Below are 57671 nucleotides of genomic sequence, written 5' to 3' on the forward strand. Positions count from 1 at the left end.
GCTCAATGACTTCCTTAAGCAGATGGAAGTTCGGGCCCTTCATCATTCCGTCTTTATTTACATCGGTGACGACATAACGTGCACACCCTGCAGCATCAAGACGCTCCAAGGTTTCCCACAGATCGCCGCCCTCTTGGGTCCAGCCACGAGCAGCCAACGTTGTGCCGCGAACATCAAGGCCCACAGCAATCTTTTCGCCGTACTGCTTGATGACCTTCTCAGTCCATTCAGGATTCTCAAGAGCAGCGGTGCCCAGGTTCACGCGAGCGCAACCTGTTGCGAGCGCGGCTTCCAGGGAAGCGTCGTCTCGAATACCGCCGGAGAGTTCAACATGGACATCCTTGTGGACATCAGTAACGACGCGCTTTAACAATGCGCGGTTGTCACCACGACCAAAGGCAGCGTCAAGATCAACGAGGTGAATCCACTCAGCACCCTGGCTGACCCAATCTCGGGCAGCATCAATGGGTGAGCCGTAATCCTTTTCGGTGCCGGCAGCCCCCTGAGTGAGACGGACGGCTTTGCCTTCAGCGACATCGACGGCAGGCAGGAGAATGAGGTGCTTTTTAGGCTGATTCACGCCTTAACCCTAGAGGACATCCATGAACCGTCGGACTCTCGTGGTTGTGGATAAGTTCGGCACGAAACACACGAGATGTCAGGCCCTGGCCTGAGGCTGGTCTTATGGAAATTCATATGAGTGAGTCGGTATCAAACTGGTTCCAATATTGGTACCATTATGTCGAAGCGAATTGATCAATTACTTCGTGAAATGGAAACGAACCCAGCCAGTGTTCGTTTCACGGACCTTCTACGAGTCTGCGAGTACTTTTTTGGTTCGCCTCGCCAAGCGCAAGGCAGTCACGTGATCTTCAAAATGCCTTGGCCCGGAGATCCTCGGGTCAACATTCAGAATGTGCGTGGCAGGGCCAAGCCCTACCAAGTTCGACAAGTTCTCATCGCCGTTGGCAAACTGAAAGATCAAGAACATGGCAAGCAGTAAACCCTCGAACGCAAACGCGCTCATGGAATTCGCAGACCGCTACACATATCGGGTCACTTGGTCCCCCGAAGACAAGTGCCATGTGGCGACCTGTCTTGAACTTCCGTCACTGTCATGGCTTGCGAGTACTTCAACAAAGGCCCTAGCGGGAATGCAAAAGCTCGTCGTTGACGTATTGCAAGACATGGATACGCAAGATGAAGAAATTCCGACTGCATTCGCGGAGCGCACATACAGCGGAGAATTCCGATTACGCATTCCAGCAACACTGCACCGCGAACTTGCAATGCAAGCAGCTGAACTTGGCATCAGCCTTAATCGGCTAGCGAGCAACAAACTTGCCAGCTAGTTGAGCGACTTCACCCAATTTTCCAGCAGATGCAAGCCTGCATCCCCTGACTTTTCTGGATGGAACTGGGTAGCAACAAGCGGTCCGTTTTCAACAGCCGCAACAAAATCTTCGCCGTGATGGCTCCAAGTCACCAATGGCACCTGCTGATTAGGGTCACGGGCTTCAAACTCCCAGTTACGAACAGCGTAGGAGTGCACAAAGTAAAAGCGCTCCCCCACAACACCTTCAAACAGTGTTGAACCCGGTGCAACGCGCACTGTGTTCCAACCCATATGCGGCAGCACAGGTGCTTCAAGTTGTTCCACCACGCCAGGCCATTGGCCAAGTCCTTGCGTTTCAATACCGTGCTCAACGCCTTGATCGAACATGACCTGCAAGCCAACACAGATGCCCATCACTGGGCGCCCTCCGGCAAGCCGACGATCAACCATCATGTCTCCGCGCACGGCACGGATGCCCTTCATACATGCGTCATAAGCACCGACACCTGGAACCAGCAGCCCATCAGCTGCAAGAGCAGCGTCGAAGTCAGCGGTTACCGTGACATTCGCGCCCACCTGTTCCAGCGCGCGATGAGCCGAGCGAAGATTTCCGGAACCGTAATCAAGGAGTACTACTGATGGTGCGTTCACGATGCGGTGAGAGTTCCCTTAGTTGAAGGCACGCCAACTACACGTGGATCCTTGGTGACGGCGTCTCGAAGCGCACGAGCAACAGCCTTGAACTGCGCTTCAACGATGTGATGAGCATTGCGACCTGAAATCACGCGCACATGCAAGGTGATTTGTGAGGTTGCCACAATTGATTCCCAGATGTGACGGGTCAGTGAAGTGTCATAGGTACCGATCAACTCAACAAGTTCTGGCTCTTCATGCACGAGGTATGGGCGCCCGGAAAGGTCAACGACTGCCTGTACGAGCGTTTCATCCAGAGGCACTGCTGCATCACCGAAACGACGCAACCCAGCTCGATCACCCAATGCTTCATTGATTGCCTGACCAACAGCCAAAGCCGTGTCTTCGACGGTGTGATGTGCGTCGATATGAAGATCGCCCTTGGTTTGTACGACGAGATCAATCAAGCCGTGCTTAGACAACTGAGAAAGCATGTGGTCGTAAAACGGAACGCCTGTATCGATTGTGTGCACACCCGTGCCATCAAGGTTCAGTTCAACGAGCACTGAACTTTCTTTGGTCACTCGCTCAACGCGTGCGGTACGGCTCATTACTGGGCCTCCTGTTCCGTTCCTGGCGCCTGAAGCAACGCCGCCCTGAACCTATCGTTTTCTTCAGGAGTACCCACGCTGACGCGCAGCCATCCCATTGGACCCGTCTGACGAATAAGCACGCCTTGATCGAGAAGTGACTGCCAAACGACGTCTCTATCTTCGAAGGTGCCAAACAAAATGAAGTTGGCGTCACTGTGTGCAACGCGATACCCCTGTTGCTCAAGCCACTGAGCAAGCGCATCGCGCTCTTCTCGCAAGGTGGCGACTTGTGCCTGCAAAACATGCGCATGCTGTAGTGCGGTGACTGCTACTGCTTGCGTCACTGCTGACAAGTGATACGGCAGACGAACAATGCGCAAAGCATCAATCAACTGGGTGCTGGCAATTGCGTAACCCAACCGAGCACCGGCTAAACCAAAGGCCTTGCTCATCGTTCGCGAGACCATCAAGTTTGGGTACTGCGCCAGTAACTCAAGTGCACTTGGCGTTCCCGTGCGACGAAATTCTGCGTAGGCCTCATCAACCACCACAACCGCATTGACTGCCAAACCTGCTTCAAGTATCGCGATGATGTCAGTGGTGGCAACTGCTGTTCCAGTTGGATTATTTGGCGACGTGAGCAACACGATTGACGGCTGCTCATCCGCAATCGCTTTGACTGCACTAGCTACGTCAACCGAGAAGTCATCGTTACGCGCAAAGGTGAGGTAACGAGTGAACGTGTCGCGTGCATACTCCGGATACATCGAATATGTCGGATCAAAACTGATCGCTGTGCGTCCAGGGCCACCAAATGCCAAGAACAGTTGGTGCATGACTTCATTGGAACCATTTGCAGCCCACACCTGTTCGCCGGTGACGACAACACCTGACTCACTCTTTAAGTACTTCGCAAGTTCAGCACGAAGTTCCACTGCTTCGCGATCTGGATAGCGATTGAGGTCTGGGGCAATCGCAGCCACCGCTGCACCCATGGCTTGCGCCAACTCCTGCGGAAGCGCAAAAGGGTTCTCGTTGACGTTCAGGCGAACTGGAACGTCTAACTGCGGAGCGCCGTAGGGCACTTCATTGGCAAGATCCGCCCTGATAGGCGGCACAAAGGAACTCATGATTGCTCGGTGAACCGCACAGCAATTGCTGCACCGTGGCCGGGCAGATCCTCTGCATGTGACAGGGCGATGACATGCTCAGCAACATCGCGCAGCGCAGGCTCGTCGTACTCAATGACGTGTACCCCACGCAGGAACGACTGAACCGATAAACCAGATGAATGACGAGCAGCACCCGCGGTTGGCAGCACGTGGTTTGAACCTGCGGCGTAATCACCCAAGCTCACTGGTGCGTAGGCACCAACGAAAATCGCGCCAGCATTGCGCACGCGCATGGCCCACTCGCGTGCATTCACCGTTTGAATCTCAAGGTGTTCTGCTGCGTACTGATTGACAAGTTCAAGACCTTCTTCGAGGCTATCGACCAACACCACAGCGCTTTGCTCACCAGCAAGTGCTGTGCTGATGCGATCAATGTGTTTGGTGAGCGGAACCTGGCGTTCTACTTCGGCAATCACCGCATCAGCAAGTGCCACAGACGGCGTGACTAAAACTGCAGCCGCCATCGGATCATGTTCTGCTTGGCTAATGAGATCTGCAGCTACGTGCGCCGCATTTGCGCAATCATCAGCAAGGATTGCAACTTCTGTTGGCCCGGCTTCACTATCAATGCCGATCACACCTTGCAATGAACGCTTAGCAGCAGTCACATAGATGTTTCCTGGGCCAGTAACTAAATCAACTGGTGCACAACGAGTGCCGTCTTCAAGTTCAACCCCGTAGGCCAACATCGCAACTGCTTGTGCGCCACCAACGGCGTACACCTCTTCAACACCAAGCAATGAACATGCGGCAAGGATTGTTGGGTGCGGCCAACCGTCAAAATCTTTTTGTGGAGGAGACACCACAACGAGTGACTGCACTCCAGCAACTTGAGCTGGCACAACATTCATGATCACGCTGCTTGGGTACACCGCACGACCACCGGGCACATACAAACCAACACGCGAAACGGGAATCCAGCGCTCAGTAACCGTGCCACCGGGAACCACGATCGTTTCCACATCAACGCGACGCTGATCTGCATGTACTAACCGCGCGCGGCGAATGGCCTCAAGAAGCGCTGCACGAACCTTGGGATCGAGCTCTGCTTCTGCCTGTGCCAGCTTTTGGGCAGGCACGCGAAGTGTTGGAGGCGCTACCCCATCAAGTTTTGCTGACCAAGCAGCCACAGCGGATGCACCCTGGGTGCGAATATCTTCAAGTATTGGAGCAATCACTGCACTGGCATCAGCCACATCCATGGCTGCTCGAGGCAACGTGGTGCGGGCATCCACATGGGTGCCTCGTAGGTCAATGCGCCGGATCACCCCATGAGTTTACGCGTAGATGGGGCCTTGCCTTTTCACGCCACTATTTGCGCTTGAGACCGCCCAGCCAGTCTTCAAATGCCAGCACTGTGACCACAACCGCCGCGATAATCGGCCATACAAGCAGCATGGCTCCCATATGCAACACCAACGGGCCTTCAACAACCCCCGTTTCAGTACCAGCTAGGCCTGCAATATCCACGCGACCCAAGTAATGGCCCACCCACAACATCGAGAAGGATCCGACCAAGCCACTGAGCACACCTGCGACCAACACTGAAAGCAAATGTTCGCGCCGCATACGGGCCAAGCCAATGGTCACGAGCAATCCCGCGACTATCGCCAAAGCACCATAGGAAATATCTGATGCCAAAAACCCCTTGGTCTGAAAATCAACTAACTGGCCTGACTCAACAACGACTTCCACTCGCGGAGCCAAACGCCACCACATCACGCCAAGCGCGGTACCGATCACCAGCCCAAACAACACACCAGCGGTGATCACTGCCGAAGCTTTTCGTTTGACGGACATCAGCTCAGACAGTTCGGGCCAAGCAACGCTTTGAGATCACCATAGAGCGCTGGGCTTGGCGTGACGCGCAACTTGTCATCAAGGCGAAGCACTGTGGTGCTCGTGCCGCCAGTGAGATGCAAATGGACTTCAGTGGTGCCTGGATGTACCGCAAGAATTTCTTTCAGACGATCAACAAGCGGCGGAATGCAGCGTTGCGCTGGCATCGACAACCGCACAGGGCCGCTGTCGCCTTCAGTGATGTCTGGCGCACTGATTTCCATCGCAACCACACGTAAGCCATCGTCATCACTGCGATCAACGCGGGCACGCACGATGATCACACCATCTTCAATCAGCATGGTGCTGACCTTTTGATACGTCTGCGGGAAGACCATGACTTCAACCAAGCCTTCAAGATCCTCAAGGCTGACAATGGCCCAGGATGAACCTTGCTTCGTGGTTTTGCGCTGCACTGAAGTGACCAAGCCGCCAATGGTGACCATGACGCCATCAACGTTTTCGTCCATGATGAGCGACGCAATGCTGCGATCAGTTAATTGCGCGAGCACTCGTTCAGTTCCATGAAGCGGGTGATCACTCACATACAGACCGAGCATGTCGCGTTCGTGTGCGAGCAGGATCTTCTTATCCCACTCCCCGATGGAAATATCTGGAGGAATCACCAAGGTGTTGTCATTGGATGCATCTAGCCCGCCAAAGAGATCGAACTGGCCAACAGCTTCAGCTCGCTTGATGTCAACGGCTGAATCCACCACCTGCTCGTGCACAGATGCCAAGCCCTTGCGGGTATGACCAAGTGAATCGAAGGCGCCAGCCTTAATAAGCGACTCCACCACGCGCTTGTTACAAACCGAAGCTTCAACTTGTGCGATGAAATCGTGGAAGTCGGCAAAACGACCAACCTTGCGGCGGGTTTCAATGATCGAATCAACGACGTTGCCACCAACATTGCGAATAGCCGAAAGGCCAAAGCGAATATCGGTGCCACGAGGCGTGAAATCAAAGTCAGAATCGTTGACATCAGGTGGCAGCACCTTGATACCCATGCGACGGCACTCGTTCAGGTACACCGCTGACTTGTCTTTATCGTCTTTGACACTGGTCAGCAGTGCAGCCATGTATTCAGATGGGTAATTCGACTTGAGATAAGCAGTCCAGAAGGAAACCAAGCCGTAGCCAGCAGTGTGCGCTTTATTGAAGGCGTAATCAGAAAAGGGAACCAGAATTTCCCACAGCTTGTTGATGGCAGCATCGCCGTAACCATTGGCCTTCATGCCCTCACTAAATGGCACAAACTCCTGCTCAAGAATTTCCTTTTTCTTCTTGCCCATTGCGCGACGCAAGAGGTCTGCAGCACCAAGTGAGTACCCGGCAAGTTTCTGCGCGATCGCCATGACTTGTTCCTGATACACAATCAGGCCGTAGGTATCGCCAAGGATTTCCGAGAGCGGCTCTTCAAGTTCAGGGTGAATTGGCACCACTGGTTTGCGATGGTTCTTGCGGTCGGCGTAATCATTGTGCGCGTTAGCACCCATCGGGCCTGGGCGATACAACGCAAGCACGGCAGAAATATCTTCGAAGTTATCGGGCTGCATGGAACGCAGCAACTGACGCATTGGGCCACCATCAAGCTGGAAGACGCCCAAGGTGTCACCGCGCGAAAGCAATTCGTAGGTCAGTTGATCTTCCAACCCAAGATCTTCCAACACCACAGTTTCACCGCGGTTGGCTTGAATGTTTTTCAAACAGTCATCAAGCACGGTGAGGTTACGAAGACCAAGGAAGTCCATCTTGAGTAGGCCCAGGGTTTCGCAGGCACCCATGTCGAACTGCGTGATGATCGAACCATCTTGTTCACGGCGCCAAATTGGCACCACGTCAAGTAACGGCTCACGGCACAAAATCACGCCCGCGGCATGCACACCTGGTTGACGCTTCAGACCCTCAAGCCCTTTAGCCGTGTCAACAACGCGCGCTGCATCAACATCTGATTCAACAAGCGCTCGGAATTCAGCAGCTTCCGAATAGCGATCGTGTTTTGGATCAAACATGCCTGCAATGGTGATGTCTTTACCCATCACGGCAGGTGGCATTGCCTTGGTGATGCGGTCACCGACCGCGTACGGATAACCAAGAACGCGTGCACTGTCTTTGATGGCAGCCTTTGCCTTGATTGAGCCGTAGGTAATGATCTGCGCAACATGCTCTTCGCCGTAGCGCTGAGTTGCGTAACGGATCATGTCTGAGCGTCGACGTTCATCGAAGTCGATATCAATGTCGGGCATCGAAATACGTTCCGGATTCAAGAAACGTTCAAATAGCAAGCCATGCTTCAACGGATCAAGATCAGTAATGCCAAGTGCATACGCGATCATTGCGCCCGCTGCAGAACCACGACCTGGACCAACACGAATGCCATTGTCTTTTGCATACTTCACCAAGTCAGCAACCACCAAGAAGTAGCCGGGGAAGCCCATCTGCATGATGACGCCGACTTCATATTCAGCTTGCTTGCGCACATCATCAGGAATCTCACCCTTGTAACGCTTTGCCAGCCCGAGCTCAACTTCCTTGACCAACCATGACTCTTCCGACTCCCCTTCAGGAACCGGGAACTGTGGCATGAGGTTTGCGCCTTCGGTGAAGGTGACATCGCAACGCTCTGCAATTAACAGGGTGTTGGAAACAGCTTCAGGAAGTTCCTTCCAGACCTTGCGCATTTCTTCTGCGCTCTTCAAATAGAAATCCCGTGCATCGAAACGGAAACGCTTTGGATCATCCATCGTGGTGCGCGTACCAATACACAGCAACACGTCGTGCGTGTCTGCATCAGATGCGCGCACGTAATGCAGGTCATTGGTTGCGATCAATGGAAGTTCAAGGGTTTTCGCGATCTTCATCAGATCAAGCCTGAACTGCGTTTCAATCTGCAGGCCGTGATCCATCACTTCACAGAAGTAGTTACCCGCTCCAAGGATGTCGCGGTAGTCAGCTGCTGCAGCAAGTGCCTTCTTGTATTGGCCGGCCTGCAACCAACGGTTGACTTCACCACTTGGGCAACCAGTGGTACCGATTAAGCCTTTGCCGTAACGCTCCAAGAGATCTCGGTCAAAGCGTGGCTTGTGATAGAGACCTTCAAGGCTTGCAAGTGAGGAAACGCGAAACAGATTGTGCATGCCAGCAGTGTTTTCTGCCCACAAGGTCATATGGGTATAGCTCTGCTTACCGCGGCCAGCCGTTGGATCCTCAGGAGTTCCTTCATCAAAGCCTCCACCAAAATCGAACTGGGCGCGAGTAAAACGACCCTGTGGTGCGTAATAGCCTTCAAGTCCAATGATGGGTTTGATGCCGTGCTTTTTGGCCTTGGAGTAGAACTCATAGGCGCCATAGAGATTGCCGTGGTCTGTCATGGCAATGGCTGGCATACCAAGTTTTACGGCTTCACCAAGGAGATCATCGAGGCGCGCAGCCCCATCGAGCATCGAATATTCGGTATGCACGTGGAGGTGAACGAACTGCTCCTCCGATGTCATTGACCCACTCTAACTTTGGCCTCAGGCCCCATCGCGAAGGCGCGCAAGTGAGGTCACCAGATCCTGCGGATACTGGCTGGTCACCACGATTCGATCCCCTGATGATGGGTGTTCAAAGCCCAAGGTAACCGCGTGGAGCCACTGCCGCTCTAGGCCAACTTTCTTGGCCAGGGTCGGGTCAGCGCCGTAGGTCAAGTCCCCCACACATGGGTGACGCATGGCCGACATGTGCACGCGAATTTGGTGAGTACGACCTGTCTCCAAGTGCACTTCAACGAGCGAACCATGAGTAAAAGCTTCCAAGGTTTCGTAATGAGTCACGCTGGCTTTACCGCCTGCGATCACCGCAAAGCGATAGTCGTGATGTGGATGGCGCGCAATCGGTGCATCAATAGTTCCACGCAGAGGATCAAGCTGGCCCTGCACGACTGCGTGATAAATCTTTTCAACGGTTCGCTCTTTGAACTGACGCTTCAAACTTGTGTAGGCGCGCTCACTCTTGGCAACAACCATCACACCTGACGTTCCAACGTCGAGGCGATGCACGATGCCTTGACGCTCAGCTGCACCAGAACTCGTGATGTTATAACCAGCGGCAGCCAAGCCACCCACCACTGTTGGGCCGGTCCAGCCAGGGCTTGCGTGTGCAGCAACACCAACCGGCTTATCGACAATCACACAATCGTCATCGTCATAAAGAATTTTCATGCCTGGAACGGGCTGCGGAACTTCGTCAACGTTCTTATCAACATCAAGTGCATCGGGATCAACTTGCAGCATCGCACCAGCGATCAGTCGATCACTCTTAATTAGCGTCTTGCCATCCATGAACACGTGCTCTGCCTCGACAAGTGCAGCTGCTTTCGTTCGAGATAAACCAATCAAACGTGAAAGCCCAGCATCCACGCGTTCGCCATCAAGGCCATCAGGAATTGGAATCGTGCGTATTGTCATGAACCTGCGCTCGCAGTTCCCTTGTAGTCAATCCCGCGTAAAGCCAGGATCACCATCAAGATGGCAGAAAATGTAATGCTCATGTCGGCGACATTGAACACCGGAAAATTCGGTATCTGAATCCAGTCAACAACAAAACCCTGGCCCGGACTTGGTTCGCGGATGAGTCGGTCAATCAAGTTACCGAGTAATCCACCGAGTAATCCGCCAAGCCCTACTGCCCAAGCAACGCTGCCAAGATCTTTTGCGGAACGGATGATGAATACCGCAATACCAACAGCAATGAGGCTAAAGATCCAAGTCGCACCTGTACCGATGCTGAAAGCAGCACCGGTGTTTTGTGTATAGGTGAACTTCAACAACGATCCAAGAACTTCAATGGAGCCTTCGCCATTGAGGATGCGGGGACGCAAAGTTGAGTAGGCCCAAGCCTTGGTCAGTTGATCTAGGAACACCACGCCAAGTGAGACTGCCGCCAAAACGATAATTGGACGACGACTTGAAGCGGTACTCACATGAGCACTCTAGTTGCTAGAGCATCAAGCGTTCTTCAGCCTGCTTACACACCAAGCACAAGGTTGCGCGAGGAAAAGCTTGCAGACGGTATTTACCAATTGGCTTGCTGCAGGACTCACAAGCACCGTATGTGCCGTCGTTAAGACGCGCGATTGCGTGGCCGACCTGCAGCAACATCTCGCGTGCGTTATTTGCCAGCGACATTTCATGTTCACGCTCGAATGTCTTGGAACCGGCATCCGCAGCATCGTCGCCTGCGCCATCACCCGAATCTCGAATCAGATCCTCAAGACCTGCTTCTGCGTTGATGAGTTCTTCTTCCAGACGCTTGATATCTTCATTCAGTGCCTTACGCACTTCCTTGAGCTCAGCCGCAGACCATGGTGATTCATCTTCACGAACAAGTGGCTTGCCATTTGGCGCCAACTGCTTCTTGGGCTTATTCGCTGAAATCGTGGGAACTGGGCGCTTGATCACTGGCTTGGCCGGCGCTTCTTCAACAACTGGCGCTTCAACCTTCGGCGCTGGTTCGGCTTTCTTGGCAGCAGATTTTGGTGCGGCCTTTGGTTCAGTCTTTGCAACTGGCTTGGCAACTGGCTTTACCGGAGCCGGAGCAGCCTTCTTGGCCACTGGCTTTGCAGGAGCAGCAGCCTTTTTCACGGGCGCAGCCTTCTTGACTACTGGCTTTGGAGCGACCTTTTTGGCTGGAGCGGCAGCCTTCTTGGGTGCTGGCTTAGCAGCGACGGCCTTCTTCGCCGGCGCAGCCTTCTTGGCCGGCGCAGCCTTCTTCGCCGGTGCCTTTACCGCCGCTTTCTTTGCAGCCATGGTCGTGCCCCCTTGCTTGGTAATCCCGGCGGACTCTAAGTCATCAGGGCCCCCATACCCCGCTGCCGCGCCGCATTGGGCACAAGCAGCCCGACGAGTTCGGGGCCGATATCCTTGTCTCTCACCTCATCTTGGCTAGGAGCTCCATGTATCGCGCTGTGCCCGCACAGATCGACCTCACTGCGATGGAGCATGAGGTGTTGGCGCTCTGGGAGGAAAAAGACACCTTCGCTCGATCTCTTGAGCTAAGCCAGGGTCGCCCCTCCTGGGTCTTCTATGAGGGTCCGCCCACTGCCAATGGCACGCCCGGCACCCACCACGTGGAGGCTCGAGCCTTCAAAGACATTTTCCCGCGCTACCGCACGATGAAGGGCTATCACGTCCCTCGCCAGGCTGGCTGGGACTGCCACGGCCTGCCTGTTGAACTTGCCGTTGAGAAAGAACTTGGCTTCTCTGGCAAGCAAGACATCGAAACGTTTGGTGTTGCTGAATTCAACGATCGCTGCAGGGAATCAGTGTTGCGTCACGTCGGTGAATTCACCGAGATGACTAACCGCATGGGGTACTGGGTCGATATGGACAGTGCCTACTGGACCATGGATGCCGGCTACGTCCAAAGCGTGTGGTGGTCATTAAAGCAAATTTTCGACAAGGGCTTACTCGTGCAAGACCACCGCGTCGCGCCATATTGCCCACGTTGTGGAACTGGACTTTCTGATCATGAGCTTGCACAGGGTTATGAAACCGTTGTTGATCCTTCGGTCTACGTGCGCTTCCCGGTTACCGATGCTGATTTCTTAGCCAAGTTCCCCGACGCAGCATTACTCGTATGGACCACAACTCCGTGGACCTTGGTTTCCAACACGGCAGTTGCGGTGAAGCCCACTGCAACCTACGCAGTTGTGCGCACCGTTGATGGTGAAACACTCGTTGTTGCACAAGAGCTCGCTGCAGGGTTGTTTGATGAAGGCTTTGAAGTTCTAGCAACCATGCCAGGTAGCGAATTGGAACGCATTGGATATGAACGCCCATTTGATTTAATTGAAATCCCTGACGCGCACTACGTCATTTTGGCTGATTACGTCACAACTGATGACGGCTCAGGCTTAGTTCATCAAGCCCCTGCCTTTGGCGCTGACGACCTCACTTCATGCCGGGCTTACGGATTACCTGTTATCAATCCTGTGTTGCCAAATGGTCACTTCGAGGATTCTGTTCCCGTTGTTGGTGGAATTTTCTTCAAGAAGGCCGATGAAGAACTTGTGAAGATGCTCGACGAATCAGGTCGACTCTTTAAGCATGTGCAATACGAGCACTCATATCCGCATTGCTGGCGTTGCCACACTCCATTGATCTACTACGCGCAACCATCGTGGTACATCCGCACTACTGCAATCAAAGATCAACTGATTGCGCAAAACGAAAACACGAATTGGTTCCCAGGAACGATCAAGCATGGTCGCTTCGGTGACTGGCTTGATAACAACGTCGATTGGGCACTTTCACGCAACCGCTACTGGGGCACTCCCCTGCCTATCTGGCGATGCGACGAAGGCCACCTCACTGCTGTTGGATCACTAGCTGAACTCAGCGTTCTTGCTGGTCGCGATGTTTGCGACACTGATCCGCATCGTCCGTACGTCGATGACATCACCATCCCTTGCCCAATGTGTGCAGCAATTGCCACCCGCGTTCCAGAAGTCATCGACTGCTGGTACGACTCAGGCGCCATGCCTTTTGCCGCCGTCGGCTATCCACAAAGTGACGTTGATTTCGCTGCGCAATACCCAGCTGACTTCATCTGCGAAGCAATCGACCAGACCCGCGGTTGGTTCTACACCTTGATGGCCATCGGCACACTCGTATTCGATCAGTCTTCATATAAGAACGTTGTCTGCCTTGGACACATCCTTGATGAAGATGGTCGCAAGATGAGTAAGCACGTGGGTAATGTGCTTGAACCAATCGGACTGATGAACGATCATGGTGCAGACGCCGTACGTTGGTTCATGCTGGCTTCGGGTTCACCATGGCAGGCTCGTCGTGTTGGCCATACGGCTATCGCCGATGTTGTGCGCAAGACGCTCCTTACTTACTGGAACACTGTTGCTTTCCAATCACTCTACGGTCGCCTTGCTGATTGGGACCCAACTTCACCAGCCCCAGCAATTGCCGATCGTCCAATCATTGATCAGTGGCTGCTGTCGGAGTCCAATCGCCTTGCGCGCGATGTTGATGCTGCGCTTGATCAATTTGATACTCAAGCAGCTGGTCGTTTGATCGCGACCTTCATTGACGATCTTTCCAACTGGTACGTGCGTCGATCCCGTCGTCGATTCTGGGATGGCGATCCAGCTGCACTGGCAACTTTGCACGAAGCGCTGCGCACGGTAACCCTGTGCATGGCTCCATTCACACCATTCATCACTGAACGCGTGTGGCAAGACTTGTTTAGCGTTGGGGATGCGCCAGATTCAGTGCACTTGGCCTCATGGCCACTGGTTGATGAATCCATTGTTGATGAAAAGCTTGCAACAGACATGGCCTTGGTACGCCGCATCGTTGAACTTGGTCGTGCTGCGCGTGCAACCAGTGGCGTGCGCACCCGCCAGCCGCTTCGTCGCGCGCTCGTATCTGCGCCTGGTTGGGCTGATCTTTCCCAGGCTCTTCGTGATCAAGTCTGTGAAGAGCTCAACATTCAATCCAGTGATGCGCTCGATTCACAAGAAGCAGGCCTCGTTGATATCTCGATGAAGGCAAACTTTCGCGCCCTTGGTGCTCGCTTTGGCAAACAGACTCAATTCGTAGCCGCTGCCATAACGGCATCTGATGCAGCACAACTTCACGCAACCATGCGCAGCACCGGTTCAGTGTCCCTTGAGGCAGGCGAACTTGGAACTGTGGAGATTACTGCTGACGATGTAGTGATTACTGAAACTCCACGCGAGGGTTGGGCAGTGGCGTCTGAAGGTGGCGAAAGTGTCGCTTTGGATCTCACCATCACTGACGAACTACGCCGCGCTGGCCTTGCCCGTGAAGTTGTGCGCGCAATTCAAGAAGCACGCAAGAATGCGGGCTTTGAAGTGTCTGACCGCATCACCCTGTGGTGGTCATCCCAAGATTCTGATGTCATGCAGATGTGGGCCGATCATGCTGAAGAAATTGCTGGCGAGGTTCTGGCCACTTCTGTGCATAACGATTTGGGCGGAACCATCATTGTTGATGTAGCTGAGTACAGCGGCTCAATCGCTATTGCGCGCAACTAACCAATACTGCTCAAGATCCCAATCAACATCTGCAAGACGATGAGCAGGATTAAGAACGAAAAGTCCAGAGCTACACCACCGAGGCGTACTTGCGGAATAACTTTGCGCAGCAACCGCAATGGTGGGTCAGTTAAGGAATAAATAACTTCAGCAAGAATCAGAATCGGGCCTCGTGGGCGCCATGACCGCGCGAACATTTGCAACAGGTCGAACACGATGCGGGCAAAGAAAATTAACTGGTAAACAAACAAAATGGTGGCAAGGATTTGCCCTACGGCACGCATCAGCTCTGGTTGAAGAAACCGTCTTGGGCAATCTGCGCACGAGCAGCTTCGCCGACATCAACATTTGGAGGTGAAAGCAAGAACACCTTGTTGGTGATGCGTTCGATGCTGCCGTGCATGCCAAAAACTAAACCAGCTGCGAAGTCAATGATGCGCTTTGCGTCTGGATCATCCAGTTCAGTGAGGTTCATGATGACAGGAACGCCATCTCGGTAATCCTCGCCGATGCGGCGTGCATCGTTATAACTGCGCGGATGAACAGTTTCGATGCGGCTGAATTCAACAGGTGCTACTGGGCGACGATCAGCCATTGGCGCCATTGATGGGCGACGATCTGGAGTGGCATCATCACGGAAGGTACGCACAGCGCGCTGATCTGGGATCGCGCGCACACTGCGGCTTTGGTATCGATCGGGCTCGCGCTCTTCATACGCAGGAGCTGGCGGACGACGATCACGGGTGCGCACGTTTTGGCGCACATCTTCGTAATCATCTGCGTACAGTTCCTCGTGTTCGTCGTCCTCTACGAGGCCGAGATACACAGCCATCTTGCGCATTGCGCTAGCCATGAGACGTAAAACCTCCGAAAATCGACCTACAGGAATTCTCAGGCTACTTCAGAGGAGGCCTGTTCCCTAGGAGCGCGCCCCCTATACGCACCTGTGTCGCGCCGTTGGCAATAGCTATTTCCAAATCCCCGCTCATGCCGGCAGAGACAGTCCGGGCCTGCGGAGCCATCTGCAGCAGCTGCGTGTGCGAGAGCGCTAGCAGTTCAAAGGCGGCCTGCGGGTCGCCCTCTAGGGGCGCCACAGCCATCACTCCCATCAAGTTCAGGTGGGTGGATTTCAATATGAGTTCCGCCAGCGGGGCAACGCCGATGCGATCGACTCCCCCTCGATTGGGCGAGCCCAGCGGGTCTAGGGATATTTGAATCAGCACGTCAAGAGTCTTGTCGGCAGCTTGGGCCCCCAACTCAAGTGCCTGCGCCAGTTCGATGCGATCCACCGATTCCACGACATCGGCCCAGGCAGCCACATGCTTGGCCTTCTTGCGTTGGACTTGGCCGATCATGTGCCAACGCAGCGGGCTTGCAACGTCCTGTCTCTTAGCGCGTGCTTCTTGATCGCGACTTTCGCCAACATCTGTGCATCCCAATTGCGCAAGGAGATCCAGATCGGAAGCCGGAAAGGTTTTTGTTACAGCAAGAACTTGGACCTCACTTCGCGCCCGATTGGCCGCAACACAAGCAGCATCTACTCGTGCATGGACTTCACTCAAGTTCAAGGAAAGTTCCAAAAGACGGTCTTCGCTCATAACACAATCATCATTCCTTGACGGCCAGTACGGCCATCGCGCCGGTAGGAAAACAGCGATGAATCCTCGAACGTACATCGATCCACACTGCTGAACTGCACATCTTGCTGCGCCAATTGCCTGTGCACTCCCGACCGCACATCAACATGCCATTGACTGCCGATCTTGTGCGACACCGAAAGAAATTGTTCGGGCGTAAGGCCATCGCGCAATTGATCGATGCAGTCCTGCTGCACTGGATAACAGTGAACACAAATCGCTGGTCCAGTAATTGCCTGAATAGTTATTGCACCCTGTGCGCGCATCGCGCTCACAGTTGCTTCCACGATGCCTGCCGTGAGCCCCCGCCACCCACAGTGGGCGGCAGCAATAACACCCGCGCCTGGGTCAGCCAACACAATTGGCACGCAATCGGCTGCAAGAGCCAAGAGCCCAAGCCCTGGCACTGTGGTGACCACTCCATCGCATCCGCGCGCAATCCCCGCGTGAGATGCAAGGCCCACCTGTGATCCGTGCTTGGCATCAAGAATGTGCAATTCACTGGCACCCACAAGGGCAGCCACGCTCAACTGATTGGCCAGCACGGTGTTCTGGTCATCACCAACGGTGGTCGACAAATTCAAAGAATCAAACGGCACAACACTGCCGCCACCCAAACGACCTGTGGCCGCCCAGTTTACTGGGCGGCCACAGGGTGACGCGGGCCTGAAACGTCCCGCGGCAAGAGGATTCATAGGGATTTCTGGGGAAGTTCCCTATTTGAGGAAGTCAGGGATATCCAGATCATCGTCAGCATCGTCAAACACGATGGTGCGAGCTGGCTGAACTGGGCGTGCTGGCGGTGAGGTCACCACTGGCACTTCACCGGTCGCGGAAGCTGCTGGTGCTTGTGGCTCAGCGGTCTTACGCACGGAGGCCGAGCGAGCTGGTGGCTCGCCGCCATCGAATCCGGCAGCGATCACGGTGACGCGCACCTCATCGCCAAGGGTGTCGTCAATGACGGCACCGAAAATGATGTTGGCGTCGGGGTGAGCTGCATCGCTTACCAAGCGAGCGGCTTCATTGATTTCGAACAGACCCAAATCGCTGCCACCCGAGATAGACAGCAGGACGCCATGGGCACCATCAATGCCAGCTTCAAGAAGCGGACTAGAGATGGCCTTTTCTGCTGCCTCAATGGCACGGTCTTCGCCTCGCGCTGAACCGATACCCATGAGTGCAGAGCCAGCGGAATGCATAACGCTCTTGACGTCTGCAAAGTCAAGGTTGATCAGACCGGGGGTCGTGATCAGGTCAGTGATACCCGAGACACCCTGGAGCAGCACATGATCTGCCTGACGGAATGCGTCGATCACACTGATGTTGCGATCTGACAGCGACAGCAAACGATCGTTTGGAATCACGATGAGGGTGTCGACCTCGGCGCGCAGGGCGTCGATGCCATCGTCAGCCTGTGACGAGCGGCGGCGACCTTCGAAGCCGAACGGACGGGTGACCACACCAATGGTCAATGCACCGAGGGAACGAGCGATGCGCGCAACAACTGGTGCGCCACCGGTTCCGGTACCGCCGCCTTCGCCTGCGGTCACGAACACCATGTCAGCACCCTTGAGCACTTCTTCGATTTCGTCCGCATGATCTTCGGCGGCCTTCTTGCCAACTTCTGGGTTTGCGCCAGCTCCCAGTCCGCGGGTTAATTCGCGTCCGATATCGAGCTTCACGTCAGCGTCACTCATGAGCAGAGCCTGAGCGTCAGTGTTGATGGCGATGAATTCAACGCCCTTGAGCCCAACCTCGATCATGCGGTTGACTGCGTTAACGCCGCCACCACCAATGCCTACAACCTTGATAACAGCGAGATAATTCTGTGGAGCCGCCACGTGCGCTTCCCTTCCTTCGTTGGCGGATCAACTTGGTAAGTCGACCCCTTCGCCTGACTCCGGAACCCTCAACCTCAACTAGAGGATGAAATATGAGCTCGGTTTCAAGCGGCGGGAAGGTAGTAGGTCTTACCCCGGTTGCGCAAGTGCGGTCAGCCATTTTGGAAGCGACCTACGTCACATTAACGCTTGACCTTCTCTTTAAACGTGGTCGGAAGCTCGGGAGCAGAGACGTCATAAATTTTCGCTTTGCGCTTGAGGAGGGCTCGGGTGACCTGGGATTTGAGCTCGGCTTGCTCAACACTTCCCCACTTCACGATAGCGCCGCTGTGCAAGGTCAGTTCGACGTTGTCGCGGGTAGTGGCTGACAATTTGGCAACCTTTGGTCGCAGATCATCGGGCAATGAATTCAGTACGCCCATCGCCGAGACCAAACCAATCCCGTCGCCGGTAACCGTGGGCAACTTCGCAGACAATTTGGTAGTCGGTGCGAATTCCACCCCCTTGGCATCAACACCAAGTCCGCTTCCGGTGACCGCTATGGCTGTGCGCGGCACAACTGCGATCACGACATCATGGGGCCAACCTCGACGCACATCCACACTTGCTAACCAAGGGATAGATACAAGCTGATCAGCAATGCCTTGGGTATCGAGTTGTGCAAGTGGAACGCCCAGCGGCACCTGAGCGGCTTGCGCAATTTGCTCTGCCGGCGCACCTTCCACTCCAATCACACTGACGCTCTCGGAGGTCAGCAACGATGAGAACCACACGACCCATCCGGCAGCAAGCGCCACAATCACAATGAAGATGGTGATGAGAGTGCGACGCCGTTTCTTTGGGGTGACCACTCTTCTGGCATCAAGATCAACGACGCCGTCATTCGCGGTTGGTGAAACTTCAGGCTCGCTCATGTACGCCTAGCCAAAATCTCCAGCACCTCGGTACCCAATAAGCCAATATCCCCAGCACCCAGCGTCATGATGAGATCACCCGGGTGAGCGCGGGCAGCCAATTGACCTGCAACCGCTGACCATGACGGCTCAAAGTGCACCTGTTCGGCTGGCAAAGGAACGTTGGCTGCCATCGTTTGTCCACTTGCGCCAGGAATAGGGGTTTCACCTGGCGCATAGACCTCGAGCACAATCACCTCATCTGCCAAACCCAGGGCTTGCCCGAACTCCGTTAAGAACATAGCCGTGCGGTAGTAATGATGGGCTTGAAACGCCACAACCAAACGACCTTCGCCTACTACATCGCGAGCAGCGCGAAGCGTGGCAGCAATTTCAGTGGGGTGATGGGCATAATCATCAAAAACGCGCACTCCATCGGCTTCACCTTTGAAGTCAAAACGTCTGCGCGTACCCGTGAATTCAGCGAGTCCTGCGATGAGCTCATCCGGGGAAAAGCCTAGGCCCATGCCCGTTACTAATGCAGCCAAGGCATTTAAGGCATTGTGTTCACCGGGCACCTGCAAGCGCACTGGCCCAATGCTTTCTCCGGCGTGCTCAACAAAGTATTCCCAGCCTCGACCAACCAAGGTCGGATCCACTAAACGGTAATCCGCGTCTTGCGACGTGCCATATGAACGCACATCCACGCCCATTGCTCGTGCATCAGTTGCCAATTTTCGACCACCCGCATCATCAATACAGACAGTCAGGAAGCCTGAGCGGGCTTGAATATTCTTAGCGAACTCTAAGAAGCCCTGCTCGATTGCTTCCAGACTCCCCCAGTGATTTAAGTGATCTGCTTCAACATTGGTGACGATTGCTGCCACTGCATCCAAGTGCAAAAAGGCCCCGTCACTTTCGTCTGCTTCAACGACGAAGATTTCACCACTGCCTAAGTGCGCATTCGCGCCTGTTTCATTGAGCTCACTACCAATAGCAAAGGATGGATCAGCGCCACAGCTCTGCAGAGCCACAGTAAGCATCGAGGTGGTCGTGGTTTTGCCATGCGTACCGGCAACTGCCACGCCCCGGCTGCCCGCCATCACTGCCACAAGTGCTTCAGCTCGGTTCATTTCAGTAATACCAAGTTCAGCTGCCGCCGCACGCTCAGGATTCGATTCTGGAATTGCTGTTGAAAACACCAAGGTGTCAACACCCTTGAGCCACTCACTCGAGTGTCCAATGTTCACATTCACGCCTAATGCGCGAAGTGATTCAAGGCGACGAGAATCCTTGGCGTCACTGCCTGACACCTGTGCCCCTTGAGCGACCAAGATACGCGCGATGCCCGACATGCCTGCCCCACCGATTCCAACGATGAAGACATGCCCTAAATCAGCCACGCGTTACGCCTTTCTTGCTTTGGTACACCGCAGCCACTCGCAGAACTTCTGCTGCCAATGTGGTGGCAGAATCTCGAACACCACACTGGGCCGTTGCTTGGCTCATCATCTGTAATGCATCCCTATCTTTCACGAGTCGGGACACTGTGCTTGTGAGCCACTCCGCGTCCAACTCGGCGTTCTCAATCACAAGCCCCCCGCCCGCATTCACAACGGGCAATGCATTGAAACGTTGCTCGCCATTACCTATGGGAAGCGGTACAAAAATCGACGGTAAACCAACCGCGGCAACTTCTGCCACGGTCATCGCACCTGCACGAGTAAGACCCAGGTCCGCTGCGGCATACGCCAGATCCATGCGCTCCAGATATGGAACTGCAACGTAACCTGGAGCTAATGCCGGGGCCTGATTCTTTGTTCCATAAGCATGCAACACCTGGATGTCTTGAGCCAACAGGCTCGACAAACTCTCAGCGAGTACTGCGTTGATGTGCTGTGCTCCTTGGGAGCCGCCAAAGACCAACAACACAGGTGTATTGGGATTCAAACCAAAATAATCGCGAGCTGATGCGCGCATCGCAGCACGATCAAGATGAGCGATCGCACTTCGCAGTGGTAGCGCCAACGTGGTGCCGGGCAGGCTTCCGGTAACGCTCACCAACACTGAGTCAGCAAATCGAGCAGCGACTTTATTCGCAAGACCTGCCGATGCATTGGCTTCATGGAGCACCAATCCACACTCACGCTTCTTGGTGGCAAGGTAAGCCGGCAGCGCCGCGTAGCCGCCAAATCCTACGACGACATCAGCATCAACTTCGTCAAGAATCTCACCACTGACCCGCTTGGCCTTACCCACTTTGGGGCCAACCGTCAAGAGATCCACAGAGAGTTTGCGTGGCATAGCAACTGCAGGAACGGTGCGCAATACGTATCCACGTGCAGGGACTAACGTGCTCTCAAGTCCGTGTTCTCCACCAATAACAGTGACTTCGATACCTGGCTCGAGTTGGGTCAGGGCATCGGCCAGATTAAGTGCAGGCTCGATGTGGCCTGCAGTTCCCCCGGCTGCGAGCACAACATGCGTGGGCCTTCTCATCGGCGCGCCAATGAGCGCGCAGTTTGACGGCGCCGCAATGACTGACGTGCGCCTGGCTCATTTCGAGCAAAGCACAACAACATGCCGATCGCGCCCAAGGTTGGTACGAGCGACGAGCCACCATAGGAAACGAAGGGAAGCGGCACACCTGTGATCGGTAGCAAACCAAGCACTGCTCCGATATTGGTGATGGCTTGGAACACAATCCACACACCTACACCAGCTGTTGCAATGCGTACGAAATTGTCTTGAGACGTGCGTGAAAGCCGGAAAATCGCAAATGCGAGTACTGCAAAAAGAATGAGAACAGAAAACGTTCCAATTAAACCTAATTCTTCACCGATCACGGAAAAGATGAAGTCAGTGTGCGCTTCAGGAAGTGCCCCCCATTTTTCACGACTCGCACCAAGCCCTACGCCGAAAATTCCTCCTGTTCCAAGGGCATACTGCCCTTGGGTGAGCTGCCAACCAGTACCAAGCGGATCAGCATTTGGATCAAGCCAGGAAGTAAAACGCGCCATTCGATAAGGCGCCGCGATTGAAAGTATGAGTGTGCCCACTGCGAGCACACCAGCGAACCCAAGAAAGAAGCGACCAGGAATTCCGGCGACAAACAACATTCCGCACAGAATTGCTGCAAGCAGCAATGTGTTACCGAAATCGCCTTCAAGTAGCACTAACACCATGAAAACGACGGCCACCGGAAGAATGGGGTACAACAATTCTTTCCAAGGTCGCTTGTATTCAAGCTTCTTGGCAATCTGATCGGCACCCCAAACAACCAACGCAATTTTTGCGAATTCAGAAGGCTGCAAGCGGAATGGGCCGACGATATCTATCCAGTTCTTTTGACCGGCTACCGAAACACCAATCACTAACACCGCGATGAGTAACACCACAGCAATAATGAATAACCACTTGGCGATACCGCGCCAAAATTGAATGGAAGTTCGCGCGGCGAAATACATCCCGACTAAGCCAATGCCACCAAAAAGTGCCTGACGACCAAAGAGTGTGTAGGACGATTCGAAGGTTTTGAAGCTCTCGATACTCGAGGCGGAGAGCACCATGACCAGACCCAAAAGCAAGAGCAATACCGAAGATCCACCGATGAGGTAATAGGTGCTCAGTGGGTGGTTAAGTAAATACTTGAGGCGACTGTCTTTTACCGGATTCCCTGCCTTTGATGTGCTCATTGTAGTTCCTGCGCCAATGCCTGCACCGCTTGTGCAAAAAGATCGCCACGCTGCGAGTAGTCGCGGAACATGTCCCAAGACGCACACCCTGGGGCGAGCAAAACGGTGTCGCCAGCTTGCGCAAAGGCTTGTGCAGCCGCAACAACCTCCACCATTGCCTCAGAATCGGTACGTTCAATCACGGTGACCGGAACCTGTGGAGCATGCTGAGCCATGCCTCGGGCAATGACGTCGCGATCAACGCCGAGAAGCACAACTCCTCGCAACTTCTGACCTGCTTGGAGAATCAATTCATCAAAATCCTGGCCCTTAGCCATGCCCCCGGCAATCCAGACCACAGACCCATAGGCGCGAAGGGATGTCAGTGCCGCATGCGTGTTGGTTGCCTTGGAGTCATCGATGTATGTCACGTCATTTACGGTTGCCACGTACGCAATCCGGTGCCCCGCAGGCTCAAAATCTTGCAACCCCTGCTGGATAGCTGCTGCCGAAACCCCATAAGCACGGGCTAACGCTGCAGCTGCGAGCGCGTTTGCCACGTTATGCGGCGCTAACGGATGCACATCTTGAACGGTTGCCAATTCCTGTGCGGTGTTGCGTCGATCGTCTACGAACGCGCGATCAACGAGAAATTCTTCGACAACACCAAGCATTGAAACATCTGGAACGCCAAGAGTGAATCCAACGGCTCGACACCCCTCGACCACATCTGCTTCTTCGACTAGCCGCATCGTTGTTGGTTCATCAACATTGAAAATTGCAGCTACTTGTGTGCGCTCATAGATTTTCGCTTTCGCTGCTACATATGCCTCGAAGGAGCCGAAATGATCTATGTGGTCATCAGCAATGTTGAGACACACTGATGCAAGTGGACTCATTGACTCCACGAATGGCAATTGTGGAGCACCTACCTCAACAGCAATGACATCAAGTTCATCGTGCATCACAACGCCGATGAGTGAGTTGCCGATATTCCCGGCAGCAACAGTGCGTAAGCCGGCAGCTTTCAACATCGATTCCAACATCAGCGTTGTTGTGGTCTTACCGTTCGTGCCGGTTACGACAAGCCACGGAGCAGCGCCTTTTGTTGGACGCAACCTCCAAGCAAGCTCCAACTCACCCCATACGGGAATATTGAGTTCTTGTGCTTGGACGATCAGCGGGTCAGATGGTCGAAGGCCCGGAGACACGACGAGAAGGTCTGTTTGTGGCAATACGCCATCGTGGCCAAGGAGTACCTCAACACCAATGACATCAAGGACCTCAGCTTTTTCCCGCTGCTTTTCACCATCACCCGCATCAATAACTGTGACGTGACCGCCCAATTGCGCAAGAGCATCTGCGGCAGCGAATCCAGCGATACCAATTCCTGCGACTGTTACGTGAACACTCGACCAATCAGAATCGCGACAGAAGCTGTGAATCACGAACGCACCCATTCCGCATAAAACAGCACAATGCCCGCGCCGATGCATAGCCCGTGAATAACCCAGAACCGGACCACGATTTGAATTTCCGGCCACCCCAGCATCTCAAAGTGGTGGTGCAAGGGAGCCATGCGAAATACCCGACGCCCGGTGAGTTTGAATGATCCGACTTGAGCGATAACCGACAGTGAAGTGATCAAGAACAAACCAGCGAGCAGCGGCAAGAGCAATTCTGTGCGGCTCAAAATCGCAAGTCCGGCGATACCGCCGCCCAAGGCGAGCGATCCGGTGTCCCCCATGAAGATGCGAGCAGGTGCAGTGTTCCACCAAAGGAATCCAAAGCTCGCGCCCGCTAGCGCTGCTGCAACGATCGCCAAATCCAACGGACTCACAGTTGAATAACAGGTCGATGCCACTGAATCTGGGAATGCACAGTTTTGGCCGTACTGCCAAACCGTGATGATGACATAAGCCAAGAAGGTCATGATCGACGCTCCAATGGCTAATCCATCAAGACCATCTGTGAGGTTCACACCGTTCGTAGTGGCGGTGATTAAGAACCACACCCACAACAGGAACAAACCCAAAGGCAGCACTATTGCCGTGTCTCGCACGAATGAAATAGCCATTGACGCTGGGGCGCCACCTTCATTCGTGAATTGCAAGGAAAGCCAAGCAAACGTGAGTGCGACGAAGGCCTGCCCGATGAGTTTGGTGCGGGCACGAAGCCCAGTGCTGCGCTGTTTGAAAATCTTCAAGTAGTCATCGGCAACGCCAACCAAACCCAGACCGAGGGTTAAATACAACACGAGCATCGCCGAAGGCGTGACTGGCCGCCAAGTAATGAGGTGTGTCAAGAAATAGCCGACGAAGACGCCCAAAATAATGGCCACGCCACCCATGGATGGCGTTCCGCGCTTGCTCTCGTGATCGGGGTACAACTCGCCTTCGGAGGAAACACGAATAGCCTGGGAATATCCATGTTTTGCCAGGAATTTGATGAGCAGCGGGGTGCCAATGAGCGTGACGATCGTGGCGATCACCATCGAAATAACTACGAGTCTCATGGCTGTTCCTGGTCTGTGAGTGCTGCAGCCACCCGCTCAAGTCCAACCCCGCGCGAAGCCTTAATTAACACGATATCGCCGTCGAGAAGCTCCTCACGTAACACTGCGATCGCGGCGTCGGCATCTTCTACCCACATGGACTCATCCCCCCATGAGCCCTCATTGCTTGCAGCCAGATGCATGACCCGAGTTCCTGGCCCTACACAAATGAGGCGAGACACATCCAGACGCACAGCCAACCGACCGATTGCGTCGTGTTCCATCATTGATTCGTCACCAAGTTCGAGCATCTCCCCCAAGACTGCCCACGTGGTTTGCTCAGTGCCCATGGCAGCCAGAGTTTTGAGAGCCGCACGCATTGATTCAGGATTGGCGTTGTAAGCATCGTTAATAACGATCACACCGTCGGGTGTATCGGTGACTTCCATGCGCCATTTGCTCTGGATCGTGGCTTTACTTAATGCCGCTGCGACTTCATCAAGGGGCAAACCTATTTCCAAAGCTACTGCGGCGACGGCGAGCGCATTTGAAATGAAGTGCTCACCATGAACACGCAGTTTCACTTGTGCATCTTGACTGGCATAGCGCAACGTGAATTTTGGACGGGCCATCGGATCCAGATCAACGTCTAATGCACGAACATCAGCATTTGCGGATTCTCCAAAGAGCACAACTCGTGCCCGAGTGCGCTCAACTTGTTCTCGCACGAATGGATCGTCGCCATTCACGATTGCTAAACCTGAAGCAGGTAAGCCTGCAATAAGTTCACCCTTTGCTTGAGCGACGGCTGTTTGGGAACCGAGCATGCCCATGTGCGCCGACCCAATGTTGAGTAGCACCCCAATCGAAGGGCTCGCTAATTCACATAAATATTCAATATGCCCAAGCCCGCGCATACCCATTTCCAAAATCAGGAAACGGGTGGATTCACTGGCCCGAAGAATCGTAAGAGGAACCCCTACTTCAGTGTTGAACGAGCCAATTGGGGCAACTGTTTCGCCAAATTCACTCAGCACTGATGCCAGGAGATCTTTGGTCGATGTTTTTCCACTGGAACCCGTGATCGCGATGACCGTGCAAGAAAGTTGATCGCGAACATGTTTACCTAATTTGCCTAATGCTTCTACCGTGTTCGACACCACGATGCATGGCACATCAAGTTCGCGCTCTGAAAGCACCGCAACAGCGCCAATATTGATGACTTCGTTGGCAAAGTCATGACCGTCAACGCGTTCGCCTTTGATCGCGACGAAGAGTGAACCTGCCGTCACTTCACGGGAATCAACAACCACTGAAGTGATGACTTCATTGCCTTGGGTCTCAAGGAGAGAACCCCCCAAAATCTCGCAGACCTGAGCAACGGTCAATGTGATCATGCGACTTCTCCGTTTCTGACATCGAGTGCATGATTGAGGATCTCGCGATCGTCAAAAGGAGTCACAATGCCGTTGATTTCCTGACCCAGTTCATGACCCTTACCAAGAACGAGCACGACGTCACCAGCTTGAGCCTGCTGTACCGCTAGATGAATTGCTTGAGCGCGATCTCCAATTTCAAGTAGACCGCTGCCGCTCATCGAAGACACGGTTCGCGCTCCTTCCAGGACTGATGCCCGAATGAGTGCGGGGTCTTCAGAACGAGGATTGTCGTCGGTCACGATTACCTGATCGGCAAGGCGCGCCGCGCTTTGTCCCATGAGTGGGCGCTTAGCCGCATCTCTATCGCCTCCGGCCCCGATCACCACAATCAATTGACCGGCAGTTGCCTCACGTACTGCGTCAATGACTCGCGCTACGGCATCTGGGGTATGTGCGTAGTCAACGATTCCGCGAATCTGTGCGGCACCACCACTTGCGGGAACTTGTTGGAGTCTTCCTTCCACTTGCACCACAGAGAGCGCCTCAGCGATCGCTCTTGGCGCAACATCGACCGAATGCAACATGACAAAAGCGAGCAATGCATTTGCGCGGTTGAATTCACCTGGGAGCAACAGCTCAATTAAGGCGGTAACTCCGTGAGGACCTGCGATTTCCATGCGGCCGTTGGCATCGCTGCGTGCCGTCCAGTCAGCTGACTTTCCGGTTACCGAAATGGTTGTTACAGGAATGGATGCAAGCGATGCGAGACGTTGCCCCCACTCATCATCAATGCAAATCACGGCCTTGGATGCATAAAGAGGCGTAAAGAGAGCTGCCTTTGCGAGGAAGTACTCCTCCATCGTGTGGTGGTAATCGAGGTGATCCTGAGACAGATTTGTGAAACCCACCACCGAAAAATGTAGGCCGCTTATGCGATGCTCAATAACTGCGTGACTAGACACTTCCATGACGACATCGCTCACTGATCGCTCGCCCATCTGAGCGAACACACCGTGCAAAGTCGTCGCTTCAGGCGTGGTGCGCTTACTGACTATTTGCGTTGAGCCAATTCGAATGCCTGTAGTCCCGATAAACCCAGTGGGTCGCCCATCGGCTACTAGCCCAGCCTCGATCATCGACGCGGTCGTTGTTTTGCCATTCGTACCTGTCACGCCCATGACATTGATGCGCTCCGCAGCGCATCCATACACGGCATTTGCGATGGCACCAAGATGCCTGCGCGAATGGGATAGCACCACAACAGGTAGTGCGGTTGATTGTTCTGATATCCGCTCCCACCCGATGGGATCTGTGAGTATCGCAGCCGCGCCACGTGCTATAGCTTCATCAAGGAACTGCACACCGTGAGCTTGGTGACCCTCAATCGCAACGAAGAGATCACCTGGTTCAATCACGCGCGAATCCAGTTCAATACCGCTGATGGGCACAACGGCGTCGCCATGAATTTCCAAGGTAGGCAAATTCAATTCGAGAAGTGAGGCGACAGTTATGGGTACGTGCTGATTCTTTCCTTGGTCAGCCATTGAACTAGCCCACTGTCAGCAAAAGTTTTGGAGCCGTTTTACCCGTTGGTGGAATGCTGCGCGCCTGCAGTGCGTACGTCATCACGCGCTTGAATACTGGGGCACCCAATTCACCACCATAGCGACCATTGCGCTTTGGATTCACAAGGCTCACCGCTACAACCAGTTGAGGATTGTCCGCTGGCGCCATACCAATAAAGGAAGCCACAACACCGCCGTTATAGCAACCACACGCTGGGTCAACATATTGCGCTGTGCCTGTTTTGCCACCCACGCGATAACCAGGGATAGCGGCTTGAGGTGCGGTGCCGCCCTTCCCTACGACAGTTTCAAGCATGGCGCGCACTGTTTTTGCAGTTGATGGCTTTACTACTTGGACTGTCTTTGGCGCAGGAGCTGGCGTCACAGTTCCGTCAGGTGCGATCGTTGATTGGACCAACGTTGGTTGAACGCGAACACCATCATTGGCGATCGTGGCGAAAACGCTGGCTGCCTGAACCGAGTTAACACTGAGTCCTTGACCAAATGCCACTGTCGGAAATGTGGTTGGTGACCAATCTCGTAGATCAGGCAGTAAGCCTCGGCTTTCGCCTGGAAACCTTAGGCCAGTTGGCTCTGCAATGCCGAAAGCTTTGATGTAGTCGTACAACTTTGAGCGCCCAATGCGCTCTGCAGCAAGAATCGTGCCCATGTTGCTCGACTTCGCCATGATGCCAGCCAGAGTTAGATACAAAGTGCCATGTGGATCGGAGTCACGGAAGACCTTCCCGCCACGCTTCAAACCGCTGGGAATCGTGAACGCACTTCCCGCATTCGCAGCACCCTGATCAACAACAGCAGCAAGAGTCATCACCTTGCTGGTCGAACCTGGTTCATAAATTTCTGACAGCGCACGGTTGCCACGCACAGCATCATCAAACGAAGCCGCAGCATTTGAATCAAAGGTCGGTGCTGTTGCCATGGCCAAGATGTAACCGCTTCGCGGATCCATCACAATCACGGTTCCGCTGTCAGATCCTGTTGCTTCAACTTGTCGAGTGATTTGGCGTTGCGCGACTAATTGAATGTCGCGATCAATTGTGAGTTGCACATCGGAACCTTGCACCGCGTCGGTACTACTACCTGTATCGCTGGTCGTGATGATGCGATTTCCGGCTCCGCGTTCGTAGGTTTGGGTTCCTGCCTTACCAGCCAACAGGCCTTGCATGGCGTATTCAATACCGCCGAGGCCCTTGCCATCGGCGCCTACAAACCCAACGACGTTGGCGGCTAACTCACCCCCCGGATACAAACGTCGCTGCGTTTGCTCACTGAAAATTCCCGGCAGGCGCAAGGCTTCGATCTCACGCCAGGTTGCAGGCGATGATCCTTTCGCGATGTACATGTACCGACGCGTACCGGTAAGCCGATTAGACAGCACTCCTGCATCGACACCAAGAATTGGCGCTAGAGCCGCACCCACTGCAGCAGGGTCGGTGATCAAAGTCTGATCTGCTGTGATGTCGCGCGCTTCAACAGTTGTGGCGAGCGGCTCACCTTTTGTGTCCAAAATATTTCCGCGAATCGCCGGAATGGCCTTCGTTTTTATTCGCTGTTCCAACGCAGCAGCTGCCAGGTCTGGGCCTTTGATGACTTGCAAATCCACCAGACGGACCGCGAACAGCGAAAAAGCCACCGCAGTGATGATGAGAAGCACGGACCCGCGCCTACCTCGACCACCTTTTCCCACTTGATGACGGTAGTTGCTTGAGCCCCCAGAATTGCGCTGCTGACGTGGTGGCGCGGTCATCTGCTTCATGAGATTTACCGCACCGGAACAGCTACGAGACCTGCATCACCGGAGCCGACGTTGCCGACCTGGACGGGAACTTCTTGCCACAGGGAGTCTTCACTCTTCTTGGTTGCCTTGGCCTTGGCATCCGCGGCAGCTGGGTCATAGTTTGGTCCTGGAACGGCGGGGGCACCCAAACCACCGTTATCAACAGCTTCTGCTGCAGTTACATTTGCCGACATGTTCACTGCCACGCCATCACCAACAGCGGCGCGTGGCTTGCCAAGCACCTTGCCATCAGGAACGCTCAAGAAGACCGGATTCTTGCTGGGAACCATTCCCATTAAATGAGCCTTGTTTGCCAATGATGCAGGCGCTGCGGCCGAGGCAACTTGCTCACTCAAGACAGCTTCTTGCTCCGTTAGCGTGCTCAGTTGACTCTTGAGCTCACTCATTGCAAATGAACCTTGAGCAAGTTGCGTGTTAATCAACAACATCGCGCCAAGACCGACAACGAGCAGTGCACCCATCACCATTGCGAATGTGCCACGACTTGCCTTGACTGGGCGAAGAGGTGAAACAAGTTTGAGATGCGGACGATCTTCATGGCGAGCTGCGGCACCGCGGGTTGCGTATTCAGTGACTTCGGCAGCAAGTGCTGTTGCACCCGCTACTGCACCATGAAATGCGCGACCAGCAACTTCACGTGGCGTATGGCGACTCATGCTGCCACCCGCTCAATCGCGCGAACGCGAACTGAAGCTGATCGTGGATTCTCGTTCAGTTCTTGCTCAGTTGGAGTTTCCGCTCCACGAGTAAGTAAACGAAGTTTTGGTTGGTGATCGACTGGAATCACAGGCATGCCATGTGGAACCTTCGCAGTGGTGTGATCCGCGAAGACCTGCTTCACGAAACGATCTTCCAGTGATTGGTATGACATCACGACAAGGCGACCATTGACCGCTAATGCCTCAATCGCCGCTGGAATCGCAGCGCGAAGTGCTTCGAGTTCGCCATTGACTTCAATACGAAGTGCTTGGAAGGTGCGTTTTGCTGGATTTCCACCGGTACGACGGGTTGCTGCAGGAATTGCCTCGCGTACAAGATCAACGAGACGAGCCGAATTCGTAAACGGTGCATCGGAGCGAGCTTCAACAATGCGGCGAGCAATCCGCATCGCAAACTTTTCATCACCATATTCACGAAGGATGTCGGCGAGCTGGCCTGCACTGTAGGTGTTGACCACATCAGCAGCAGTCATCCCCCGCGACTGATCCATGCGCATATCTAGCGGTGCATCTTGTGAGTAGGAGAAACCACGATCGCGCTCATCAAGTTGCATTGATGAAACACCCAAGTCAAAAAGCAAACCTTGAATTTCTGAAAGACCAAGACCAGCAAGCACTTCTGGCAGTTCGTCGTAAATTGCATGAACGAAAGTCACGCGATCACCAAATGGAGCAAGGCGTTGGCGTGACTTCTCAAGCGCATCGGTGTCGCGATCAAGACCAACGAGGCGAAGTTCTGGAAATTCAGTGAGCGCAAACTCTGCGTGACCACCAAGACCAAGGGTCGCGTCAACCAAAATCGCATCTGGTGCGCTGATTGCTGGCGAAAGAAGGGTGAACACGCGCTCGCGCATCACTGGGACATGGACGCTCATGCACCTAGCCCGTTCACGATTGCAGAAATGGCGGTCAGGGTTAGAGCCGTCAAGCTGCTGGCAATGACGAGCAACCCGAATGCGCGAGCACCATGGCGAACAGCGTTGCTCTGTGCAACGTTGTTGATGGTGTTCGACGGGGTTGTCATGTCTTGCCTTTCGCGGTTTTCTGGTTCGTGGTGATCGTGCGGTGGTGCGGTATTCACGGGATCAGGTCCCCGCCCGCCCCTTGGTTACTTGCCTGGCTCCGGGGAAGTGGAGTCAGGGATGCAAGAACTGCGGGAGGAGGCCTGGTCACGTGATTACAAAATTCCCGGGACGACCTCCTCGCTGATGTCTGAGTAGGCGTCTTCCTGGTTTGCTAGGTAGCTCTCCCAAGCGGAGGCATCCCAAATTTCTACGGTGGTGCCGTTACCCACCACGATCACGTCGCGATCAAGACCGGCGTATTCGCGCAATGGCACTGGCAGCGTTACTCGACCCTGCTTATCTGGAACTTCATCAAAGGCACCGGAGAACAGCACGCGCAAATACGCGCGAACCTTGGCATCTGAGCGTGAGGCTTCGTTGAGGCGATCAGCGTGAGCGGCGAATTCAGCAGCGGGCCACACCACGATTGAGCGGTCCTGACCTTTGGCCATCACGAGCCCAGCAGCAAATCCCTCACGGAATTTGGCGGGAAGCACGATGCGGCCCTTGTCATCAAGGCGCGGAGCATGGGTACCAAGAAACATTGCCCCACCTCCCCTGATTGAGATGAATCACTTTCGACCCATCAGCCCCACTGGACTCACCTTTAACTCCAGCAGGCGCCACTGTACTCCACTTTCCTCCACCGTCAACCATCTAGTGCCCCAATTTTGGGAAATTGACCCACTTTTTTTACGAGGGAAGTCCTCTAGAGTGCAAATACCGATTCAAGGGAGCCTCAACGTTGAAAAAAGTCCTGCTCGTGCTTGGTGCGATTGCGCTCAGCGCAGCTCTGCTAGCCGTTGCCTTGGTTGCTTCCAATGACCAGTCCGCCAATCAGCGGCAGGAGGCTTTTGCCCCGTTTTATGCCACTCCGGCCGTGATCCCGCCAACGCCTGGCACCTTGATTCGTACAGAACCCTTAGGCGTCAGCGTTCCTGGTGCCACCAGTTACCGGGTGCTGTACTCCTCACAACGACCTGACGGGTCGATGGCCGTTATTAGCGGCATGGTCTTTGTTCCCACCGCTCCCGCTCCCACTGGAGGTCGACCAGTAGTGGCTTGGGCGCACGGAACTGTGGGCCAAGGCGATGCCTGCGCACCTTCGCGTTCAGAAAATCCCCTTGGTGACACCGCAAACTGGCTTGATCAAATGATGCAACTGGGATGGGTCGTAACCGCCACTGACTACACCGGACTTGGCACCCAAGGACCCAACCTGTATTTGGTTGCGCAAGCTGAAGTCAGTGACGTGGTGAACGCAGTACGCGCAGCTCGACAAATTCCGAACATCAATGCGAGTAATCGATATGTGGTCTGGGGCCATTCCCAAGGCGGTCACAGTTCTCTGTGGTCTGGACATCTTGCACCAACCCTTGCTCCAGAACTCAAACTGCTGGGTGTTGCCGCCGCTGCCCCTGCAGCGAATTTGAATTTGATCATGGGTGCGCAATGGGATGGTGTCATCGGTTGGGGCATCGGACCAGAGGTCGCACTTTCTTGGCCTGTCATCAAGCCCACACTGCCTATCAATGGCGTGGTCACGCAACAAGGTATTGATAACGAAGATTCAATTGCGCAGCAATGCACATCAAGCAAGTCGTTACTCCTCAACCTCGCGGTGCGCAAGGTTTTTGGACAAAACTTCTTCACTGAAAACCCAAGTAATAACGCCCAATGGAAGTCACTTGGGTTGCAACAAACACCAAGCCCACTACCTGCATCAATGCCTGTGTTTATTGGGCAAAGTACCGCTGATCAAGTTGTGCTTGCTTGGCCAAATGCGGTACTACAAAATCAATGGTGCAAGGCCGGTTCAACCATCAGCACGCTGTGGGTTGGTGAGGTCAGCCATCAATTAACCGCGGAAACTATTGGCCCAGACGTAGTGCGTTGGATTAACGATCGATTCGCAGGCCGACCTGCATTGCGTACATGTGATCTCGCGCCACCGGTGAGTGCACCAGCAGGCAGCTAACAGCTACTCACCTTGACGGCGACGCCAGCGATCTTCAACACGATCCATAAACGAAGTTTTGGACGCCGTGGCTTTTGGTGCGGTTGGTGTAGCTGCATCTGTAACGGCTGCCGGGGCCTTGAATGCCTGGTAAGTCACGAACGCGCCAATCAACATCACTGCGAAACCGCCGATACCCGCAGGGGTTGATTGCATCGCCATACCTGTAAGCAGCACAGCGATACCGACAAACACCACGAGAACACCTAGTGCAGCTTTTCCTCGTGAGCCGCGAGCCATAGAGGTTGACCGCAGGCTGGTAGCGAACTTTGGGTCCTCGGCATAGAGCGCCCGCTCCATCTGCTCGAGTAGTCGTTGCTCATGTTCTGACAGTGCCATGTGTACGACCCCCTTCTTATCGCTGGTTACCTCAAGTTTAAGCACAAGCCGGGCAAAGTGAAACCTCAACTGCCCATAGACCGACTATTCCTCATCTGATGCCACTAAACGGGCCGACTTCACCGCGTGATTGCCAAACTTTGCCCGAAGCTGGTCAATGGCCACTTCCGCATCGCGCCGCCCATGATCGGGCTCCCCCAACAGCATCTGCTGGGCCGCGCCCTGGGCTTGCCTCAACCCGTCCACCTTGACCCCCACTAGGCGCACGCGCGCCCGCTGAAGCCCCAAAGCATCAAAGAGCTGCTTGGCGGTTTCGTAGATCTCTTGGGTGATGTCAGTTGCCTGATGCAAGGTTTTTGACCGGGTAATTGTGCTGAAGTCAGCAAAACGCACCTTGATATGCACACTTCGCGCTACCCGATCAGACTTTCGCAACCGACTACCCACTTGATCACTGAGTTGCATGAAGTGGGCATGCAGGGTTGGTACGTCATCAAGGTCATCGGCAAAGGTCTCCTCGGCGCTCATACTCTTATCGGCAACATGTGGCGTCACTGATCGCTGATCGCGACCCCAAGACAAGTCATGCAAATGCGCACCAGCGGCTGCACCTAACGCACGTTGCAAGGTAGCTACCGGTGTATGAGCAATATCGGCAACAGTGGTCAAACCCAAGCGCGTGAGCTGCTCTTCGGTTTTCTCTCCCACTCCCCACAGTGCACTGACCGGCAATGGGTGCAAGAAGGCCAACACTTCGTCAGCAGGAACCACCATTAAGCCGTCAGGCTTAGCGCGCGTGGACGCCAACTTGGCAATGAACTTGGTGGATGCAACACCAACGGAACACGTGATGCCTTGCTCATCGTGTACGCGCGCGCGGATCATTTCGCCAATCTCACGTGGCGTACCTAACCTGCGCAAACTTCCACTGACATCAAGGAAGGCTTCATCAACACTGAGCTGTTCAACTGCGGGTGTAACTGAAGCAAAGAGCGCCATCACTGAACGACTCACTTCTGCATACTTATGCATCGATGGCGCAATGATGATCGCCGAGGGCGCTAGGCGCCGTGCACGACTCATCGGCATTGCTGAATGCACGCCCATTGCGCGCGCTTCATATGTTGCTGAGAGCACGACTCCACGCGAACCACTCGCCCCGACGATCACTGGCTTGCCATGGAGTTCGGGGCGAGTTCGTAATTCAACAAGGGCAAAGAATGCGTCCATGTCGACATGCAAAATGGCACAACCGGCGTCGCTTTCTCCCACTCCGGATCCACCGGAGGAACGACGTACCTGATTACGACTCACGCTGACCATTGTTGCGCCTTCTCCTTACCAACCACTACTACCTGGACTGCTGTGCCACAACTTGGTGCTTGGTGTTGCTGGCGCTACATCTGCATATGGGGACACCCGGAAACCACTGGCATGCACGAGCACTCGAGCACCGCCATCAACGGGAGCTTCTGGCCTGTCAGCGTGCAGCGCTTCACGCATTGCTTGGGTGCCGATATCGCGCCATTGCTCATGGATTGCACCCAATTCCCATGCACCTGTTGCACGAATGGACACTCCTCGCGCACCAGTGCGACGCACATGACCACGCACCAGCAATAACCAGGAAGAAAAAACGGTGCTTGCGTACGGCACTTGGGAATCTTCAAAAAAGGTGGCATCAAGTGGGCCAGTTGCATCATCAAGGGTTAAGAAGATGACGCGCTTACCAGTACGAATCGGTGGAGTTTGGGTCGCAACTTTCACGCCTGCGATGTAAATCTCTTGCTCGGAGCGACACTTCAATAAATCCTGTGCGCGCGTAATCCCCAATTGGTTGAGCATTGGATTGAAGAACTCAATGACATGTTTGCTGACATCAAGGCCAAGCAGATCAAGTTCAGCGCGCACGGTTTCGGTGATCGTCATTTCCGGTAAACCAGAAGCGGGAGTTGCCGCCGGATCATCGCCAAGATCAAGGAGCAACTGCCCCGGCCCGTTACTACGCGGGCGACGCTCGAGATCAGCAAGTTGCAATAAGAGATCACGCCTAGTGAGTTGCCCTCGTTCGCGCACTGGTCGATTGCGATCAATGCCATATAACTGATCACACGCACCAGTGAGCACGAGATGTTCTGCTGTTGGTCGCGAAATACCTGCTCGATTCCAAAGATCACTTAAGGATTGATATGGCTGACCAGCAACAAGCCGCTCAACCTCGTCTTCACTGATCCCCTTCACCTCAACAAATGGAACCCGCACACCAGAACCTGTTGCCGTGGTTTCTACGACATATTGCGCTCGCGATGCATTCAGATCAATGCCCAAAATCTCAACCCCGAATTGCCGTGCATCATCAAGAATTAAGCGCTTGGGATACATGCCCGGATCATGGGTAAGGATGCCGGCATAAAAGGCAGCCGGGTGATGGGTTTTCAACCACGCTGACTGATAGGTCGGCAAGGCAAACGCAGCCGCATGCGCTTTACAAAACCCAAAGGATGCAAACGAGCGCAAGACATCCCAAACTTGCTCAACAACCGCCAATGAATATCCCCGACGCAAAGCCGTGGGATAAAACCAGACGCGCACCTCATCAATGCCAACTTGGGTGTTCATTGACCGACGGGTTTCGTCTGCTTCAGCGAGCGAGCAGCCGGTCATCGTGGCAACAATGCGCATCACTTGCTCATGGAAAACCACCACGCCTTGGGTTTCTTCCAGCACTGGGCGTAAATCTTCATGCACGAACTGCGGTGAACTCCACCCTTGGCGAGCACGCAAGAACGGATTGATCATGTCGGACTTCACCGGGCCTGGCCGAAACAGTGAAATATCAATGATTAAGTCGTTGAAACACTCAGGGCCAAATTTTCCAATGAGTTCACGTTGCCCCGGCGACTCAATTTGAAAACACCCCAACGTGCGCGTCGAGGCAATGAGTTCATAGGTTGCTGGATCATCCAGTGGTACGCGTTCGAGTGCTACGACTTCACCATCAACACGAGCAACCTCAGCAACCGCATGAGCGATTGAAGATTGCATGCGCACTCCCAGCACATCGAGCTTAAGTAAGCCCATGTGTTCAACATCGTCTTTATCGAACTGACTCATGGGATAACCCGCGTTACTTGGTTGCACTGGCGTGCGATCAAGTAGCGACACGTCAGAGAGCAAGACTCCGCATGGATGCATCGCTACATGCCGAGGTAATCCATCAAGGGCTTCTACACGAGCAAGGAAAGCATCAAGCTTTCCATCGGCTGCCATCACACCAAAGCGACTGCGCTTGAGTTCAGGTAGATCTTCAAGGGCCGAGCGAACATTGCGCGCACGAATATGCGGAAAGGCTTTGGCGAAAGCATCGATCTCATCGGCGGGTAACCCAAAGGCTGCTCCCGTATCGCGAATTGCATGACGAACCCGATAGGTCTCCATCATGGACACACACGCCACGCGCTTGTCACCAAAGCGTTCAAAGATCCAGTCATAAATCTCTAATCGGCGCGCTGATTCAACATCAATATCAATATCAGGAAGTTCTTTACGCAACGTGGAAAGGAAACGCTCCATTACTAGGCCATGGGCTAGCGGATCAACCCCGCTAATACCAAGGAGGTAGTTGATTAAACTTCCCGCGCCAGAACCACGCGCGGCTACGCGCACGTTTTTACTCACAACAAGATCAACAACTTCAGCAACAGTGAGAAAGAATCCAGCGAAACCAAGGGCGCCAATCGTGCGCAACTCTTCTTCAAGACGAACTGCTGCAGTGCGTTGATCAGATGCAGATGAGTAGCGCTGTGGGATTGCTGCGCGACATCGCTGCACAAGCATCGCATGGGCCTGTTCAACTTCATCACTGGAATCCAAAGTTCGCGCACCCGTGAGCACATCCAATTCAGGAACAAAGGCTGAACCAATGCCAAGATCTGCTTGCGGATCAAGAACGCAGCTTTCAATGAGTGTCCAGGTATCGCGATGCAAGGAAGCTCGACCACAACCGGCAGCCTGCGCAATCTCTTCAACTCGTTGATCAAGCTCACCTGGTGCATCCAAGGTTGCTTCGCCGTTATTGCGTGCCATGCGCGTTGAACTCATGGGAATGAGTTGCCGAGCCGCATCTAAGACATCAGCGGTTGCCGCATCAGCAGCTTCCACATACCGAGCGCCATGCGTAAACACGGTGCGCACTTGCTGCTCATCAGCCCAACGCCACATCTTCGCTGCATGGCTAGTGGACCATGCAGCAGTGCGAGCAGTGCGGTGACTCCCGATTGCAACCGCAAGACTTGGGCCATAGATCGATCGCCAATGATCAAGTACGGCACGCGCAGCCCGTAATTGACCAGCAAGTACGGCCGTTCCAAGCTCAGAGTCAGGGCCAAGGAGGGCAACAAGATGATCGCGATGCGCCAAGAGATCTGACGCTTCCACGATCGGCAAGCCATAACGATCGGCATTGGCATGCGCGGCCGAGATCAATCGAGAAAGCGAAGCCCAACCTGCACGGCCTCGCGCTAAAAACACCACACGTGCATCACCTTGCGCCACCCATGCACCACCCCGCGCCGGCGTACGCCGGGCATGGGTATTGACCACAGGTGCATGCACGGGAACAACAGCAAGATCAACACCAACAACGGGAGCAAGACCTGCTTGTTGCGCTGCTTGCACCCACTGCACTGCGCCATACACGCCATCGCGATCAGTTAACGCAATCACGCGATGACCATCTGCTGCTGCACGTTCAATAATGCGCTGCGGTGTTGCGGTGCCGTATTGCAGCGAGTAACTCGAGGCCACCCGAAGATGTGGCCAGGACAATTCCATGAAGCGCTAGTACCCAGATGGCAATGGCTGCTGCGTGACGCAAAGAGCCGCAGTGACTCGTTCGACAAACATTTCTGCATCGCGAACAAGATCATCGGCTTCACGCGCACTGACACATGACACACCCGCTTGAGCAAGTGAACGCTTGCGCGCACCAGCAGCAAAGAAGTCCGACCATTCGGTGAACTCCCCCGCAACTTCTGGAAGCACCTGCCACACACTGCGCACGCGACCGCGTGATTTACGTTGCACACGACCTCGAGCTGCCAGCACCGCAGCAGCAGCGCGCAGTGCGGCAAGGTGTGCCGCTGCATATCGATCAGTAGCAGAACTAGCGATCACCGCTTCAGTAAGACTGCGGCGAGCGGCTGCGATCAATTCATAGGTTGCTGAAGGTAAGTCATACAGCGCAGTTACCGATGTTGGGGTTGCAATCAGGGTTGCCATGGGGACTCCTTATGGGTGTGGTTCGACTCAAGACATTCGACCCATCGACCCGGCCCCTTATCTCGCCGAACTCGGGGTCGAATCGAGCCCGGCGAGATAAGAACGCTCCCTGAGAGCCTTGGCCGCGAATCCGAAGACCTCAAGGATTCGAACATACGTTCGAACAAGGAGCACGTTAGCCCGAGGGGCTGACAACCGTCAATCCCACGCGTGCTGCCCGCCTCGGCTCCCCCTCGGCTAGGGTCCGGCTACCCCACCAAGGAGCACTCATGAGCAAGGTTTGGTTCATCACTGGCGCATCCCGCGGCTTTGGTCGCTCCTGGGCAATCGCTGCCCTTGAACGCGGCGACCGCGTTGCCGGAACTGCTCGCGATATCTCAATGCTCACCGATCTCGTTACTACCTACGGCGATGCCTTCTTGCCCCTGCAACTTGATGTCACCGATCGCGCAGGTGATTTCGCCGCAGTGCAACAAGCACACGAATACTTCGAACAACTCGATGTTGTTGTGAACAACGCTGGTTACGGTCATTTCGGATTCACCGAGGAACTCTCCGAAGCTGATATTCGCAATCAAATGGAAACCAACTTCTTTGGTGCCCTTTGGGTCAGCCAAGCAGCAATTCCGATCATGCGTAATCAAGGTTCTGGTCACATCATTCAAATTTCTAGTGTTGGTGGCGTCTGCGCGTTTCCAATGCTTGGCGCCTACAACGCATCCAAATGGGCTCTTGAAGCAATGAGCGAAGCACTCTCACAAGAGGTTTCCGGTTTCGGCATCAAGGTCACGATCATTGAGCCAGCCGGATTTGCCACTGAATGGGGCAACACTTCATCAGTGCACTCAACTGCACTCCCACAGTATGAAGATAAGCGTGCAGCCCGCGCTGCAGCTGCACGACAAACCCCACCAGCAGAAGCAACCAATGCGGCGATCTTTGCCGTCGTTGATGCCGAACATCCACCACTGCGCTTACTTCTCTCCAGCTTTGCCATCACACTTGCCAACACTGCCTATGACAAGCGCCTTGCTGAGTGGGATCAATGGAGTGACGTTACGAAAGCGTGCGACAGCGTGTAACTGCCTTACTCCCCTTGAGGGTCTAAGGATTCAGCGTAACCGGGATGAAATCCATGCTCTTTTTCCAAGATACGTAATTCCAAGGCTGCTTTCTCTGCAGCAATATCGATAGTTGCTCGCTTATCTGCGATGTAATCCATCACAGCGAAGAGCACGCCTGACACCACGAAGGTCAAGTGAATCGCGATCATCCAGAAAATCTGATCTGTGTCAGTCATTTCCGGTTCAAGGAAGACTGCAAGCAACTGGATCACTGAAATAGCAACCAAAGAACCGATGAGCTTGATCTTCAACCCAGAGAAGTCAACTTTGCCCATCCAACTTGGGCGATCCTCATTTTTCTTTGCGACCGCAATCTTGGAGACAAAGTTCTCGTATCCACTGAAAATCACGATGATGATGAGGTTGGCCAACAACACGATGTCGAGCAACTCCAACAAACTGATCGTGGTGTCTTTCAGACTGGCATCTGCCGTGATTGAAAGTAGATGCCAAAACTCTTGAGCAAACTTCACAACGAGTACCACAAGGCCAAGAAGCAATCCGATATAAAACGGCATTAAGAGCCAACGGCCATTGAAAAGTAGGACCTCGACACCGTGCTCAAATGACTTGAACTTACCTACAAGCCCACCGCCGTGAGCTGGGTTCTTCTTCGTCATTGAGCACTCCCTAACAATCGTTTGACTGCTAAGAATACTGACTCAGCTAGACCTTCAACGTCCCTCTCTAGAATGCTCACTATGAGTGTGCGGGTCTATACGGGAGGTCATGCCGATCGCGGCAGCAACTTGCCGCCTTGGGTCCCAAAGGTTCCTTGGATCCTGCTTGGCCTAGGCATCTTGGCGCAGATCCTGTGGGTACTTGTTGACGGAACCTTGCGTCAAGCCCTGACCATTATTTCGGTCTTGGCCTTTTTCTTTGCCTCAGCCATTCATGCTCGCCTAACCCGACGCACCAAATGGACTGCTCAATATTTGGGCATCACCTTAGGTTTGAGTTTCCTCATCGAGATCCTTGGCGTGCACACACAGTTTCCTTTCGGCGATTACGCATACACAGATGCGTTAGGGCCACAGCTCTTTGGCGTGCCAATCCTGATTCCACTTGCATGGGCATCGATGGCCTACCCCTGCTTGCTAGCAACGCAGCGCCTTTCCACCGATCCGCTGCTCACCACACTGATCGGTGGCGTCCTGTTTGCCTCATGGGATCTGTTCCTTGATCCACAAATGGTGAGCGAGGGTTACTGGACGTGGAGCAATGCTGGTTGGACCCTCCCTGGCATCGATGGCATTCCTTTACAGAATTTCCTTGGTTGGCTCCTCACCGCTTTCTTATTGATTGCACTCCTTGATCGACTGCCCCGTCGCGTCGCAAAAGACGGCGTTCCCGTGATCATGCTCAGTTGGGTCTACGCATCAAATGTGATGGCAGCGCTGGTGTTCTTTGGTCGCCCAGGGGTTGCACTCTGGGGCGCAATCGTGATGGGTGTGATCGTGATTCCCTGGTGGTGGCGAAGTTGGAGCCAACCGCAATGGTGATGAAACGCCTGACCACGATTGGTTCACTTTCCGCGATCGCAATTGCTGCGCACACTGCCGTTAATCTCAATGCTTTGCGCAAACCCAATGTGATTGCACCACCAATTGCAGAACGCGTCAGTGTGCTCATTCCTGCTCGCAACGAAGCAGGCAACATTCTTCGTGCAGTTTCAAGTGTGCTTACATCTCGCGGAGTCCCGGATCTTGAAGTGATCGTGCTCGATGACGGCTCAATCGACGACACCGCAGCGATCGTTTCCGCAATTGACGACCCGCGAGTGCGCCTGATTCCTGGTACTGAAGAACCACCTTCTGGATGGCTTGGAAAGCCATGGGCATGCAAGCGACTTTCTTTGCATGCCTCTGGTTCAGTGCTCGTGTTTATGGATGCCGATGTTGAACTTTCACCTGATGCCATTCGCGCAAGTGTTGGTGAACTTCGCGCACACAATTTCGCCATGGTCTCCCCCTACCCACTGCAAATCGCAGAGAGTTGGCTTGAGCGACTCGTGCAACCAATCGTTACGTGGTCGTGGTGCGCGTTCTTGCCTCTTGAATGGTCACAACGTTCAACTCGTCCTTCGCTTTCAGCAGCCAATGGTCAGTTCTTGGTGACTGATGCGGATGCTTACCAAGCGATTAATGGCCACAGCGCTGTTGCCGATGAAGTACTTGAAGACATTGCGTTAATGCGTGCACTGAAAAGTTCAGGTGAATTGACCTGCACCATGGATGGCTCAGCAATTGCGACCTGCCGCATGTATGCCAGCACTGACGAAGTCATTGATGGTTATGCCAAATCGTTATGGGCGGGCTTTGGCGGGCCAGCGGGTTCCATTGGAGTCAACCTTTTTCTTTTCGCTGCGTATGTGGTGCCACCCGTTGCTGCCATCAGCGCACGCTCATCACGCACGCGGGCTATGGGGACCATTGGTTACGCGGCGGGCGCCGCAAGTCGAGCAATCGTTGCCCATCGAACTGGTGCTCGCGTATGGCCAGACAGTGCAGCACACCCTGCATCCATCCTTGCGTTCAGCGCCCTGTCTGTTATCTCATGGTCACGCCATGTTCGTGGCACGAATTCATGGAAAGGCCGCGTCCTTTCATGAGTCGCATTGTTGTCATTGGCGCTGGTGTCGGAGGGCTTGCTGTTGCGGCACGCATTGCGGTCAAGGGCCATCAGGTCACCATTGTTGAACAAAGTTCACGCGTGGGCGGCAAACTGCACACCTATCGTCGTGATGGTTTTGCGTTCGATACTGGGCCTTCTTTATTCACACTCCCAGCGGTGTACCGCGATCTTTTTTTGAAAACCGGCAGCGCCCTAGAGGAGTGTGTAGACCTGCAACCCGTTGACCCAGGTTTTGGCTATCACTGGGCTGATGGCACTCATGCAGTGTTACCGGGAGTCGGTATTGGTCGCGCAGCCGATGCACTTGGCGATGCACTTGGTGGACAGGCTTCACACCAATGGCGAACACTGATGTCACGAGCAAGTGACATGTGGGCATTGACACGCGCCCCAGTACTCCAATCACCGCTTGAGGGACTGCGTAGCGCAGCTCGTTTAACGCGCAGCCTGAGTGATGTACGCACAATCGCTCCCTTCACTACTCTTCGCGGTTTAGGGAAAAAGTCGTTTTCTGATCCACGCCTGATAACCCTGCTTGATCGCTACGCCACCTACACCGGTAGCGATCCCCGACGTGCTCCAGCAGCTCTTGCCACAGTTCCTTTTGTCGAACAAACCTTTGGCGCCTGGCACATCGGTGGAGGTTTGGGCACCTTGGCGCCTGTACTGGCCGATCGCGCGCGCGAACGCGGTGTTGATATTCAACTTTCCACACAAGCCGCATCAATTGCACAACGAAACGGCCTAATCAGCGGTGTGGAGCTTGCAACAGGCGAATTCCTGGAAGCTGACATTGTCATTTCCGATGCCGATGCATCATCACTCTACGGTTCGTTACTCCCGGCAGACTCACGCGCAAAAAGTGCAATTCGCAACTTACAAAAATCAACGCCTTCCCTTGCGGGCTTTGTCATGCTCATTGCTGTTCGCGGGCGTACACCAAATATCCAACACCACAATGTGTGGTTCCCAGAAAATTACGATGCCGAGTTCGACGCCATCTTCGCTAAAGATCCGTACCCCGTTACTGATCCAACAATTTATGCATGCGTTCCCAATGATCCTTTGATGCGACCAGACCAGGATCACGAATCCTGGTTCATCTTGGTCAACGCTCCACGGCACAGCGCAACTGGCGAAGAAGGAACTATGAACTGGGATGCGCCAGGAGTTGCAGATAACTATGCAGATCAGATCCTGGCAACGTTGGCTGCACGCGGAACTGATTTACGATCCCGAATTGTGTGGCGGGAAACCTCAACGCCAGCAGATCTTGAACGAGACAGTGGAGCTCCAGGGGGGTCCATTTATGGAACAGCCAGTCATGGCTCACTTTCCACCTTCAAGCGACCAACGAATCAATCCCCTATTCCCGGACTTTTTCTCGTGGGTGGATCAGCGCATCCAGGCGGCGGATTACCACTTGTTGGCATGGGGGCCGAATTAACGGCCGACCTTATTGGTCGCGCAAAAAAATAGCTTTGGATTTATTCGCTACAGCGCGAGGCCATGATGCTTTATCTTTTTTTGCTTTCCTTACTTCGGGCTCATGTAGCCACATTGCTAACTTTCCGTCCTTGGCAACAACGCGTAACCGTTCTTCAGTAGCTATTCGTACCTCGCCGGGGCACACCACGAGCACTTGATCATTGGCCCGCAATCTCGAGTTGTCGTCAATGGTCATCGGTTCAGCATCACGAACGATAAGCGAAACCACTGCACCTTTCGGTAGTCGTAATTCAGTTATGAACACACCCACGAGTCCGGAACCTCGAGGTACATCCAGTGCGAGCACCACAGCGTTCATGGCATCAAGCGGTGCACTTTCAAGATCAAGTTCAAATGCTTCGTCGGGAAGCTCAAGTCGCAACTTGCGCGCCAACCATGGCAGTAACGGTGTTTGCACAAGGAGTAACACAAGAACCACAATCAACGTCGCATCAAAGACCTGTTCTGATCCCACGACTGCGAGTCCGAGCGGAATTGCCGCAAACACAATTGGCACTGCGCCACGCAATCCAGCCACACCAACAAAAATTCGTTCTCGAATTCCCCAGCGAAATGGCGTCAGTGAAACGAATGACGCCAATGGGCGACCAATAATCACAAGCGCCAACCCAGCAATCGCAGCAATACCAATAGCAGCAGGTAGACGATGGACATCGGCGAGCAATCCAAGCATGACGAACAGACCAATTTCCGAAATCCAGGCAAGGCCGTCAGCAAAACCAATGATCGAACGTCGATGCGGAAGCCTTGCGGCCGAACCCACGAAGACTGCTGCTACGTATACCGCCATAAACCCAGATACGTGCATAAAATCAGCGAAGGCATAGGCGGCGATCAACATGGCCAACGCGGCGATTGGATATAGGCCAACGGCAGGAAGTGCTAAGCGGCGCAATGCCCATCGTGATGCGTAGCCAGCGGCTACGCCAACAAGAGCACCGCCCACAAGTTCAACGACTATGGTCAACGCAATAGATGACCATGACGAAGTTTCGAATGCTCCACTTGCAATGATGCTCACTAACACCACAACTGGCGCGTCGTTAAAGCCAGCTTCACCTTCAAGGACCGTGCGCAAGCGTGGCGACAACTTCAATTTACGAAGTACCGAAAACACTGCTGCGGCATCTGTTGCAGCTAACACAGTGGCCAATAGCAATGCGTTATGCGAACTCATGTCTGTGAAGGCAATCAGGGGAACAGCGACAACCGCGATGCTGGCAAATACTCCGACAGTTGCCAGCGTGATTGCAGGCCACAGCACTGGGCGAAGTTCTGAAACCCGAGTGGTGAGTCCGCCTTGTGCCAGAATCAAAATCAAAGCCACATAACCGAGCACTGCCGCGAGTTCTGCATTTTGAAAATTGAGTTGATCAACGAAGGTGCCGAGGAATAGACCTAGCCCTAAGTAGAGCAACAGGCCAGGTACGCCAAGTTTTCCGGCGAATCTCACTCCAAGAATGGAGATCAGAACAATGACTGCACCAACAAGTAATGCTGGAGCGAGGGATTCCAGCGTCACGACTGTTACCTCGACCCTAGACCTAGAGCCTCATACACCTGAACTGTCGATGTTGATCGATTCAGAGTGTAAAAATGCAATCCAGGTGCGCCCATATCGAGTAATTCATTCGACATATCAACGGCGATTTCAACACCAAGCTTGCGCACGGCATCGTCATCGTCCTTCACTTGCTCAAAGCGCTTGGCAAGCTCGGAAGGAAATGCCGCACCCGAGAGTTCGGCAAAGCGAGAAATCTGCGCGACATTTGTAACTGGCATAAGGCCAGGAATGATTGGCATCGTGACGCCGTGAGCTGATGCCCGTTCCACAAGATCCGCGTAATCACGTGATCGGAAAAAGAATTGAGTCACCGCAAATTGCGCACCTGCATCCTGCTTGGCAGCAAGAACTCGTGCATCGGTATCAAGGTCGGGCGAGGAAGGGTGCCCTTCTGGGAACGCCGCTACACCCACAGTGAAATTGCCCAGATCCTTGATGAGCGCCACAAGTTCATCGGCATGCTGTAGGCCATCTGCGTGCGGAGTCCATTGTGCAGTTGGGCCACCTGGCGGATCTCCTCGCAAAGCAAGGATGGTGTGAATGCCTGCCGCGGCGTACTCCCCGATAACTCCCCGGAGTTCTTCTCGGCTTGCACCCACACAGGTCAGGTGCGCCACCGGAATCATCGAGGTCTGTTCAGCGATTTCAGCCGTGATTCGCACTGTGCGGTCTCTGGTGGAACCGCCAGCACCATAAGTGACCGAAACAAAGGTGGGGTTGAGGCGCTCGAGGTCACGCACAGTGCGCCATAGAGCCTGTTCACCCTCATCCGTTTTAGGCGGAAAGAGTTCAAAAGAAAATGAGCGCCCGCCCGTGGCTAATAGCTGGGCCAGATTGGCTCCGACGGCGCTTTGGGTCATTTGTTAATCCTAAGGGTCACCTAAGTTCAGGACGGTTTAGGCTCAAGGGCGTGACCCAGACAATCCCTCCAGTCATGGACCCTGCTGCCTTTCGCGCCGGAGTTCAACAGGTCGTGGATCGGGTCATTACTCATGAATCAGCAAACCTGGCAACGATCAGCCCTGCGTTGGCGCCACTCATGGATTCGCTCACAGCTTTGATGGGTGGCGGAAAACGACTACGCCCTGCGTTTTGCTATTGGGGTTGGCGCGCGGCAGCAAGTGACCAGGACCTCGCTGCGCTTCACGATGCAGCACTGGATGCATCTGTTGGCTTGGAATTCTTGCAAGCATGCGCATTGATTCATGACGATGTCATGGACGGGTCTGACACTCGCCGCGGATTACCTGCCGCCCATCGCGTCTTCGAAACCATGCACGCCTCAGACAATTGGGTCGGTTCATCACCCATGTTTGGTATTGGTGCCGCCATTTTGCTCGGCGATCTGTGTTTGTCATGGGCCGACCAAGTCTTTCTTGCCTCCCCGATGCCAAAAGCCGCGCTCGAAAGAGCAAAACCACTGTTTGACATTATGCGTACCGAGTTGATGGCAGGTCAGTACTTGGACCTACTCGAACAAGCCCGTTCAAACACTTCGCTTGATCGCGCAAGAACGGTAGTTCGTTACAAATCAGCGAAGTACACGATTGAACGTCCACTTCACCTTGGCGGCGCACTTGCAGGTGCAAGCGAATCCGTCATGCGGTCTTACAGCGATTACGGGCTCGCCCTTGGTGAGGCTTTCCAATTGCGTGACGACATCCTTGGCGTCTTTGGTGATCCGGCCGAAACGGGTAAACCTGCAGGTGACGATATTCGTGAGGGCAAGCGCACAGTCATGGTCGCCTTGGCATTCGCATCTGCGAGTAGCGCAGAGCAAGCAGTGCTTACTTCCCTACTCGGCAAGCAAGACCTCACTTCCCACGATGTTGCAACGGTTCGAGAAATTTTGACCTCTTCCGGGGCACTGAGTGCAACTGAACATCTCATTGAAGCCGGCATTGCGGCTTCATACGCGGCTTTGGAAACAGCAGCGATTTCCACAGAAGGCCGCTCTGCTTTAGCGGATTTGATTGAAGCATCTACACGTCGGGCGGCCTAATGAAACTCAATCCCTTCACTCCCATCCAGCAAGTCAACGGACCAACCGATGAAGTGGTCATTGTTGGAGCTGGCCTTGGCGGCTTAAGCGCTGCAATGCATTTAGCAGCTGCTGGGCGCAAGGTCACGGTGTTGGAACGCGAAGCGATTCCTGGCGGGCGCGCTGGTCGCTTGAGCGTTCCTACTGCTGATGGCTCATACGAGTTCGACACTGGGCCAACCGTGCTCACAATGCCCGACCTCATTGCTGATTGCTTCAACGCACTTGGTGAAAACATGAATGACTGGCTCACACTTGAACCAGTAAAGCCGCTCTATCGCTCCTTCTATCCAGATGGCTCAGTACTTGACGTGCACTCAAATACAGATGAGATGACGCAGGAAATCAACAACGTCATCGGGCCTCAGGAGGCCGAGGGCTATCGTCGTTACGTTGAATTTGTTACTGAGCTGTACAAGTACGAAATGAAAGATTTCATCGATCGAAACATCGACTCTCCACTTGATTTACTCACAACCAACCTTGCACGCCTTGCCGCCATTGGCGGATTCCGTCGTCTGGCACCAAAGGTTGAGGAATACCTCAAGGATCCACGCACACAACGCGTATTCTCATTCCAATCGATGTATGCAGGACTTTCACCATACGACGCTCTTGCAATTTACGCAGTGATTGCATACATGGATTCAGTTGCTGGAGTGTTCGCCCCCAAGGGCGGCATGCATGCAGTACCTAAGGCCATGGCACAAGCCGCACAAGCCCATGGCGTGACATTTCGATACAACGTTGAAGTCACCGAAGTTGAGCGCGTCGGCAATCGCGCAACTGCTGTGATTACCTCAGAAGGCGAACGCATTCCGGCTGATGTCGTCGTGTTAAATCCCGATGTCCCCGTTGCCTTTCGCGATCTTCTTGGCATCGAGCCGTGGTCCATCCGTCGCTTGAAGTACTCCCCCTCTTGCTTCCTCTTCTTAGCTGGCTCCTCTGCCCATTACAACTCCATCGCTCATCACAACATTCACTTCGGGAAGAAGTGGAAGGGCGTATTTGACGACATCATTCGTGATCGCAAGTTGATGTCTGACCCAAGCTTGCTCGTCACAAACCCAACGTTCTCTGACAAGTCACTGGCACCAGATGGCAAAGAGGTCTACTACGTCTTGTTCCCCACACCAAACCTTGATGCAGATATTGATTGGGTCAAAGAAGGCCCGCGCTATCGCGATGAAGTTTGCCGAGTGCTTGAAGAACGCGGCTATCGAGATTTCACCAACGCAATTGAAGTCGAGAACATCACTACCCCACTTGATTGGCAAGCGCGAGGGATGGAACGCGGCGCACCGTTCGCCTCGTCACATACCTTTGGACAGACCGGACCATTTCGCCCCGGCAATCTGTGGGGCCAAAACGTCGTATTCACTGGTTCAGGAACACGCCCTGGAGTTGGTGTACCGATGGTGTTGATCTCTGGACGCTTAGCTGCCGAGCGCATCACTGGGCCACGAGCGCGGCAATAAGAATGTCTAATCCCGCAAGCTTGCCTACCGCGCATCTCCTGCTGCGCCATGGACTGCCTGGCTTCATCGGGACTTCATGCATTGCCGTTGGCGCCTTGGGAGTTGGCTGGCTTCCGGGAACTACTGACCTGCTGGCCAATCCGATCGTTGATGCACTTCGGGGAACCACATCAGGATCACTTCTCGCACGAAGCTTGGTACTCATCGGTGTTGCCGTGTTACTTCAAGCATGGCTACTCATCGGATCTGATCTTTTCCATCAAGACGCCTGGCCAGTTCGAAAGTTGCAATGGGTCCTGTTGATGTGGATCGTGCCGCTTGTCGCCGCACCGCCATTATTTAGCCGCGATGTGTACTCCTATTACGCACAAGGTCGACTCTTTGAGACGGGAGCCGATCCCACAACAACGGGTGTAGGAAATTTGCCAGGTTGGTTTGATATCGGCGCAGATCCAATGTGGACAGAATCGCCGACACCGTACGGTCCCAGTTTCTTGATGATCGAACGAACAATTTCTTCGATTGCTCATCCCAATGCATATCTCGCAGGAATCCTGTTCCGTCTGGCCTCCTTGGTTGGCGTGGCACTCATGGCTATCTACCTGCCAAAGTTGGCAAAGGCCTATGGCATTGAAGGCTCCACTGCATTGTGGTTAGGAGTGCTCAATCCACTCGTTCTTATGCACTTTGTCTCAGGTGCACATAACGACGCGATCATGGTTGGTCTCATCGTGTTGGCCTTGTACTTAGGCACCTGCCAACAATGTTTATGGAGCGCCGCATTAATTGGTTTCGCAGCAACTGTGAAACCAATTGGTTTGTTGGCTTTGCCATTTGTGGGCTTGCAGTTCGCCGGCATTGGAGCCAGTTGGGGCAAGAAGATTCAAGCTTGGCTGCTGACCGGCCTTGCTGCCTTCATCGCAATTATTTGCGTGTACCTCGTTGTTGGCTCTGGCTACGGCGTAGTCTCAGCCGCGTTCGGCACACCAGGAAGTGTGCTGACCTGGCTGTCGCCCACCACTGCTATCGGCCAAATCATCGGAGGTGTCACAACCTTCTTGGGCTTTACCCCAGATGCCTATGGCGTGATTGACGTAATGCATTCAATTGGAACTGTCGCATCATTGGCCATCATCATTTGGTTGATCCTGACATCGGATCGAAGAACGCCGCTGCGTGGGGTTGCCTTGGCATTTGGGGTGTTGGTGCTCCTTGGTCCCGTGGTTCATCCTTGGTATGTGCTGTGGGCACTACCACTGTTCGCCGCAGCGGGCTTAAGTTTGCGTGAACGCAGAATCGCAGTGCTCCTCACCATCGTGTTGATAGTGCACGGCATAGTCGAAGCCAGTACTGCATCAGATAATGTATGGGATTGGTCGGATCTCATTGCATTCGTGATTGCCCTCGCGATTGTCTGCATTGTGAGTTTGGCGAGCCCACGCGAACGTCAACTGGTATTGAATGCTGGTTCAAGGGAAGTAAGTAACGCATGAGCATCCGAGAACTTAATGCTGCCGGCATCACTGATCCGATGGTTCGGATGTCGTATTTGCGTTGCAAAGCGCTCAATAAGCAATACGGAAAAACCTATTATTTGGCTACATTATTGCTACCTGCATCGAAGCGTCCCTTTGTTCACGCGCTTTATGGTCTTGCGCGCTATGCCGATGAAATTGTCGATGACATGCAGTCTGGGAAAACAGATAGCGAGCGCGCTGCTTGGCTTAGAGATTGGGCAGCGTCATTTTTCGCTGACCTTGATCGCGGATTCTCAGAGGATCCGATCTGTCGAGCGGTGGTAGACACCGCAGTCCGCTGGGAAATTCCACGGGAATATTTCGAAGCGTTCTTCACATCGATGACTATGGATCTCACTGTCACCGAATATGAGACTTTCGATGATTTGTTTACGTACGTGTACGGATCAGCAGCAGTTATCGGTCTGCAGGTCGTACCAATTTTGGAGCCATCGGAACAAGCAGCCTTCACCTATGCCCAAGATCTGGGTATTGCCTTCCAGCTAGCAAACTTCATCCGCGATATTGGCGAAGACCTTGATCGTGGCCGCGTCTATCTCCCGCTCGCTGAACTCAAGGAATATGGAGTAACTCGCGCGGATCTCGAACAACGCCTCATGACTCCAGCCTTGCGTAGAGCGCTCCAGTTTCAGATTGCTCGTGCGCGAGCGCTCGAAGAAGAATCGAAAATTGGGATCTCCATGCTGCATCCCGCAGCTCAGCCCTGTATTGAAGCTGCAAGAATCCTGTATTGCGGCATCGTAGATGAAGTTGAACGCATCGATTATGAAGTCTTCACGAAACGAGCAACAGTTCCCATGCGCCGCCGATTGGGAATTGCAATTCCCGCGTGGTTCAGGGCACGAAAGGCTCGCCGTGAATTCGGCCCTGGTGCTATTTGCGCCAGCGAGGTGGTCCCGCGCTAGGCCTTCTTTGTATTCCAATGCGCCCCAACCAGACCCACATCACTAACGTCAACAGCACAAGCGCAAAGCCAAACAGTAAATCTTCCAGCGGCGCAAAGACCACTCGCCCATCACCAAGAAACGGCGGCGGGCCATCGACCGGTGTTGATGAACCGATGATTGCGTCCCCTGAATAGCGAACGATGCGAAAACCAGTCAGCACGCCATTGGTCATGAGTTGGAAAATGAAAATGATTGAGTACGAAACCCAGAACACTCGCCGAGTGACGAGTTTGGTGCGAAAACCAAAGAGATCAACCAATACAGCAACGATCACTGCAACAATTCCAAGCTGGGTGTAGGTCATGAGTCGCCCTCATCTCCTACAGACCAACCACGTACCGAACGCACTGCTTCAAGTGTTAAAACTGAAGCCAGCGGCACCACAATGAAGAATAAAACTTCATCAATAGGGACTCCACCTATTACCTGCCAGCCAAGTAACCGGTCAAGATCAAAGAACCAGTGACCTTGGGAAATGGCATACGCATCCCAAGCAAGAAAGAGCACGAGGCCAGGAATGATGCAGAGGAGAAAACGCCATCCGCGTTGCAACACATGCGTACGCAGAAAGAATTCCAACCATCCGCTGCCCAACACAATGCAGACCAGAACGCCTACATAAGCAAGGTGTGACATGAGCACTACTCTCGCATAGTGGGAATACAACTGTGCATTGCTGTGTTGGGTGGCGAATCCACGGGTAAAACCACCTTGGCCCATGCCTTGGCAGCAGGTACCAATGGCATTGTGGTCACTGAAGCCTTACGTAACTTTGTTGAGGAGCATGGCCGCACACCAGAGCAAAGTGAACAACGAGAAATCATGCAAGTCCAGCGTGATCGCGAGATTCATGCCATAACCGACAATCCCTCTGCCACGATCCTGTGCGACCCAGCGACCACCATGACATCGATTTACAGCCAGCTCTATTTCCAAGACTCCTCACTTCACGATCTGGCATTGGAATACGCCTCCCATTACGACGCCCTTCTGTGGTGCCGCCCTGATATCCCCTGGGTTGCCGAAGCTGGCCAACACGATGGTCCGCAATTTCGTCAGGCCGCAGATCAACTCATCGCCCACATGATTACTGAACTTGAGCGCGTCACCACCGTCCTGGAAATCACTGGCACTGATGGCCGAATTGCACTGGCACGGGAATTACTTGGAGCCCGCTTCAGCAGCGTGTGGCAGCAGGCACAGGCACACTCGTCGACCTAGACTGGCCCAAATGGATCTGCAACCTGATGCACTCGTCGGCCAAATGGTCGATGGACGCTATTTGGTGCAGGCAAAACTTGCTCGCGGCGGCATGGCAACGGTCTATGAAGCCCTCGACGTTCGCCTGGATCGCATCGTTGCGCTCAAGGTCATGCACCGCCACCTTGCCGATGACCCTGATTTTGTCGCTCGCTTTCAGCGTGAAGCTCGCGCCGCTGCACGCCTGGCTCACCCGCACGTGGTTGGGGTCTTCGACCAAGGTTCAGCCGATGGTCTGATCTATCTGGCGATGGAATATGTACCAGGCCGAACCTTGCGCGACATCATGCGCGACTTTGGGCCACTCACTCCTGAGCAAGCGCTCGTGATGTTGGATCCCATCCTTGAAGGCCTCGCTGCGGCCCACGCCGCTGGATTTGTGCACCGAGATATCAAGCCGGAAAACGTCTTAGTTTCTGACGATGGCCTGGTGAAGGTTGCGGACTTTGGACTAGCTCGCGCGGTCGCAACATCAAACACCAGTGCAACCCAAGGCGTCCTCATCGGCACCGTTGCCTATCTTTCGCCTGAGCAAGTAGAACGCGGTGATGCGGACGAACGCTCGGATATTTATGCAGCCGGCATCCTGCTCTATGAAATGGTGACGGGACAGGTGCCACATGCAGGCGAAAGTCCTCTGTCCATCGCTTACCAACATGTGAATCAGGATGTTTCACCGCCGTCCGCCATCAAGTCCGATATTCCAGCCGATGTTGATGCGCTGGTCATCACCGCAACCCGTCGCAATGCCGGACAGCGCTACCAGCACACAGCAGATTTCTTGAGCGATGTTCGACGTGTGCGCAATGTATTGCCAACCCCTCGCCCGTTTGCTGACACTCGAACCACGTTGGTTGTTGATGCAAGCACAAATGCGCGTCTGGCTGCCGGTGGCGGCGCATCATCACCGACAACTCCCTCGAATCCAGGTGGGCTGTTTGCCCAACGTCCACAGCGCGCTTCACGTCGAGTCATTGCAGCAGTCATTGCCATCGGCGCCATCGTCGTGGCGATTTTGGCGGGCTGGTTTGTGGCAAATTCGCTCGGAAGCAAAGTCCCTACACCCAATGTCGTCGGACAGACTGTCCAAGCGGCTCGCGTAACGCTGGCTACCAGCGGGTTGTCCCTTGAAATCGCCAGCGAACAGTTCAGCGAAACCACGCCAGCCAACATCGTGCTCTCCACCGATCCGGCCGCTGGTGACGGAGCTAAAGAAAACAGTGCAGTTGCTGCCACAGTTTCCAAAGGACCTGAGCGTTACACCGTTCCCGATGTCCATGGAAAATCAATTGCTGCTGCAACTACCGCCCTCAGTGGATTGCCAGTCACCATTGGCACTCAAACACAAGCCTTCGATAACACCGCACCCGTGGGCACCGTTGCCGGGACAGATCCTGCGGCTGGCACAAGCGTCAAACGCGACACGGTGATCAACCTGTTGATTTCAAAGGGGCCGCAACCAGTTGCAGTTCCCGATGTTGTCGGCAAGAAACTCGCTGGAGCAACTGCTGAACTGACGGCACTTGGATTAGACACAACGGTTACGCGTAACTATTCAGAAACTGAACCAAAAGGCCGAGTGCTTTCGATCACGCCAACTGCGGGCACCACCGTTAACTCAGGCACAAGTGTGCAACTGCTTGTCTCTGACGGTCCACCACCAGTCGTGGTACCAAAATTGATCGACATGCGTCGAAGTGAAGCTGTTGCTGCCTTACGCAAACTGGGACTCAAGGCCAAAGTTATTGCCGGACAGGCAACACCACTCAATCGCGTATATTCACAAAACCCTGCTGCCGGCACTGAAGTCCCCAAGGGCAGTACCGTCACTATCAGCGTGATTTAGCTTCAAACTCCAGCAAGTCTTGTTTGAGGTCCAAACCAAATTGATATCCACCAATGCCATTGCTGGCGACTACTCGATGGCACGGAACGAACAAGGCGATTTGATTACTGCCGCAGGTAGTTCCTGCTGCACGAGCAGCTCCAGGTGATCCTGCATCTATGGCTAATTCACCGTATGTCGCTACTTCACCAGCTGGAATCTCGCGCATGGACTCCCAGACCCGTTGCCGAAAGGGCGAACCTGGCTGTTGCACCGCAATGGTCGTTAAAAGGTCAACTTCCCCTTCGAGATAACGCTGGAGGACTTCGCTGATCTGGGATGGAACTCCATTACGTACTCCCGCGATCCTGTCAAACGTGCCACGGACAACAATGCCATCGACTACAACCACGGTGAATGGTCGATCGAATACCTCAAAGGTTTCGATCTGCATACGTTACTTCTGCAACAGCATGTCGGCTACGAGAAACGCGAGCTCGAGGCTTTGTTCACGGTTCAAGCGCGGATCGCACGCTGTTTCGTAACGCTCACCAAGGCCGGTTTCCAAAACTCCGCCAGTACCGCCAACGCATTCTGTGACGTCATCACCAGTGAGTTCGATATGTAAGCCACCAGGGTGCGAACCGATTGCGCGGTGCACTTCAAAGAAGCCCTTGACTTCATCGATGATGTCATCGAAGGAACGAGTTTTGTGACCTGAGGCCGCTTCCCGAGTGTTGCCGTGCATTGGATCGCAGACCCACACCACTGGAATGCCACTGTCTTCAACCTTTTGCACAATCGCTGGCAAGGTTCCACGGATCTTTCCAGCACCCATGCGAATGATGAAAGTCAATCGACCAGGCACCCGATCAGGGTTCAAGCGCTGTGCAATTTCCAAAACTTCCTCTGGAGTTGCGGTAGGCCCGACCTTGACGCCGACAGGGTTATGAATGGTCTCTGCGAACTGCACGTGCGCTGCATCGAGTTGACGTGTGCGCTCACCGATCCAAACAAAGTGACCTGATACGTCATATGGGTAACCGGTACGTGAATCAATACGTGTCAACGCACGTTCATAATCAATCGAAAGAGCTTCATGAGCTGCGTAAAACTCAACGCGCTGGAACTCATCAGGGTTAGCGCCACAGGCATGCATGAATGCAAGCGCCCGATCAATATCTGCAGCCATTGCCTCGTAGCGCTCCCCTGCTTGGGAGTCGCGTACGAAATCTTGGTTCCAGGAGTGCACCTGGCGAAGGTCTGCGTAACCACCTTGGGTGAATGCACGCACCAAGTTGAGCGCAGCACTGGATGCGTTGTAGGCGCGGACCAAATTTTGCGCATCTGGACGACGCCCAGCTTCGTCGAACTCAATTGAGTTCACCGCATCGCCAAAGTACGAGTACAACTCAACGCCTTCGCGAGTTTCCATGGGCTTACTGCGTGGCTTGAAGTACTGACCAGCCATGCGACCCATTTTGACTACAGGCATTGATGCGGCGTAGGTCAAAATGACCGACATCTGCAGCACAGTTTGCAAGCGGGCACGAATGGAATTGGCGGTATTGGCTTCGAAAGTCTCAGCACAATCGCCACCCATGAGCACAAAGGCATTACCGAGCGCTGCTGCAGACAACCGATCAAGCAGTTGATCGCACTCACCAGCGAATACCAATGGCGGCAACACGCTGAGTTCGGCAACGGCCGCAGCTAATTCAGCCGCATCTGGCCAAGGCGGCTGCTGATACGCAGGCAAATCCGGCCACTGCAATGCCGAAGAAACCTGTGAATTGGGAGCCGTCATGGTGGTAAGGGTATTGCAGGTACGCCGCTGCGAAATCCTCGGGATTACCCGAAGAACGCTGACGCTTCCACATAACGCTCAAGTGGCACGGTCTTCAGGACGCCCGTTGCAGCCTCAAGAGGAACACGAACAATGTCGGTGCCCGATAGAGCGACCATCTTGCCCCAGTCGCCATCCTTGACCGCTTCAATTGCATTCAGGCCAAAGCGAGTAGCCAATACGCGGTCAAACGGCGTTGGCGTGCCACCACGCTGAATGTGACCAAGCACCGTGGTGCGAGCTTCATGACCAGTGCGAGCTTCGATCTCAGTTGCTAGCCATTCGCCAATGCCTGAGAGCTTGACGTGGCCAAACGCATCAAGGGTCTGGTCCTTGGTGACCAAGTCTCCACCAATTGGCAATGCGCCTTCAGAAACACAAATGATTGGTGCATAACTGGCCTTGAATCGTGACTCAACCCAGCCCACGACTTCGTCCATATCGAACGGAACTTCTGGGATCAAGATGCCATTGGCGCCGCCGGCCATGCCTGCGTGCAACGCAATCCATCCAGCATGGCGCCCCATGACTTCACAAATCAAAATGCGGTGAT

Annotated in this window: 54 protein-coding genes (2 of these 54 running past the window's edge); 14 read left to right on the plus strand and 40 right to left on the minus strand. The window is 54.1% G+C overall.

What is annotated here, in order from left to right; translation table 11 throughout:
* A protein-coding gene (priA, locus tag PHN51_01825) for a bifunctional 1-(5-phosphoribosyl)-5-((5-phosphoribosylamino)methylideneamino)imidazole-4-carboxamide isomerase/phosphoribosylanthranilate isomerase PriA (GenBank protein ID MDD2817519.1) crosses the window boundary here: on the minus strand, nucleotides 1-580 show its 5' portion. It extends 200 nt beyond the left edge of the window; the window shows 580 of its 780 coding nt (coding positions 1-580); it begins with the start codon at nucleotides 578-580; its stop codon lies off the left edge, out of view.
* Between the two features lie 159 nt (nucleotides 581-739).
* On the opposite strand from priA, the gene PHN51_01830 reads away from it, so the two are divergent.
* Both PHN51_01830 and PHN51_01835 read left to right on the plus strand, forming a co-directional pair.
* The gene (locus tag PHN51_01830) at nucleotides 740-1003 is read left to right on the plus strand and encodes a hypothetical protein (GenBank protein ID MDD2817520.1); all 264 of its coding nucleotides are present in this window, start codon (nucleotides 740-742) and stop codon (nucleotides 1001-1003) included.
* Nucleotides 990-1352, plus strand: coding sequence for a toxin-antitoxin system HicB family antitoxin (locus PHN51_01835; GenBank protein MDD2817521.1), 363 nt, complete (start codon nucleotides 990-992; stop codon nucleotides 1350-1352). The genes PHN51_01830 and PHN51_01835 overlap by 14 nt, the downstream gene beginning before the upstream one ends.
* Here the strand turns inward: PHN51_01835 and hisH are convergent.
* Genes hisH through PHN51_01880 form a run of 9 tightly spaced genes read right to left on the minus strand, consistent with a single transcriptional unit; the run spans nucleotide 1349 to nucleotide 11365 of the window.
* Nucleotides 1349-1987: an imidazole glycerol phosphate synthase subunit HisH gene (gene hisH, locus PHN51_01840; GenBank protein MDD2817522.1), complete on the minus strand. Its 639-nt coding sequence runs from the start codon at nucleotides 1985-1987 to the stop codon at nucleotides 1349-1351. The genes PHN51_01835 and hisH overlap by 4 nt on opposite strands.
* The gene (gene hisB, locus PHN51_01845; GenBank protein MDD2817523.1) at nucleotides 1984-2580 is read right to left on the minus strand and encodes an imidazoleglycerol-phosphate dehydratase HisB; all 597 of its coding nucleotides are present in this window, start codon (nucleotides 2578-2580) and stop codon (nucleotides 1984-1986) included. Before hisB ends, hisH begins: the two co-directional genes overlap by 4 nt.
* Complete coding sequence (locus PHN51_01850) at nucleotides 2580-3692, minus strand: histidinol-phosphate transaminase (protein MDD2817524.1); 1113 nt, start codon at nucleotides 3690-3692, stop codon at nucleotides 2580-2582. The genes hisB and PHN51_01850 overlap by 1 nt, the downstream gene beginning before the upstream one ends.
* On the minus strand, nucleotides 3689-5002 hold the full coding sequence (gene hisD, locus PHN51_01855) for a histidinol dehydrogenase (protein MDD2817525.1): 1314 nt from the start codon (nucleotides 5000-5002) through the stop codon (nucleotides 3689-3691). The genes PHN51_01850 and hisD overlap by 4 nt, the downstream gene beginning before the upstream one ends.
* Nucleotides 5003-5045: 43 nt before the next feature.
* Nucleotides 5046-5534: a hypothetical protein gene (locus PHN51_01860; protein ID MDD2817526.1), complete on the minus strand. Its 489-nt coding sequence runs from the start codon at nucleotides 5532-5534 to the stop codon at nucleotides 5046-5048.
* Entirely contained in the window at nucleotides 5534-9070 is a 3537-nt protein-coding gene (dnaE, locus tag PHN51_01865; protein ID MDD2817527.1) for a DNA polymerase III subunit alpha, read from the minus strand. Before dnaE (PHN51_01865) ends, PHN51_01860 begins: the two co-directional genes overlap by 1 nt.
* A gap of 21 nt (nucleotides 9071-9091) precedes the next feature.
* Nucleotides 9092-10024, minus strand: a complete 933-nt coding sequence (locus PHN51_01870) for an RluA family pseudouridine synthase (GenBank protein ID MDD2817528.1) — start codon at nucleotides 10022-10024, stop codon at nucleotides 9092-9094.
* On the minus strand, nucleotides 10021-10539 hold the full coding sequence (gene lspA, locus PHN51_01875; protein ID MDD2817529.1) for a signal peptidase II: 519 nt from the start codon (nucleotides 10537-10539) through the stop codon (nucleotides 10021-10023). Before lspA ends, PHN51_01870 begins: the two co-directional genes overlap by 4 nt.
* A gap of 16 nt (nucleotides 10540-10555) precedes the next feature.
* On the minus strand, nucleotides 10556-11365 hold the full coding sequence (locus PHN51_01880; protein MDD2817530.1) for a TraR/DksA C4-type zinc finger protein: 810 nt from the start codon (nucleotides 11363-11365) through the stop codon (nucleotides 10556-10558).
* A 146-nt stretch (nucleotides 11366-11511) separates the two neighbouring features.
* Between PHN51_01880 and ileS the strand changes: the two genes are divergently transcribed.
* Nucleotides 11512-14631, plus strand: a complete 3120-nt coding sequence (ileS, locus tag PHN51_01885; GenBank protein ID MDD2817531.1) for an isoleucine--tRNA ligase — start codon at nucleotides 11512-11514, stop codon at nucleotides 14629-14631.
* On the opposite strand, the gene PHN51_01890 is transcribed toward ileS, so the two are convergent.
* The 18 genes from PHN51_01890 to mraZ all read right to left on the minus strand — a co-directional run bounded on the left by PHN51_01890 (nucleotide 14628) and on the right by mraZ (nucleotide 32261).
* Nucleotides 14628-14915 carry a YggT family protein gene (locus PHN51_01890; protein MDD2817532.1) on the minus strand — a complete coding sequence of 96 codons (288 nt, stop codon included), beginning with the start codon at nucleotides 14913-14915 and terminating at the stop codon, nucleotides 14628-14630. The two genes, ileS and PHN51_01890, sit on opposite strands and share 4 nt — an antisense overlap.
* Complete coding sequence (gene sepF / locus PHN51_01895; protein ID MDD2817533.1) at nucleotides 14915-15484, minus strand: cell division protein SepF; 570 nt, start codon at nucleotides 15482-15484, stop codon at nucleotides 14915-14917. The genes PHN51_01890 and sepF overlap by 1 nt, the downstream gene beginning before the upstream one ends.
* A gap of 43 nt (nucleotides 15485-15527) precedes the next feature.
* Nucleotides 15528-16229, minus strand: a complete 702-nt coding sequence (locus PHN51_01900) for a YggS family pyridoxal phosphate-dependent enzyme (GenBank protein ID MDD2817534.1) — start codon at nucleotides 16227-16229, stop codon at nucleotides 15528-15530.
* Nucleotides 16226-16963: a polyphenol oxidase family protein gene (locus tag PHN51_01905; protein ID MDD2817535.1), complete on the minus strand. Its 738-nt coding sequence runs from the start codon at nucleotides 16961-16963 to the stop codon at nucleotides 16226-16228. The genes PHN51_01900 and PHN51_01905 overlap by 4 nt, the downstream gene beginning before the upstream one ends.
* A gap of 21 nt (nucleotides 16964-16984) precedes the next feature.
* Nucleotides 16985-18109 carry a cell division protein FtsZ gene (gene ftsZ / locus PHN51_01910; protein MDD2817536.1) on the minus strand — a complete coding sequence of 375 codons (1125 nt, stop codon included), beginning with the start codon at nucleotides 18107-18109 and terminating at the stop codon, nucleotides 16985-16987.
* A gap of 182 nt (nucleotides 18110-18291) precedes the next feature.
* A complete protein-coding gene (locus PHN51_01915; GenBank protein MDD2817537.1) occupies nucleotides 18292-19023 on the minus strand; it encodes an FtsQ-type POTRA domain-containing protein in 732 nt (243 codons plus the stop codon).
* Entirely contained in the window at nucleotides 19020-20405 is a 1386-nt protein-coding gene (gene murC, locus PHN51_01920) for a UDP-N-acetylmuramate--L-alanine ligase (GenBank protein ID MDD2817538.1), read from the minus strand. Before murC ends, PHN51_01915 begins: the two co-directional genes overlap by 4 nt.
* Nucleotides 20398-21501, minus strand: coding sequence for an undecaprenyldiphospho-muramoylpentapeptide beta-N-acetylglucosaminyltransferase (gene murG / locus PHN51_01925; protein MDD2817539.1), 1104 nt, complete (start codon nucleotides 21499-21501; stop codon nucleotides 20398-20400). Before murG ends, murC begins: the two co-directional genes overlap by 8 nt.
* Complete coding sequence (ftsW, locus tag PHN51_01930) at nucleotides 21498-22697, minus strand: putative lipid II flippase FtsW (GenBank protein MDD2817540.1); 1200 nt, start codon at nucleotides 22695-22697, stop codon at nucleotides 21498-21500. The genes murG and ftsW overlap by 4 nt, the downstream gene beginning before the upstream one ends.
* Nucleotides 22694-24124, minus strand: a complete 1431-nt coding sequence (gene murD, locus PHN51_01935) for a UDP-N-acetylmuramoyl-L-alanine--D-glutamate ligase (GenBank protein MDD2817541.1) — start codon at nucleotides 24122-24124, stop codon at nucleotides 22694-22696. Before murD ends, ftsW begins: the two co-directional genes overlap by 4 nt.
* Nucleotides 24121-25191 carry a phospho-N-acetylmuramoyl-pentapeptide-transferase gene (gene mraY / locus PHN51_01940; protein ID MDD2817542.1) on the minus strand — a complete coding sequence of 357 codons (1071 nt, stop codon included), beginning with the start codon at nucleotides 25189-25191 and terminating at the stop codon, nucleotides 24121-24123. The genes murD and mraY overlap by 4 nt, the downstream gene beginning before the upstream one ends.
* Entirely contained in the window at nucleotides 25188-26567 is a 1380-nt protein-coding gene (locus PHN51_01945) for a UDP-N-acetylmuramoyl-tripeptide--D-alanyl-D-alanine ligase (GenBank protein ID MDD2817543.1), read from the minus strand. Before PHN51_01945 ends, mraY begins: the two co-directional genes overlap by 4 nt.
* Nucleotides 26564-28093 carry a UDP-N-acetylmuramoyl-L-alanyl-D-glutamate--2,6-diaminopimelate ligase gene (locus tag PHN51_01950; GenBank protein MDD2817544.1) on the minus strand — a complete coding sequence of 510 codons (1530 nt, stop codon included), beginning with the start codon at nucleotides 28091-28093 and terminating at the stop codon, nucleotides 26564-26566. Before PHN51_01950 ends, PHN51_01945 begins: the two co-directional genes overlap by 4 nt.
* 4 nt (nucleotides 28094-28097) lie before the next feature.
* Entirely contained in the window at nucleotides 28098-29891 is a 1794-nt protein-coding gene (locus PHN51_01955) for a penicillin-binding protein 2 (protein ID MDD2817545.1), read from the minus strand.
* 5 nt (nucleotides 29892-29896) lie between these two features.
* Nucleotides 29897-30589 (minus strand): hypothetical protein, encoded by a 693-nt coding sequence (locus PHN51_01960; protein MDD2817546.1) that lies wholly within the window; start codon nucleotides 30587-30589, stop codon nucleotides 29897-29899.
* A complete protein-coding gene (gene rsmH, locus PHN51_01965; GenBank protein ID MDD2817547.1) occupies nucleotides 30586-31527 on the minus strand; it encodes a 16S rRNA (cytosine(1402)-N(4))-methyltransferase RsmH in 942 nt (313 codons plus the stop codon). Before rsmH ends, PHN51_01960 begins: the two co-directional genes overlap by 4 nt.
* Nucleotides 31524-31676 (minus strand): hypothetical protein, encoded by a 153-nt coding sequence (locus tag PHN51_01970; GenBank protein MDD2817548.1) that lies wholly within the window; start codon nucleotides 31674-31676, stop codon nucleotides 31524-31526. Before PHN51_01970 ends, rsmH begins: the two co-directional genes overlap by 4 nt.
* 153 nt (nucleotides 31677-31829) lie before the next feature.
* Nucleotides 31830-32261, minus strand: coding sequence for a division/cell wall cluster transcriptional repressor MraZ (gene mraZ, locus PHN51_01975; protein ID MDD2817549.1), 432 nt, complete (start codon nucleotides 32259-32261; stop codon nucleotides 31830-31832).
* A 200-nt stretch (nucleotides 32262-32461) separates the two neighbouring features.
* On the opposite strand from mraZ, the gene PHN51_01980 reads away from it, so the two are divergent.
* Nucleotides 32462-33694: a lipase family protein gene (locus tag PHN51_01980; GenBank protein ID MDD2817550.1), complete on the plus strand. Its 1233-nt coding sequence runs from the start codon at nucleotides 32462-32464 to the stop codon at nucleotides 33692-33694.
* Nucleotides 33695-33697: 3 nt separating this feature from the next.
* On the opposite strand, the gene PHN51_01985 is transcribed toward PHN51_01980, so the two are convergent.
* From PHN51_01985 to PHN51_02000, 4 genes are all read right to left on the minus strand, one after another.
* Nucleotides 33698-34072 carry a DUF3040 domain-containing protein gene (locus tag PHN51_01985; GenBank protein ID MDD2817551.1) on the minus strand — a complete coding sequence of 125 codons (375 nt, stop codon included), beginning with the start codon at nucleotides 34070-34072 and terminating at the stop codon, nucleotides 33698-33700.
* 84 nt (nucleotides 34073-34156) lie between these two features.
* Nucleotides 34157-35386 (minus strand): DNA polymerase IV, encoded by a 1230-nt coding sequence (locus PHN51_01990; protein ID MDD2817552.1) that lies wholly within the window; start codon nucleotides 35384-35386, stop codon nucleotides 34157-34159.
* A gap of 24 nt (nucleotides 35387-35410) precedes the next feature.
* On the minus strand, nucleotides 35411-38905 hold the full coding sequence (dnaE, locus tag PHN51_01995) for a DNA polymerase III subunit alpha (protein ID MDD2817553.1): 3495 nt from the start codon (nucleotides 38903-38905) through the stop codon (nucleotides 35411-35413).
* 6 nt (nucleotides 38906-38911) lie between these two features.
* On the minus strand, nucleotides 38912-39352 hold the full coding sequence (locus PHN51_02000) for an SAV_6107 family HEPN domain-containing protein (protein ID MDD2817554.1): 441 nt from the start codon (nucleotides 39350-39352) through the stop codon (nucleotides 38912-38914).
* A gap of 269 nt (nucleotides 39353-39621) precedes the next feature.
* On the opposite strand from PHN51_02000, the gene PHN51_02005 reads away from it, so the two are divergent.
* Nucleotides 39622-40434, plus strand: coding sequence for an SDR family NAD(P)-dependent oxidoreductase (locus PHN51_02005; protein ID MDD2817555.1), 813 nt, complete (start codon nucleotides 39622-39624; stop codon nucleotides 40432-40434).
* 5 nt (nucleotides 40435-40439) lie between these two features.
* On the opposite strand, the gene PHN51_02010 is transcribed toward PHN51_02005, so the two are convergent.
* On the minus strand, nucleotides 40440-41096 hold the full coding sequence (locus tag PHN51_02010; protein MDD2817556.1) for a TIGR00645 family protein: 657 nt from the start codon (nucleotides 41094-41096) through the stop codon (nucleotides 40440-40442).
* Between the two features lie 81 nt (nucleotides 41097-41177).
* On the opposite strand from PHN51_02010, the gene PHN51_02015 reads away from it, so the two are divergent.
* Genes PHN51_02015 through crtI (PHN51_02025) form a run of 3 tightly spaced genes read left to right on the plus strand, consistent with a single transcriptional unit; the run spans nucleotide 41178 to nucleotide 44589 of the window.
* Nucleotides 41178-41978: a carotenoid biosynthesis protein gene (locus PHN51_02015; GenBank protein ID MDD2817557.1), complete on the plus strand. Its 801-nt coding sequence runs from the start codon at nucleotides 41178-41180 to the stop codon at nucleotides 41976-41978.
* Nucleotides 41972-43087, plus strand: coding sequence for a glycosyltransferase family 2 protein (locus PHN51_02020; GenBank protein ID MDD2817558.1), 1116 nt, complete (start codon nucleotides 41972-41974; stop codon nucleotides 43085-43087). The genes PHN51_02015 and PHN51_02020 overlap by 7 nt, the downstream gene beginning before the upstream one ends.
* A complete protein-coding gene (gene crtI, locus PHN51_02025) occupies nucleotides 43084-44589 on the plus strand; it encodes a phytoene desaturase family protein (protein MDD2817559.1) in 1506 nt (501 codons plus the stop codon). The genes PHN51_02020 and crtI (PHN51_02025) overlap by 4 nt, the downstream gene beginning before the upstream one ends.
* Here the strand turns inward: crtI (PHN51_02025) and PHN51_02030 are convergent.
* Complete coding sequence (locus PHN51_02030; protein ID MDD2817560.1) at nucleotides 44567-46141, minus strand: potassium/proton antiporter; 1575 nt, start codon at nucleotides 46139-46141, stop codon at nucleotides 44567-44569. The two genes, crtI (PHN51_02025) and PHN51_02030, sit on opposite strands and share 23 nt — an antisense overlap.
* Nucleotides 46142-46146: 5 nt before the next feature.
* Nucleotides 46147-47043: a methylenetetrahydrofolate reductase [NAD(P)H] gene (metF, locus tag PHN51_02035; GenBank protein MDD2817561.1), complete on the minus strand. Its 897-nt coding sequence runs from the start codon at nucleotides 47041-47043 to the stop codon at nucleotides 46147-46149.
* Nucleotides 47044-47093: 50 nt separating this feature from the next.
* Between metF and PHN51_02040 the strand changes: the two genes are divergently transcribed.
* The 4 genes from PHN51_02040 to PHN51_02055 are packed head-to-tail and all read left to right on the plus strand — an operon-like array spanning nucleotide 47094 to nucleotide 52145.
* Nucleotides 47094-48185 carry a polyprenyl synthetase family protein gene (locus PHN51_02040; protein ID MDD2817562.1) on the plus strand — a complete coding sequence of 364 codons (1092 nt, stop codon included), beginning with the start codon at nucleotides 47094-47096 and terminating at the stop codon, nucleotides 48183-48185.
* Nucleotides 48185-49702, plus strand: coding sequence for a phytoene desaturase family protein (crtI, locus tag PHN51_02045; GenBank protein ID MDD2817563.1), 1518 nt, complete (start codon nucleotides 48185-48187; stop codon nucleotides 49700-49702). Before PHN51_02040 ends, crtI (PHN51_02045) begins: the two co-directional genes overlap by 1 nt.
* Nucleotides 49703-49704: 2 nt before the next feature.
* Nucleotides 49705-51195 (plus strand): polyprenol phosphomannose-dependent alpha 1,6 mannosyltransferase MptB, encoded by a 1491-nt coding sequence (gene mptB, locus PHN51_02050; protein MDD2817564.1) that lies wholly within the window; start codon nucleotides 49705-49707, stop codon nucleotides 51193-51195.
* The gene (locus PHN51_02055; protein MDD2817565.1) at nucleotides 51192-52145 is read left to right on the plus strand and encodes a phytoene/squalene synthase family protein; all 954 of its coding nucleotides are present in this window, start codon (nucleotides 51192-51194) and stop codon (nucleotides 52143-52145) included. Before mptB ends, PHN51_02055 begins: the two co-directional genes overlap by 4 nt.
* Here PHN51_02055 and PHN51_02060 read toward each other — a convergent pair.
* Nucleotides 52114-52491 (minus strand): hypothetical protein, encoded by a 378-nt coding sequence (locus PHN51_02060; GenBank protein ID MDD2817566.1) that lies wholly within the window; start codon nucleotides 52489-52491, stop codon nucleotides 52114-52116. The two genes, PHN51_02055 and PHN51_02060, sit on opposite strands and share 32 nt — an antisense overlap.
* Entirely contained in the window at nucleotides 52488-52823 is a 336-nt protein-coding gene (locus tag PHN51_02065; GenBank protein MDD2817567.1) for a lycopene cyclase domain-containing protein, read from the minus strand. Before PHN51_02065 ends, PHN51_02060 begins: the two co-directional genes overlap by 4 nt.
* An 18-nt stretch (nucleotides 52824-52841) precedes the next feature.
* Here PHN51_02065 and PHN51_02070 point away from each other — a divergent pair, with 18 nt between their 5' ends.
* Nucleotides 52842-53408, plus strand: coding sequence for an ATP-binding protein (locus tag PHN51_02070; GenBank protein ID MDD2817568.1), 567 nt, complete (start codon nucleotides 52842-52844; stop codon nucleotides 53406-53408).
* A 10-nt stretch (nucleotides 53409-53418) separates the two neighbouring features.
* Complete coding sequence (gene pknB, locus PHN51_02075) at nucleotides 53419-55293, plus strand: Stk1 family PASTA domain-containing Ser/Thr kinase (GenBank protein MDD2817569.1); 1875 nt, start codon at nucleotides 53419-53421, stop codon at nucleotides 55291-55293.
* Here the strand turns inward: pknB and PHN51_02080 are convergent.
* The 3 genes in view from PHN51_02080 to PHN51_02090 are tightly spaced (at most 44 nt apart) and all read right to left on the minus strand, a layout consistent with a single transcriptional unit that may run on beyond the window.
* On the minus strand, nucleotides 55280-55726 hold the full coding sequence (locus tag PHN51_02080; protein ID MDD2817570.1) for a methylated-DNA--[protein]-cysteine S-methyltransferase: 447 nt from the start codon (nucleotides 55724-55726) through the stop codon (nucleotides 55280-55282). The genes pknB and PHN51_02080 overlap by 14 nt on opposite strands.
* A gap of 3 nt (nucleotides 55727-55729) precedes the next feature.
* The gene (locus PHN51_02085) at nucleotides 55730-57079 is read right to left on the minus strand and encodes a 3-deoxy-7-phosphoheptulonate synthase class II (protein MDD2817571.1); all 1350 of its coding nucleotides are present in this window, start codon (nucleotides 57077-57079) and stop codon (nucleotides 55730-55732) included.
* 44 nt (nucleotides 57080-57123) lie between these two features.
* Nucleotides 57124-57671, minus strand: partial view of a 6-phosphofructokinase gene (locus tag PHN51_02090; GenBank protein MDD2817572.1) — the 3' portion only. Its footprint extends 478 nt past the window's final position; only the last 548 of its 1026 coding nucleotides appear in the window; the start codon falls outside the window, past its right edge; the stop codon is at nucleotides 57124-57126.

The sequence above is a fragment of the Candidatus Nanopelagicales bacterium genome (assembly GCA_028687755.1).
Taxonomy (GTDB): Bacteria; Actinomycetota; Actinomycetes; order S36-B12; family S36-B12; genus UBA11398.

Excerpts from the sequence above, each read along its gene's own strand:
- PHN51_01830 (MDD2817520.1), top strand. The coding sequence starts at position 740 with ATGTCGAAGCGAATTGATCAATTACTTCGTGAAATGGAAACGAACCCA.
- PHN51_01835 (MDD2817521.1), top strand. The coding sequence starts at position 990 with ATGGCAAGCAGTAAACCCTCGAACGCAAACGCGCTCATGGAATTCGCA.
- hisB (MDD2817523.1), bottom strand. The coding sequence starts at position 2,580 with ATGAGCCGTACCGCACGCGTTGAGCGAGTGACCAAAGAAAGTTCAGTG.
- PHN51_01850 (MDD2817524.1), bottom strand. The coding sequence starts at position 3,692 with ATGAGTTCCTTTGTGCCGCCTATCAGGGCGGATCTTGCCAATGAAGTG.
- PHN51_01860 (MDD2817526.1), bottom strand. The coding sequence starts at position 5,534 with ATGTCCGTCAAACGAAAAGCTTCGGCAGTGATCACCGCTGGTGTGTTG.
- dnaE (MDD2817527.1), bottom strand. The coding sequence starts at position 9,070 with ATGACATCGGAGGAGCAGTTCGTTCACCTCCACGTGCATACCGAATAT.
- PHN51_01870 (MDD2817528.1), bottom strand. The coding sequence starts at position 10,024 with ATGACAATACGCACGATTCCAATTCCTGATGGCCTTGATGGCGAACGC.
- PHN51_01880 (MDD2817530.1), bottom strand. The coding sequence starts at position 11,365 with ATGGCTGCAAAGAAAGCGGCGGTAAAGGCACCGGCGAAGAAGGCTGCG.
- ileS (MDD2817531.1), top strand. The coding sequence starts at position 11,512 with ATGTATCGCGCTGTGCCCGCACAGATCGACCTCACTGCGATGGAGCAT.
- PHN51_01890 (MDD2817532.1), bottom strand. The coding sequence starts at position 14,915 with ATGCGTGCCGTAGGGCAAATCCTTGCCACCATTTTGTTTGTTTACCAG.
- sepF (MDD2817533.1), bottom strand. The coding sequence starts at position 15,484 with ATGGCTAGCGCAATGCGCAAGATGGCTGTGTATCTCGGCCTCGTAGAG.
- PHN51_01900 (MDD2817534.1), bottom strand. The coding sequence starts at position 16,229 with ATGAGCGAAGACCGTCTTTTGGAACTTTCCTTGAACTTGAGTGAAGTC.
- PHN51_01905 (MDD2817535.1), bottom strand. The coding sequence starts at position 16,963 with ATGAATCCTCTTGCCGCGGGACGTTTCAGGCCCGCGTCACCCTGTGGC.
- PHN51_01915 (MDD2817537.1), bottom strand. The coding sequence starts at position 19,023 with ATGAGCGAGCCTGAAGTTTCACCAACCGCGAATGACGGCGTCGTTGAT.
- murG (MDD2817539.1), bottom strand. The coding sequence starts at position 21,501 with ATGAGAAGGCCCACGCATGTTGTGCTCGCAGCCGGGGGAACTGCAGGC.
- ftsW (MDD2817540.1), bottom strand. The coding sequence starts at position 22,697 with ATGAGCACATCAAAGGCAGGGAATCCGGTAAAAGACAGTCGCCTCAAG.
- mraY (MDD2817542.1), bottom strand. The coding sequence starts at position 25,191 with ATGAGACTCGTAGTTATTTCGATGGTGATCGCCACGATCGTCACGCTC.
- PHN51_01945 (MDD2817543.1), bottom strand. The coding sequence starts at position 26,567 with ATGATCACATTGACCGTTGCTCAGGTCTGCGAGATTTTGGGGGGTTCT.
- PHN51_01950 (MDD2817544.1), bottom strand. The coding sequence starts at position 28,093 with ATGGCTGACCAAGGAAAGAATCAGCACGTACCCATAACTGTCGCCTCA.
- PHN51_01955 (MDD2817545.1), bottom strand. The coding sequence starts at position 29,891 with ATGAAGCAGATGACCGCGCCACCACGTCAGCAGCGCAATTCTGGGGGC.
- PHN51_01960 (MDD2817546.1), bottom strand. The coding sequence starts at position 30,589 with ATGAGTCGCCATACGCCACGTGAAGTTGCTGGTCGCGCATTTCATGGT.
- rsmH (MDD2817547.1), bottom strand. The coding sequence starts at position 31,527 with ATGAGCGTCCATGTCCCAGTGATGCGCGAGCGCGTGTTCACCCTTCTT.
- PHN51_01970 (MDD2817548.1), bottom strand. The coding sequence starts at position 31,676 with ATGACAACCCCGTCGAACACCATCAACAACGTTGCACAGAGCAACGCT.
- mraZ (MDD2817549.1), bottom strand. The coding sequence starts at position 32,261 with ATGTTTCTTGGTACCCATGCTCCGCGCCTTGATGACAAGGGCCGCATC.
- PHN51_01985 (MDD2817551.1), bottom strand. The coding sequence starts at position 34,072 with ATGGCACTGTCAGAACATGAGCAACGACTACTCGAGCAGATGGAGCGG.
- dnaE (MDD2817553.1), bottom strand. The coding sequence starts at position 38,905 with ATGGAATTGTCCTGGCCACATCTTCGGGTGGCCTCGAGTTACTCGCTG.
- PHN51_02000 (MDD2817554.1), bottom strand. The coding sequence starts at position 39,352 with ATGGCAACCCTGATTGCAACCCCAACATCGGTAACTGCGCTGTATGAC.
- PHN51_02005 (MDD2817555.1), top strand. The coding sequence starts at position 39,622 with ATGAGCAAGGTTTGGTTCATCACTGGCGCATCCCGCGGCTTTGGTCGC.
- PHN51_02010 (MDD2817556.1), bottom strand. The coding sequence starts at position 41,096 with ATGACGAAGAAGAACCCAGCTCACGGCGGTGGGCTTGTAGGTAAGTTC.
- PHN51_02015 (MDD2817557.1), top strand. The coding sequence starts at position 41,178 with ATGAGTGTGCGGGTCTATACGGGAGGTCATGCCGATCGCGGCAGCAAC.
- PHN51_02020 (MDD2817558.1), top strand. The coding sequence starts at position 41,972 with ATGGTGATGAAACGCCTGACCACGATTGGTTCACTTTCCGCGATCGCA.
- crtI (MDD2817559.1), top strand. The coding sequence starts at position 43,084 with ATGAGTCGCATTGTTGTCATTGGCGCTGGTGTCGGAGGGCTTGCTGTT.
- metF (MDD2817561.1), bottom strand. The coding sequence starts at position 47,043 with ATGACCCAAAGCGCCGTCGGAGCCAATCTGGCCCAGCTATTAGCCACG.
- crtI (MDD2817563.1), top strand. The coding sequence starts at position 48,185 with ATGAAACTCAATCCCTTCACTCCCATCCAGCAAGTCAACGGACCAACC.
- mptB (MDD2817564.1), top strand. The coding sequence starts at position 49,705 with ATGTCTAATCCCGCAAGCTTGCCTACCGCGCATCTCCTGCTGCGCCAT.
- PHN51_02055 (MDD2817565.1), top strand. The coding sequence starts at position 51,192 with ATGAGCATCCGAGAACTTAATGCTGCCGGCATCACTGATCCGATGGTT.
- PHN51_02060 (MDD2817566.1), bottom strand. The coding sequence starts at position 52,491 with ATGACCTACACCCAGCTTGGAATTGTTGCAGTGATCGTTGCTGTATTG.
- PHN51_02065 (MDD2817567.1), bottom strand. The coding sequence starts at position 52,823 with ATGTCACACCTTGCTTATGTAGGCGTTCTGGTCTGCATTGTGTTGGGC.
- pknB (MDD2817569.1), top strand. The coding sequence starts at position 53,419 with ATGGATCTGCAACCTGATGCACTCGTCGGCCAAATGGTCGATGGACGC.
- PHN51_02080 (MDD2817570.1), bottom strand. The coding sequence starts at position 55,726 with ATGCAGATCGAAACCTTTGAGGTATTCGATCGACCATTCACCGTGGTT.
- PHN51_02085 (MDD2817571.1), bottom strand. The coding sequence starts at position 57,079 with ATGACGGCTCCCAATTCACAGGTTTCTTCGGCATTGCAGTGGCCGGAT.